Here is a 56,474-nt window from a genome sequence, read left to right on the forward strand (position 1 = left end):
CGCTCTTGCCTCCACACTCACAGATCCACCGCTGACAGCGCTGTGCCACACCGTAACGGGTGATGCAGGGGGAACGCGCCAGAACCGTTTCAAACCTCTTTTCCGGATGATTTTTCGTCTCGAAAGCGCAACGCCACGCCGAGTTGTGCGTCTGTCGCCCGAGGAATGCTTTCGGTGATCGGCGCACACAAGCCTGTCGAGTCTCCAGCTCGGGTGACAGCCACCGTCGCGGGCGAGGTGGACATGAGCACCGCCGGCGCTGGACGCCGACCGTCCGCGGCGCTGCACGGCCTCGGGCACGAGGTCGTCGTGTACACGAGGCGCGACGACGAGACAGTTCCCGAGCAGGTCCACACCGCCGCCGGCTACGACGTCGTGCACGTCCCCGCGGGGCCTCCGCACAGGCTCTCCGAGAACGAGGTCGTCCCCATCTCGGTGAGTTCGCGGAGAGCCTGGAGCGGCCGTGCTCATCGGACGTCGTGCACGCGCACCACTGGACGTCCGGGCCGGCGGCGTGCAGAGGACGGCCGCACCGTCTCATGGCGGTCGGTGAGCTCGTGCCCTGCAACGGTTTCACGGACGTCATCGCGGATCTGTCCTCAGTGGAGGACGCGGAGCCGGCGATCGCCGCCCGCGACCAGGACGGCTGCGCCGGATCGCGGGCGAGCTGGGGGTGCTGGACCGGGTCGTGTTCGCCGGCGAGGTGACCGGTGCCCGCTCTGCTGCGCTCCGCCGACGACGTGGTCTGCGCGCCGTGCCCAGACCCGTTCGGGGTGGTGGCCCTGGCGGCCATGTCCCGCGGCGTCCCGGTCGTCGCCGCCGCCGTGGGCGCGCTGGAGGACGTCGTGGTGCACGACATCACCGGTCTGCACGTCCCGCCTCGTGAGCCTCGCGTCCTCGCCCGGTCGGTCCAGCGGCTGCTCGCTGACCGGACGCTGCGGGAGGAGCTCGGCACCGCACGCGAGCGCGTGCTGGCCCGTCATTCGCGCGATCGGCGGGGGAAGGAAGCGCAGGCCGTGTACGAGCACGTCGGACGTGTCTTGACCGGACAGGACACGGGCTGATGCGCATATATGGTGCCAGGCTGGGTAAGTCCTTCGGGTATGAGGTCCGGACCGCGGCAGGACGACAGTGATGGGCACCTGCGGCGCATCGGCGATCCCCACGTGGTGCGGGACCGTTTCGACGAGTCGTCGCTGCTGCTGGCCGCGTACGAGGGGGCCGAGCAGCGGCTGGTCGCGGCCAACGAGGCGTTCCGGAGGTTCGCCGGGGTGCAGGAGCCGGTCGGCATGACAGCGCGCGAGGTGTTGCCCGGCTTCGAGGCCCAGCGGGTCCAGGCGGTGATCGACAAGGTCTACACGACCGGCGAACCGCACACGGCCCGTGAGTGGCGAGTCCAGGCCGACCGCCAGGCCGGCGGCGAACCGGTGGAGGCGTTCGTCGACTTCGTGGTGGAGCCGTACTTCCATGACGACGGAACGGTCCGAGGGGTGTCCGCCTACGCCGTCGACGTCACCGAGAAGGTCCGGCGCAGGCTCGCCAAGGCCGAGAGCGCCGCGACCGAGCTGTCGCGGTACGAAGGCGCCCGCGACGTCGTGGCGGAACTGCAGGCGGCACTGCTGCCGGAGTCGCTGCCGGTGCTGCCCCAGGTCAGGATCGCGGCGAAGTACCTGGTCGCCGAGCACACCCAGGCCGCGGGAGGCGACTGGTTCGACGCGATCCCGCTCGAGGACGGCACCGTCGTCCTGGTAGTGGGGGACGTCGTGGGCCACGGCGTCGCTGCGGCGGCGGCGATGGGCCAGCTGCGCGCGGTTCTGACGAACCTGCTGTGCGTCGACGAGGACCTCCTCGCCGCGCTCAGCCACATCGACGCCTTCGCGGCGAGCCGGCCGGCGTTGCAGGCGACCACGATCGCGGTGGTCAAGCTCGATCCCCGCACCGGCGAGTTCTCCTACAGCCTGTGCGGTCACCCTCCGCCGCTCGTGATCCGCGCGGACGGGTCGACCGAGTTCCTCCGCGGCCCCACGAGCGGTCCGCTCGGCGTCGGGCGCCCTCCCGCGCTCGGCAGCGGCCACCTGGGGCCCGACGACCTCGTGGTGCTGTACTCCGACGGTGTGGTCGAACGTCATGGCCGCACACCGGCCGAGGCCGCGGCGGAGTTCGCCACCGTGGCGTCGGACGCGGCGATGAACCGCGTGTTGCGCAAGGGCGCGGCGTCCTCACCGGCCGAGCGGGTCTGCCACCTGACCGTCGAGCTGCTCACCCGCACGGGCTACCACGACGACGTCACGACGCTGGCCGTCCAGCGCCTCGCCGAGCCGGTGCCGTCGCTGTCGGTGCGCATCACCGCGACGTTCGACAACCTGCCCACGGCCCGGCGCGCGGTCGGCGACTGGCTGGCCAAGGTCAACGCGGGCCGCCGGGACCACGAGGTCCTCGAGCTCGCCGTCGGTGAGGTGGCCACCAACGCGGCCGAGCACGCCTACCAGGCAACCGGGCAGGGTCCCCTGCAGATCACCGGCCGGCTGACGCCCGAGGGCATCTGCGAGCTGCGCATCTCCGACGAGGGCAGCTGGCGCGCTGCGAACCCCGGCACCACCCATCGCGGCCGCGGCCTGATGCTGTGCCAGCAGCTCGTCGACGAGGTCACCATCAGCCATCCCCCGCAACGCGCCGGCGAACCGTTCGGCGCGCGCGGCACCACGGTGACCCTGCGGCACCGCGTCCACCAGACCCCCGTACTCGCCGCCGACTCGGGGACCGGCTTCTCGGAAGCCGGGCTGTCGCCCCCTTTCCGCATCGAGACGACCGACGAGGCGGACAGGGCGGTCGTGCGGGTGTGCGGACCGGTCGACGCGACGGCCGCGACCGAGTTCGCGCGCCACCTGTTCCGGGCGTCCCGGGGCGGCGTGCTCCCCGTGACAGTGGACCTGTCCGACGTCACCCACCTGCTCAGCGTGGGGGTGCGCATCCTCTACGACCTCGTCGACCAGCTCGCCGCGCACCACCTCGAACCGGTGTTGATCGCGCGGCACGGCGGTCCGGCCGCCTTCGTCCTCGACCTCGTCGGCCTGCCGTGGTCACCGGCGTGATCACCCGGTGCCCAGGGCGTCCTCGAGACAGCTGAACAGGCGAATCCGCTGATCCTGCAACGTGAGGGTGACGACCGAGTGCACGGCGCCGCGGAAGTCCGTCACGAAACAGGCTTTGACATCGCGCTCGACGCAGACCCCGATGACGCGCTGCAGGACACGCGTTCCGGCCGCGGACAGCAGGCTCACGTCCGTCAGGTCGAGCACGACGCGCGCCGGCGGTGACAGCGGATCCGTCGCGTCCTGCAGTGACACCTCGGCGACGGCGGCGGACGCGGCGTCCAGCGCTCCGGACAGCTGGACGACCAGCACGTCCGACCGCGCGACGGTGGTGACCGTGACCTGCGTTGCTCGAGCGCTGCGGTCCATGTGGATGTCCGGCCTTCTCTTCGGCACGACGGGGCGTGTACCGAGAGTAAGAGCGCGAGGGGCAGCACACATGATCACCACCGGTTCGCAGGCAACACCCGCACTTCCGGCCCCTGGTGGGCGGTGGGGCTGACGCTGGTCGCCATGCTCCTCGCCAGCACCCTCGTCTGGCCGTGGTGGCAGAAGCTCAGGGCAGCCCGGTCGTGAGCGTGGTGGCGCCAACGGAAACGGCGTGGTCCGGCCGCGACCGGTGGACGCCTCCCGGGACCGGCCATGTGCCGCGCGCCCGGCGGCACCCTCCCGGAACCGCTCACTCGCCGCGCGCCCGGCTCTTCGCCTGCCGGTACTCCTCCGCGACCTCCTCGACCGGGATCGCGGCAGCGGGCCGGGTGGTGATCCGGCGCACCTCGTCGACGGGCAGCTTCGGCCGCCGGTCCGCGGTGAGCAGACCGTTGGTCTCCTGCAGCGTGTCGGTGAGCTGGGTGTAGCAGAACCCGGCCACCGCGGGGCTTCCGAGCAGTGCGGACGTGAGTTCGTCGTAGCGCTCCAGCAACGCGTCCGCGTCCGCGAGCGTCGCGTAGCCGTGCCACTCCTCCCCCGCCCGCGGGGTGAAGCTCAGGCCGCCGTACTCCGAGAGCATCACCGGGACGCCCGGCACGCGTCCCTCCAGCAGGAGCCGCCGTCCTGCCGGTCCGGATCCGGCCACAGTGGACTCGACGCGGTCGGCGCTTCCGTAGCGGGACACCAGGCCGGCCGCGGTCGGGGTGTAGTCGTGCAGGCCGTAGATGTCGCTGACCGTGTGCTCCCAGCCGTCGTTCGAGATGACCGGCCGGGTCGGGTCCAGCGCCTTGGTCAGGTGGTACAGGGCCGTCGCGAGCGCACGCTGCGCCGGGTCGGTGGCGAGGTGGTCGACGCCCCAGCTCTCGTTGAGCGGGACCCAGGCCACGACGCACGGATGGCTGACGTCGCGCCGGACCACCTCCGTCCACTCGCGACAGAGCCGTTCGGCCGACGTCGGCGAGAACGCGTAGGCGCTGGGCAGCTCGCCCCACACGAGCAGACCGAGCCGGTCGCAGTGGTGCAGGAACCGGGGGTCCTCGACCTTCTGGTGCACGCGCACGCCGTTGAACCCGAGCTCCTTGACCAGCCGCACCTCGCGGAGCAGGTCGTCGTCCGAGGCGGCCAGGTGCGTGTCCGGCCAGTAGCCCTGGGCCAGCACCATTCGCGGGAAGTACGGCGCGTCGTTGAGCGTGAAGCGGCCCTCGCGCACGCCGATCTCGCGCAGCCCGAGGTAGCTGCGCACGACGTCGGTGCCGGTCGTGCCGGAGAGCTCGAGGTCGGCGTCGATCAGGACGGGCTGTTCCGGGGACCACAGCAGTCGGCCGAGCTCCTGGCGGTTCTCCGCAGCCGGCAGGTGGAGGGTGAGCCGGGCGCGGTCTCCCCGCACGACCGCCGACTGCTCGGCGAGCACCTCGTCGCCCAGCCGCAGCCGGACGTCGAGGCGGTGCCCGGCGGGCGTGCCGCCGAACGCGGCTTCCAACTCCACCAGGCCCTCGAACGGCTTGGGCGTCCAGCGGACCGAGTCGATCCACACCTTCGGCACCCGCTCGAGCCACACGGGCTGCCAGATGCCGGTGGTGCGGTGGTACCAGATGTCGTGCGGCTCGTCCCGCCAGTCCTGCTTGCCCCGCGGCTGGTGCGGGTCGTTCCGGTCTTCGGCCCGCACGACCAGCATCTGTTCGCGGCCCTCGCGCAGCGCCGGGGTGATGTCGGCGGAGAACGGGGTGTGGCCGCCCTCGTGCGTCGCGACCAGCTGTCCGTTGACCCAGACCGACGCGCGGTAGTCGACGGCGCCGAAGTGCAGCAGCACCCGGTGCCCCTCCGCTTCGACGTCGACCGTGCGGCGGTACCAGACGACCGGGTGCGGGCCGGTGTCGCCGATGCCGCTCGCCGCCGACTCCGGCGGGTACGGCACGGTGATCACGCGGTCGAACGCCGCCCCGCCCGAGTGCCAGTGCTCGTCGAGGCCGGTATCGGCGTCGTCGTGGGCGAACTCCCACTCGCCGCACAGGTCGGTCCAGCTCGCCCGCGTCAGCTGAGGACGGGGGTGGATCATCGATGTGCTCCTTCGGATCCCGGGCCGACCCTGCTGCCCCGTGTTTACCACGTGGCAAAATGGCGGGACAAGAACACCGGGCCAGTGGAGGGCGCACCCGTGGGGGCTACCCAGCGCGACGTCGCACTGCGGGCGGGCGTCTCCACCCGGACCGTGTCGAACGTCGTCAACGACTACGAGCACATCAGCGCGGACGTCCGCCGCCGCGTGCTCGCCGCGATCGACGAGGTGGGGTACCGGCCGAACCGCGCGGCCAGGAGCCTGCGGACCGGCCGCAGCGGGCTGATCGCGCTGGCGTTCCCGGAGTTCGACGTCGGGTACTTCGCCGAGCTGGCGAGGCTGGTGGTGCACGAGGCCGAACGCCGCGGGTACACCGTGCTGGTCATGCAGACCCTGGGTGAGCGCGGCCGGGAAGCGGCCCTGTTGCAGCGCATCGACCGCCAGCTCGTCGACGGCCTGCTCTTCAGCGCCTCGGCGTGCGAACCGGCGGACATCGAGAACAGCGACACCGGTCCCGTCGTCCTCCTGGGCGAGCACGAGATCCCGGGCATCGACCGGGTCTCGATCGACAACGTCGCCGCGGCCGGGGCCGCCACCCGACACCTGATCGACCAGGGCTGCCGTCGTATCGCGTTCGTCGGCCGGGCTCGCGCCTCCCGGTCCGACATGGCCGAGCAGCGCGTCGACGGCTACGACCGCGAGCTGACCGCGGCCGGTCTGCCGTTCCGGCGGGTGGTCGAAGTGGACGCGTACCACCGCGCGAACGGCGCCGCCGCCGTCGCGGAACTGTTGCGTGGCACCAGCTCCAGCCCGGTCGACGGTCTGCTGTGCGCCAACGACCCCGTCGCGCTCGGGGCGATGCACGCCCTGCACCAGGCCGGGTTGCGGGTGCCCGACGACGTCGCCGTCGTCGGCTTCGACGACATCGACGACAGCGCGTACGGCCTGGTGCCGCTGACCTCGGTGTCCCCGGACAAGCGGCAGATCGCCGAGCTCGCCGTGAGCCGCCTGGTCGACCGCATCCGGGGCGCGGACGACCCCGGCCGCCACCACCAGGCCCGCTTCGAGCTCGCGGTCCGGGCGAGCTCGTCCCGCACCGGCACGGGTCCCCAGGCCGTGTTTCAGGGAGCGGGTGAGTCCTGGGCGGACAGCTCTTCGGCCAGTTCCACACAGCGCAGGCGGGCCGGGGAGAAGTCGTAGGGCATCTTGCCGATGGCTTCGAACGCGCTCATGGAGCCGGCCTCCCGCCTGCCAGCGCTGAAGTCCTCGTCCTCGGCGGCAGGAGGGTGCACAGCGTCCCAGGCGTCGAAGAGGGCGTCGTCGTCCTCGTCCAGGCCGGACTCCTCGATCACGGCCTGGAGGGCCTTTTCGAAGGCGTGCCGCTCGGCGGCCACCTGTGCCACCCGTGGATCATCGACGGCGACGCTGTCGTCGAGTGCCTCCTCGGCGTCGTCGACGCGGTCGGACTCCTCCCGCAGAGCGGGATGCGTGGCCAGGGCGACGAAGCGGGTGGCCTGGACGGCCGCGCCGAGCGGGCCGAAGATCCGCTCGGTGACCAGCAGGGCGTCCAGGTCCGCCTGGCGCAGGGAGCCTTCCGGCAGGCCCTCGAGGCGTCCGGTGACGAAGCCGGAGAGCAGGCCCATCCGGCTGCCTTCGGCGCGCATCCGCTGCACGGCGGTCCGTTTCCGCCGCAGTTCCGCCTCCTGCTCGGCAAGGGTTTCCTCCAACCGCTCCAGGATGCCCGCGATACCGTCTCCGCTGTCCGCACCGGCGGCAGCCATGCCGGTGGTGAAGGCGTCACGGATGTCGTCCAGGGCGATCCCGGCGTCGGCCATCTTGCGGATCCACAGCAGGCGGATCATGTCCTCGTAGCCGTAGCGGCGGCGGCCGTCACCGCCCCGCTCGGGCTCGGGGAGCAGGCCGATCTCGTGGTAGTGGCGAATCGCCCGCGGCGTGCTGCCGGCGAAGGCCGCCGCGTCACCGATCTTGACCTGGCGGGGTGGCGTGAAGGACGAATGCACGAGCAGGGACCTCTCCTCACGGGATCGGGACGTGAGTCCACTGGACCACATGCCGCTGCGGAAGGTGCAACTCCGGCGCTCACTCCGCATCCGGCAGTCCGGCGGCGTGAGCAACGTCGGCAACCAGGCGATCGGCCGGCACGCTCGCCCGAACCCGACCGCGGCGTGATCGCGCGGGGCCCTGGAGCAACTCAATGGCATGGTGAAGCCCGTCGCGCCCCTGGTCGAGACCGTCGGTGAGCTGACCAAGGCGGCCGGCTCGGCGGTCGGCTGTGAGGCCGTCGCGTCGTCCTGCCCGCGACACGCCTTTGGACCACCCTCGGCACAGCCGGCTGCCCAGTACGATGTGACTGGTCAGGTCCGTTTTATCGATCAACTGAGCGCGGCACGCCGACGTGGGCGCACCAGTGGGCTCCAGGGGTGGTGCTATGGCGAAGGCGCCTGCCAGGCCGGCCGTTCCGCGGTCGGGCCCGGCGACGATCGCCGACGTCGCCGCGGCCGCCGGCGTGTCCAAGCAGACGGTCTCCAACGTGATGAACTACCCGGCCAAGGTGCGCGAGGAGACGCGGGCACGGGTGCAGCGGGCCGTCGCGGAGCTGGGGTTCCAGCCGAACCGGATGGCACGGGCGCTGCGCTCCAGCACGGCCGGCATGATCGCGTGCCGCATCGAGCCCGTCTCCTCCCACTCGCTCGCCCACCTGCACGACCGCTTCCTGCACGCGCTGGCCGAGGCGGGACAGGCCGCGGGCCGGCACCTGATGCTGTTCGCGGTGGACGACGCGGAGAGCGAGACGGCCACCTGCGTCCGGTTGGTGCGTACCGGGTCGGTCGAGGGTGTCGTGCTGTACAACCTGGTTCCCGGCGATCCCCGGCCGCCCGCGTTGCTGGAGGCCGGTGTGCCGTTCGTGTGCTTCGGCCGGTTCTCCGACGACCCCGACGCGACCGGGTGGGTGGACGTCGACAACGCGTCGGGGGTGGCCGCCGTCGTCGGCCACCTCGCGGAGTGCGGCCACCGCAGGATCGGCTTCCTCGGTTTCCCGGAAGGCCACCGGGTCGGGGACGACCGCGCGGGCGGCTGGGTGACGGCGATGGACCGGCACGGCCTGCTGGCCGGCAGCCACCGCCTCGACGTGCGGGGCGAGGACACCTGGGTCAGCGGCGCGAGGATGGCCCGCGACCTGCTCGGCCGGGCCGACGCGCCGACCGCGCTGGTCGCGGCGTCCGACACGCTGGCGGCGGGTGCGCTGCAGGCGGCGCGCGACCTCGGGCTGACGCCCGGTGAGGACGTGGCCCTGGTGGGGTACGACGACACCCCGTCCGCGGAGGTGCTCGACCTGTCCAGCGTCCGCCAGCCGCTTCCCGAGGTCGGCCGGCGGATCGTGGAGGCCCTGTGCCCGGCCGACGGGACGGCGGTGCCCGTGGCGTCGTTGCTGGCACCGGAGCTGGTCGTGCGCGGCTCCTCCCGTCACCGGGCCTGACGCGCCGCTGTTAGATCGGTCCACTTCCTTCGTGCGACACCGGTTCCACGGCAGCCGTTGCGCGGAGATCTTCCAGCGTTGACAGCACAAGTGACGCTGTGGTTGGGTTCGCCCACTGGATTTTAACGATCCAACAACGTCGTTCAGGCCCGTGCCGCAACGCCGGAGGGAAGGCCCACCATGACGAGGCCCACCACGAAGAGACGCGGCTGGCTCGCCACGGCCGTCGCCGCGGCCCTGGTCCTGGCCGGCAGCTCCCCGGTGTGGCACTCGGCGGACGCCCGAGCCGCGGTCACGCAGCACGACAGCGCCTCGATCGGCTGGGAGGGCGACTACTACGGCGTCCTCACCCACAAGGACGGCAGCTTCGACGTCCACTCAGGACCGAACACCACGGTCCGGTTCGGGATCTACAACAACCCCGGACGGCTCCAGTGGTTCAACGCCGGGGGCTACTACCCCGCCCTCACGACGCGGTTCGAACGGGACAACAGCACCGTCTCGATCACCAACCTCGGTGACAAGGTCACGATCGGCGGCCGCGACTTCGTCGCCGTGTACTCACGGGTCAGCGTCGTCAACCACGACACGGTCGCCCACGTCCTCGATCCGGCGCCGACCGGCGGGACGCTCGCGCTCAACCGCCCGTCGACCACCGTGCAGCCCGGGCAGACCACGAACTTCGACTACGTGATCGCGGCCGACAGGTTCGGCCAGGGCTACGCCTGGCCCACGGCCGCCGAGCTGCTCGCCGCCGGTGGCTACGACGCCCACTACGCGCACATGACGTCCTACTGGGACGGCAAGCTCGCCCAGATCGCCCAGATCCAGGTGCCGGACCCGCAGCTGGCCAACGCCTACCGGGCCGGGTACATCACCACGAACCTGGTCAAGGACGGCAACCGGCTCAACGTGGGCGAGAACGGCTACGACGCCATCTTCAACCACGACCTCGTCGGCATGCTGGTGCAGCTGCTGGAAGCGGGCGACCTGAACCGGGCCAGGGACTACCTGCCGACGCTCATCTCCCAGGACGACCCGAACGACATCACCCGGATGTACCCGGACGGGACCTGGAAGTACAACTGGCCCTGGGCCGTCTACCTCCGCAAGACCGGCGACGCCGCCTTCGTCCGGGACAACTTCGCCACGATCAGGCAAACCGCCCACCGGATCGAGACCGACGCCACCGGTCCCGGCGGGATCATGAAGGCCACCGTGGCGGTGGACGCCCTCGGCTACTGGACCGTCGACAACCAGTCGGCGTTGCTCGGTCTCCTCACCTACCGGTACATCGCCACCAACCTCGGTGACACGGCCGAGGCGTCCTGGGCGGAGCGGACCTACAGCAAGCTCCTGAGCGCGGTGAACGCGAGGCTGAACACCACCATCTCCGCCAACGGCCTGTCCTACCTGCCGTGCGCCATGGACGTTCCCAACAGCAGCGCGAACGTGTGCGGTCAGACCAACAACGGCAACTGGGCCTCGATGTTCCTGTTCGGGCGCTGGGCGTGGGACGGCCAGCTGTGGGGCGGCGACCCGGCAGGCCCGATGATCAGCCTGATCGACACGACCTACGACAACGGCTTCAGCCGCCTGTCGAACCTCCCCGAGCACACCTTCGGCGGTTACCCCGGCGTGAGCAGCGCCTACAACGCCGGGTACGGCTCGGCGGGCCTTGCCTCCAGCCGCTACCGCTCGGAGGGGATCTACGGCTACCAGTACCTGGTCCAGAACGCCCAGAGCGCTCCTTTCTCGTGGTGGGAAGGGATCCAGTCGGTGGGGACGAGCAACTGGTCCCCCGGCACGCACAGCACCGGGGGCAGCGGCTCCAGCCCCCACATGTGGGGTCAGGCCAACGCCTCCAAGGTGCTGCTGGACTCGCTGGTCGCCGAGAAGCTCGACGGCTCGGTGATCGTCGGCCGCGGTCTGCCGAACCAGTGGCTGCGCGACGGCGCCACCAGCAGCGTCGGCAACTACCCCATCGCCGGCGGCAGGCGCATGGGCGCGTCGATCACCGCTTCCGGCGCGGACGTCAGGCTGACCCTGACCGGTTCCGCTCCCGCGGGCGGTGTGCGCTTCGAGGTGCCGGCCTTCATCGGGAACATCGCCAGGGCCAGTGCGGGCACCGTCGACAGCGCCAAGGGGGTCGTCACCCTGCCTCCTGGCACCACCTCGGTCACCGTGACGCTCGCCCGGCCGCCGGTGTTCACCGAGAAGGGCGGTCTCGACCTGCAGGGCTACTGCACCTCCATCGGCGCCGTGAACGGAGTCGTCCTGGCGGGAACGACCGCCTACGACTGGCGTTGCGTCACCGGCACCGGCGCGCGGGTGGTCATGGACCTGGACGACGCGTGCCAGCGCCAGCACCCGCACGAGCAGGCGATCTTCTCCCGGACCACCGCCGTCGCCGATCCTCAGAGCTGGAAGTGCCTCGCCTGACGCGCTTCCGCCCGCAGGCCCCGCACCTGGAGGGACGACAGCGCCGCGAGTGAGGACGCGGCCACCACGACAGCGCACCCCAGCAGGACGGGGCCCGTGCCGAACGCGGTGCTGAGCGGCGCAGCGACCAGCACGCCCACCGGCGCGAGCACCATCGTGCCCAGCCAGTCGTAGGACGTCACCCTGGCCAGCAGCTCCTCCGGCACCTCGCGTTGCATCGTCGTGTGCCACAGCACCCCGAACACGTCGTTGGCCAGCCCCGCGCAGAACATCGCCGCGGCGACCGTCCACGGTGACGCGGCGGCGGCCAGCAGCACCAGGGGCACGACGAACACCAGCAACAGCAGCAGTCCCGCCACCAGGGGGCGTCCGGGTCGCAGCCGGGCCGACACAGCGGCGCCGCAGAGCATGCCTGCCGTGCTCGCCGCGGCGACCAGCGACCAGGACTGCACGCTGTCCCAGGTGCCCACCGCCACGATCGGGCCGAGAATCCCCATGGTGGCGCCGAGTGCCGCCGACGTGAACGACAGCGCGGCCACCGTCGCCCACAGCCACTGCCGGCCGAGGAACGCCTGCCAGCCCAGCCGCAGGTCCGTGAGAAGGGATGTCGCCTCGGCACGCACCCGCGAGGGCAGCCGCACCAGGGCGAGGAGCACCGCGCTGGCGGCGAAGCTCACGGCGTTCAGCAGCAACGTCGACGGCGCACCCGCCACCGCGACCGCGGTGCCGCCCAGTGCGGTGCCCGCCAGGTCTGCGCTCCTCACCGCGGTCATCACCACGCTGTTCGTCCGTTGCAACCGGTCAGCGGTGACGATCTCCGGCATCAGCGCGCTGGTCGCCGGTCCCGACACGGACATCGCGGTGCCCGCCACAGCGGCGAACACGGCCAGGACCGGGATCGGGGCGTGCCACCACAGTCCAGCGGCCAGGCCGGTGTAGGCGAGCGCGGACGTCACGTCGGACAGCACGAGCAACCGGAACCGGCTCACCCGGTCGGCGAGCACCCCGCCGAACACGACGAACAGGATCTGGGGAACCACCAGGCACACCAGCACGAGCGACAGCCCCCGCGCGGTGGCACCGGGCAGCGCCAGCACGCCGAACGTCAGCGCGATCCGGCCGAACCCGTTGCCCGCGGCCGAGATGGCGGTCGCGGCGGTCAGCAGGGCGACCCGCCGCGCCGGAGTGCTCACCCCAGCACCAGGGCGGCGTCCCACGGCAGGGCTGCCGTCGACGGCACCGGTGTCAGGTGGTCGTGCAGCGCCAGCAGGGTGCCGGCCGATCCGTCGAGGAAGCCGGGCCGGTTCGGCGGGACCGTGACGACGGTGTGCTGAACGCGTTGTGCCAGCAGGTGATCGCACAGTTCCGGCAGCACGTCCGCGTCCCTTCCGAGAACGAGCGCGGTGGCGTGCAGGACACCCGCGGACCCGTGGCACAGAGAGGCATCCCTTATACCCCAACGTTCCCGCGGTCGCCGGAACGCCGCCCGCAACGTCGTCTTCGCCTCGTCGGCCCAAGCGGGCTCGCCCACCGCGGCCGCGGCCAGTTGCACGGCACGCGCCACACCTGGTGCTCCGTAACACCAGGCGACCCGGCTCGGCGGCAGCAGGTCGGCGGCGCACGCCACCTCGTGTTCCAGCGGCACCAGCGCGGGCCAGTACGGGCCGTGCTCGTCGAAGCCCCGCCGCGACAGCAGCCAGGTGGCGATCCGGCGCATCGCCTCCTCGTGGCCCTCGACCGCCACCCCCTGTCCGTGGCACAACGCCATCAGCGCCAGCGGGCCGGAGACGCCGTGGGCCATCCCCAGGTTGAAGTGGCCGTCCGGGTGCGCCACCGGGCCGGCCAGCAGCGACGGGTCCGGCGTCCACCACCCCGGCACCCACTGGCCGCGCACCCGCACGGGGTCGGTCAGCCGCACCAGGTATTCCAGCAACCGTTCCAGCACGGGGCGGGCACCCGCGCCGCAGGCGAGCAGGTACCTGCCGATCCCGGTCAAGCCCGAGGTGACGTCGTAGCAAGCCATTCTGGCGCCGGGCTCGCGGGCGAGCAGGCGCGCCTCCTCGGCGACGAGCGATTTCTCGGCCAGTCGCAGCACGTGGGGGTCGATCCGGGCGAGCACGCCCCGGTAGTCGCCGTCGGCTCTGGCGATGCTGCGCGCGGCGAACCCCAGCGACGGCGCGCCGTCGAACAGGCTTTCGTTGGCGGGCCTGCGCGTTCTCGCGGCGGCGGCGAGGTGCTCGTGGGCGATCGCCCGCAGTTCCGGTGACTCGTCGCTGAGCCGGGCGAACAGCACGGCCAGCCCGCAGTACCCGTCGGCGAGCGACATCGGGTGGTACGGCCAGTCGCCATCGCCCAGGTCCACCAGCGCGGGCTCGCCGAGCAGGCGGGCGGAGTCGTCCAGCCACGTCCGCACGCTCATCGGGCGACCTTCACCCGGTCCAGGTGGGCCTTCACCGCGCCCCGCACCATCGCGTACACCTCAACCTCCGCCCGGAAGTCCGCGCCGAGCCGGCGGTTGCAGTGCATGTGCAGAAGGGCGCGGAGGATCTCGCCGGAGGACGTCCAGCCGGCGGTGAGCGCACGAGCCTCGTGCCCGTACCGGGTCAGCAACTCCGCCCACTCGCGGTCCGCGGGAACGGGGTCCAGGGTGATCGCCGCCAGCGCGTCACGGCGCCGTTTGCCGAACGCCTGGTGCGTGGACTCCTGCTTGGGGATCTCCGACAGCAGCCACGGCGGCCACTCACGGCTTCGCCGGACGCCGTGGAAGCAGCTGACCAGAGCGGCCACGTCGGCGGCGACCGCGATGGTGTCCTGCGCGGCGCTCATCCTGCGCAGCGCCAGCCGGCTGTCTGCGGCGAAGAACCGCTCCGCGAGGCCGATCAGCTGCTCGCCGCCGTAACGCTCCACCTCCGGCCGGTAGGTGTGCACCGAGAAACCGGCGGCCAGCCTGGCGTCCACCAGAGCCGCCACCTGCTCGCGCAGCCGCGGGAGCACGTCGCCGTGCAGCCGCAGGCGGATGTGCGGTGGCTGGTCATCGGCCTGGTAGCGCAGGAAGAACCAGCGGTCCACTTCGGACTCCAGCGTGGCCAGCCAAGGACGCAGGTGCGCCAGCAGCACCTCGCGCTGCCGGTGTGGCGAGCACTGGATGTGCGCGGAGACCCAGTCGCCGCCCGGGAGGTGCGCCGACGGGTCCGTGCGGACCGGCGCGGGTGGTCTCGCCGGACGGGGTGCGGGGTCGACGGCGACCAGCGGGACGACGAGCTCGACCTCGTGAGCGCCGTCCGGCCCGCGCAGCCAGCCCTGGTCCAGCTCCGGCGCGCGGTCCTCGCACAGCACCGCCGTACCCGACTTCCGCAGGTCGTCGCGCAGCAGCGCGCGGTGCTCCGGCGTGCGCAGGTCCAGGCACAGCTGCTGGTCCAGGTGCGCCAGCCGCACCCGGTCGGGCATCCGCCACCTCTCCTGCCAGGCGACCAGCGCCTCGTCCGTGTCCACGTCCGCCTCGGTGACGTGCCAGCGCGCGGGCGCGAGAACCGTTCGTCCACATCGGACCGCGGGCAGGAACGGGGCATCTCGCAACGCGGCCCAGTCCCAGGGCTTCAGGGTCCGCACGCCCATCAGGGACACGTCCCACAGGAACCGCACCACCTCGGGCGCCGCCGCGCGGATGTCCAGCACGTGCAGCACGCGCGGAACGATCTCGCGGCCCAGCGACACCGAGTACAGCCGCAGCCGGCGTTCGTCCGCGGCCACCACGATGTCCGCCACCCCCAGCGCACCCGGTTCACCGGGCACACCGACGGCCAGCGAACGATCCAGCACCCGAGGTGCCCGCACCAGGTTGGCGTCCCGAGCCCGCGTGGTGAGGTGCACGAGCTGCACCGGTACCCGGTCGTCGGACCGCACGGCGGCCACCTCGCCGAGCAGCTCCCGCACCTCCGGCAGGTACCCGAACCTCCCCAGCGACGCTCCGGCCTGCTGGGTGCCGGTCAGCGGGCTGACGACCAGCTCGAAGTCGCCGCGTTCCAGCGCGTCGACCGAGACGGCGTTCAGCGTGGCGAACAGCTCCACCGTGGCCGGCGGGGTGCCACCGGGCGGGCAGAGCCGGGCGATCAGGTCGTCGTCGAGCACCACCTCCGTGACGCCGTCGGCCAGCGCCTGCGCGAGCAGGCGGGTGAGCGTCGGCTGACGGCCGTCGTCCGGGTCCACCGGCGCCCCTGGCCGCTCGTACCCCGCCGGTGGCCCGATGCCCGCGTCCGGGTCGAGCAGGTCCAGCACGGGAACCAGCTCACCGATCCCGTACCGCTCGAGGAACCTGCCGTGGAAGTCCGCCAGGTTGCGGGAGCGCGTGTTCTCGTGCGCGGACAGCCGCCACACCGCGTCGGCGGCGCGTTCGACTTCACGCGCCACCTCGTGCGGCAGCCGGACGTGCGCGTCCAGTTCCAGGTCGACCTGCACGGGGTTGCCGGCGGCGGCGGCACACCGGACAGCGGCCAGTTCGGCGGTGCCCTCGCCGATCGGGCTGCGCCGGTAGGCGTCGATCGCCTCGGCGATCAACGCGGCTCGTTTGCCGTGCGGGGAATCTTCCGGCAGCAGTCCGATCACGTACTCGAGGGATTTCTCGGACTGGCGCAGCGGTGTCTGCAGGAAGCGCAACCGCACCAGCTGCGCCACCAGGGTGACGATCCCGGACCGGCGCACGCCGGGAAACGCCTCGGCGACCCTGTCGACGAGATCGTGGACCGGGATCCGGTGCTTGGCGGCGTCGAGGACGTACGTGACCACAGCCGTGCGGCGCACGCTGGCCAGTCGCGTGCCGCGGGGAACGGTGAGACGGTCGCCGTGCCGCGCACACAGGTTGTTCGCGGTGACCTCCAGGCGCATCACCACCTCCGCGTCGGCCTCGAGCTCGTCCGCCCAGCTCTCGAGCCAGGCGTGGTCCGGGTGCACGTGCCTGCGGTGCGCACCGCCCAGCCAGGCCTCTGCCCTGTCGGCGAAGCCGCCCACGGCCACCCCGGCGAGAAGACCGAACGGCGTGGGCCGCCCCGCCATGCGCAGCTCGTACCGGGCCAGCGCGGTGTGAAGACGTCGTGACGCCGGCTCGGACAGCTCGTGCCCGGCGAGCACCTTGTCCACGGCCTCGGTCAACGCGGGACTGGCGACGGCGACGGCCTCCCGCACCATCGGGGACTCCACGCGCTCGCGCACACCGTTTTCTTCCGGAGAAGAGGCCGTCCGCATTCGCAGCCTCGGCAGCACCGGGGCACGGAGGAGAAACCTGTCCGAAGAAACGAATCGGGTGTCCATGGTGAGTTTCTCCGAAAGAGGAGTGCGCGGGTGGGCGGACCCGGCCGACGCGCGACCGGGCCCGCCCGATGATCAGCAGATCGCGCAGGTCGTGATCGTGCGCGGCGGGATCGACTGGCTGGGCGCGTCGGCGGACGGGTCCACCAGGTCGAACTCCTGGACGTCGAGCTCGAGCAGGTCCTGTGTGTCCGTGGAAAGCATGGGTTTCCTCCTTGCAATCAACAAACGAATCCGGAACGAGGTTTCCGGGACCAACGCGATATTTCGCGTCCCGGCTCACTTTAGCGTCCGCCACCAGTCCGCTGACAATGCCCGCGACCCGCCAATTGACACGCGAAAGTTTTTCATTCAACTAGTGCGATCGGCTCACGACTTTCGGCGTCGACACCGGTAGACGGCTACGAATCACCCTGCGGACCAGCACAGCAGCCGAAATCTCATCAGGCAGGTTGTGATGTGCATCACAGCTCAAAGTAGTACTGCTAATCACCATATGAAACGCACAGAGCGAATTTCTGCATTCGCCGAACATGGCCACCGTCTTGAATGGCGCCACCGAAAGAGGGAGCCGTGTAACCAACCGATCAACGGAGCTGGTCGTCGGTGTAATACCCCGACTCCACGAGAACCCGGTGGTAGTTCGTCCTGTCGACGCTCACGGGGTTCAGCAAGAAGGCCGGGACGACCTTGACGCCGTTGTGGTAGTCGTTCAGGTTGTTCAGCTGCGGCGGCGTCCGGTCCTTCAGAACGGCCTCGGCCATCAACGCCGTGACGGTCGCCAGTTCGCGGGTGTCCTTGTAGATCGTCGAGTACTGCTGGCCGGCGATGATGGACTTCACGGAGCCGAGCTCGGCGTCCTGGCCGGTCACGATCGGGAAGCCGGGGCCGTAGCCGTTGTCCTTCAACGCGGTGAGGACACCGAGGGAAATGCCGTCGTAGGGCGACAGCACGCCGTTCACCTTGCTCCGGCGGTACGTCGTCGTGAGGATCTCCTCCATGCGCTTGCGGGCGGTCTCGCCGTCCCACCGGAGCGTCGTGACGGCCTGGAACTCCGTCTGACCGCTGCGCACCACCAGCGTGCCGTCGTCCAGGTACGGCCTGAGCACGGACATGGCGCCGTTGAAGAAGAAAACCGAGTTGTTGTCGTCCGCCGAGCCCGCGAACAGCTCGACGTTGAACGGACCCGTCGCGGCGCCGCGGCTCGCGTCGGCGTTGCGCAGGCCGAGCCCGGTCAGCAGCGACTCGGCCTGGTACACGCCGACCCGGAAGTTCTCGAACGTCGAGTAGTAGTCGACGTTCTGGCTGCCGCGCAGGAGCCGGTCGTAGGCGATCACCGGGATCCTGGCGTCCGCGGCGCGCTGGAGGGGCGCGGTCAGCGCCGAGCCGTCCACCGAGGCGATGATCAGGAGCTTCGCGCCGCGGGCGATCTGGTCCTCGATCTGCCTGACCTGGTTCGGCACGTCGTTCTGCGCGAACTGCAGGTCGACCCGGTGTCCGCGCGACTCCAGGTCGCGCTTGATGTTCTCGCCGTCGCGGATCCACCGCTCCGACGAGGTCGTCGGCATGGTGACGCCCACGAGCGCGCCGTCCGCGGGCCTGGACTGCCGGCCGGCCGCGGGCGCACCGCAAGCCGCCACCAGCACGGCCACGAGCACCACGAACTTCGACGATCTCATGCCGGCTCCTCGTGCGGGTCAACATCGTTGTCGACGGTCGCCACGGCTCTCGAGCCGTGCCGGAGACACGGCCAGATGTGACCCGTGCCACAAGCGGGTGTGCACGTTAACAAGAGGTGGTGGACAGATCAAGCGACGGTGTGATGTGGACGGTCGACCCATCGGAAGCGCTTATGCCAACGCCCGGACCGGTCCACATCAGACCCGATAGGGTCTGCCGGTGGACCTGGAGCACATCGCCGCCCGCCTCGGAGCTCCCGCCGGGGAAGTCGACCGCGTGCACCGGCTCGCCGGTGACCGCCCGTCCGCCCCGCTGCCAGCCAAGGCCGGCGTGCCCGCGCTCCTCGACCGGCTCGCGGTGCGGCCCGACGACGCCGCCGAGATCATGGCGGGCTGGCCAGACCCCGGCTCTCCACTGTGGACTCCGGAGCTGCGCTGGCTGCTGGACCGTTCGACCGCACTGGTCCGGGCCGACCTCGGCGGCCACCTCTGGCTGCCACCCGGCCCGGAGCTGCCGCGCGACCGCGGTCCCGCCTGGCGGCACCTCTACGTGTACGCGTACCTGGCCCTGGTCGACGTCGTCACGGGCTACCACCGCGACCACGGCATCGCCGACGCCGTGTCGTGGACGACCCTCGCGGACCTCGGCCGCAACCTCGCGGTCGACCGGCGGATGAACCGCGAGGGTTGGCCGGTCATGCAGAGCTGGCTGACGCTGCACGTGCGCGGAGGCCTCTACGAGCTCGGAAGGCTGCAGCACCAGCGCGGCGACACCATCGGCCTGCACGTCCCCGACTCGGGGCCGCTGACGCCGGACGCGGTCGAGGCCTCCCTCGACGAAGCCCGCGCGTTCTTCCCGCGCCACTTCCCCGACGAGCACCACACGGCGTTCTCCTGCGGCTCGTGGCTGCTCGACCCGCAGCTGCGCGAGTACCTGCCCGCGGACTCCAACATCATCCGGTTCCAGCAGAGGTTCGAGCTGGAGCCGTACGAGGAGCCGGAGGGACTGGACGCCGACGTCGAGGTGCGGCGGTTCGTGTTCCGCGACCTGACCACGCCGCTCGACCGGCTGCCGCGCCGCACGGTGCTCCAGCGCGCGGTTCTCGAACACTTCGAGGCTGGCCGTCATTGGCAGTGGCGGAGCGGTCGTTTCCCGTTCTAGCCGTACGCCGCGTACGGGATTGGTTTTGGTCAACACTGAAGCTATAGCGCTTGTCATGCACGGGTGGACGAGCACGCATGGACGTGAGACGTTCGGCCATCCCGCGCCCCGTCGTTCCTCGCTTGACTGCAGGGGTGACCACGAGGTCACGAACAGACGGAGGTGACGCATGACCATCGCTCATCCGCCGACACCCGGCACCGCCCTGTGGGTGTACGCGCACCCGCGCCGCGACTCGTTCAACGACCGGCTGCTGCAGGCCGGGACCAAGGCGCTGTCGCAGCGGTACGAGGTCGCGGTCTCGGACCTCTACGCCCAGGGCTTCGACCCGGTGCTGTCCGAACGGGACCTGGGCGACCTGTCGGAGCGTCCCGGCAACATCGCCGAACTGGCCGGCGAGGCCTACTCGCGCGGGCAGCTGCCGGCCGACGTCCGCGAGGAGCAGGCCAAGCTCGCGGCGGCGGAGCTCCTCGTCCTGCAGTTCCCGCTGTGGTGGTACGGGCCGCCCGCGATCCTCAAGGGATGGTTCGACCGGGTCCTCACCAGCGGGTTCGCCTACGGCGACCTCGATCCCGAGCTCGGTGTGCCCCGCCGGTACGGCGACGGCGGGCTGGCAGGCCGCAAGGCGTTGGTCGTGGTCACCGCCGGCGAGGACGAGCGCTCCATCGGCCCGCGCGGCATCAGCGGCGACCTCGACTCCCTGCTCTTCCCGCTCACCCACGGCGTCCTGTGGTTCGTCGGGATCGACGTGCTCGCCACGCACGTGGTCCACGACGCCGACTCGCTCGGCCCCGAGGGCGTCGAACAGCAGGTCGAGCGCCTGGTCACCAGGGTCGGCGGCATCGCGGACGAACCCGCGTGGCCGTTCCGGCGTCTGCGCGACGGGGACTACGCGACCACGCGCGCACTGCGGGAGGACCTGCTGCCCGGCCGCACCGACCTGGGAATCCACCTGACCGGTCGCGACTGACACGTGTGCGGGCGCAGGCCGCCGGGGTATTCCGGATCATGAGCGAGATCAGCGCAACGCACGTGCTGCTGGACGGGTTCGACCGGGTTCGGCAGGCGGTGGCGGGAGTCCTGGAAGACCTGTCCACCGACCAGCTCTCCCACCGCGTCGGCGGCTCCGCCAACTCGATCGCGTGGCTCGTGTGGCACCTCACCCGCGTGCAGGACGACCACGTCGCCGATCTGGCGGGCACCGACCAGGTCTGGGTCACCGACGACTGGGCCGGACGGTTCGGCCTTCCGCTGCCGATCGAGGACACCGGATACGGCCACGACTCGGAGCAGGTCGCCGCGGTGGTCGCCTCGGCAGGCCTGCTGCTCGGATATCACCAGGCCGTGCACGAACGCACCCGGTCCTACCTGCGGGAGCTGAAGGACGCGGAGCTGCCGGAGGTGATCGACGAGTCGTGGGACCCGCCGGTGACTCGCGCGGTGCGGCTGGTCAGCGTGCTGGAGGACGACCTCCAGCACGTCGGGCAGGCGGCCTTCGCACGCGGTCTCCTGCCGGGGAGCTAGTGGCGCCTCATTTCCTCCCCGGCCACGGGATCAGCAGCATGACGCCGGCGCCCACGCACAGCAGCCCGATCGTCGTCCAGAGCCGCTGCCCGGTCATGAAGCTGCCCTCGAGGTATCCCAGGCCCTGCGCAGTCCAGACTCCACCGATCAGGATCAGCACGACACCGAGGCCGAGCATCAGCTTTCTGCGCATGGCCGGCAGCCTAGCGGCCTGGCCGGCCCCGGCCGTTCCGCAGTGGACGGTCGTCTGTTCACAGCTCACGCGGTCCACCCGGGAACTCGCTGAGCACGGGTGACCGGCGACGCGGATCGCTCCCACGCCTGGCGGAGCAGATCGGCGACGGTCCCGGCCTGCCCCGCCGGCAGCGTGAACGGCACCCGGAGCCACCGGTCGGCCGTGCCGTCGACCGCGAAGCGCGGCCCCGCGGTGATCCGGAGACCGAGGTCGAGGGCCGAGGCCGCCAGCCGTGTCGCGCTCGGCCGGGGAAGCTCGATCCACAACGCCATGCCCGCACGGGGTGAGGTCCACCGCCAGTCCGGGAGGCGGGCGCGGAGGGCGTCCTCGAGGGCGGCACGCGAACGGCGCAGGAGGTCGCGTCTCTCCGCCAGGATCGCGGCGGCGTCGTCGAGGAGCCGCACGGCGACCAGCTGGTCCAGGACGGGACTGCCGAGGTCGACGGACGCGCGTTCGTGCGCCAGGCGGTTCAGCAGCGTCGGATCGGCACGGATCCACCCGATCCGCAGACCGGCCCAGAACGCCTTGTTCATCGACCCGAGCGTGACGACGTCGTGCCGCAGCACCGCGGCCGGCGGCGGCGCGGGACCGTCCAGCACCAGGTCGGCGAACGTCTCGTCGACGGCGACGACCGCGTCCCGCAGGTCGGCGAGAACCTGCCGGCGGGCGGCCTCATCGGCGACGAGGCCGGTGGGGTTCTGACCGTCCGGGGTCAGGTGGGCGGCGGACATGCCGGCGGGAGGCCGGTCCCACCCGGCGGCCGTGACCGGGAGCGGGACCGCGCGGACGTGGTGGGCGCGCAGGGCGTCGAGGACGGCCGGGTAGGTGGGCTGTTCGACCAGGACCGGTCGTCCCGGACGGCAGACGGCGCGGACCACGAGGTTCCAGCCCTGCAGGGCGCCACTGGTCACGAGTATCTGCTCGGCCTCGGTCGGCAGGCCGCGGCCGGTGAGGTGCCTGGCCACCGCGGTGCGCAGGGCGGGCAGCCCGAAGGGGTGCAGGCCGTGCCCTGCCAGCTGCGACGGGAGGTCCGCCGAGGCCGCGGCCACCGCGTCGAGCAGCTGGGGCGGAGCGGGCAGGGCGGCCACCGTCAGGTCGAGGACGTCGGCGGGCTCCCCCTGGCGGGTGTCCGGCCGGTGGACACGCGCGGCGGCGATGCTGATCAGGCTGCCCGCTCCGTGGGCACTGCGCACGTACCCCTCGGCGCGCAGCAGGTCGTAGGCGGCGCTCACCGTCGTCCGGCTCAGTCCGAGCGTCGCGGCGAGGGAACGCTCGGACGGAAGGCGGGTGCCGTTCGGCAGCCGGCCGTCCAGCACGAGGCCGCGGATGCCCGCCGACACGGCGACGTAGGCGGCCCCGCCGCCGGACAGCCACGGTTCGAGCAGCGCCGCGAGACGGTCGGGACCCATGCCAACACCTCCGACTTGGCCGTGTCAGCACCAGGCCAAGTCCGGTCATGATGCGGGTTCCGCCGCCAAGACCGAGCGCACGAGACGGAGAAGTGACCTTGAGCGACACCCGACCCGGCTCCGACGTCCTCCACCTCACGCGGGAGCTCCTGCGGATCGACACGACCAACCCGCCGGGCAACGAGCGGGAGGCGGCGGAGATCGCCCTGGCCTACGCCCGGAACTCCGGACTGACGGGCGACCTGCACCCGTTGGACGGCGGTCGCGCGAACCTGCACCTGGTCCTGCGCGGCAAGGGCGAGCAGGAGCCGATCATGTACTGCGGGCATCTCGACACCGTCCCGCTGGGCACCGCCCGGTGGACGCGCCCGCCTCACGCGGCGGAGGTCGACGAGGACGGCGTGCTGTGGGGACGCGGCGCCGTCGACATGAAGGGCGGCCTCGCCGCGATGCTCGCCGGGATCGCCACTCTGGCGCGCACCGGCACGCGGCCGCCGGGAGACGTGCACTTCCTCGCCACCGCCGGCGAGGAGGTCGACTGCGCCGGCGCCCGTGCCGCCCGGGACAGGGGCCTGCTGGAGGGCGTCGGCGGTCTGGTGATCGCCGAGCCGACCGACCTGGAGCTCGTGGTCGCCCACAAGGGCGCGCTGTTCCTGGAGTTCGTGACGCACGGCCGGGCGGCCCACGGTTCCATGCCCGACCAGGGTGTCAACGCGATCACCCACATGACGGCCCTGCTGGCACGGCTGAGCGCGCTCGACCTCGGCTCCGTGACCGATCCCCTGCTGGGCGGCGCGACGACCAGCGTCGGGACCATCCGGGGCGGTTCGGTCGTCAACATCGTCCCGGACCGGTGCAGCGCCCAGGTCGACCTCCGCAGCGTGCCGGGAGTCGACCACGCCGTCGTCCTGTCCAGGATCCAGTCGATGCTCGACGAGCTCGGGTCCACCCTTCCCGGCTTCGACGCGAAGGTCGCGGTGACGGGTGACTACGCGGCCGTCGGCACAGATCCCGGCGAGCCCCTGGTGCAGGCCGCCCGGGACGTCCTGGAGGGAGTTCTCGGCCGTCCGCCGAGGATCTCCGGCGTCAGCTACTTCTCCGACGCCTCCGTCCTCCAGCCCGGCACCGGCCTGCCCACGGTGCTGTGCGGCCCAGGCGACCCGAACCTGGCGCACCAGACGGACGAGCGCGTCCACGTCGACGCACTGGACCGGGCCGCCGAGTTCTTCACCCTGCTCCCCCTGGCGAGAGGCTGACACGCCACCGGCGAGCCGGGCGGCGGGCGGCATCGACCGATACGATCACCGCATCATGGGCGAACGCACGGACGACACCGCGGATGGTGGCGACGCCTCCATCAACGATCCCCTGCTCACCACGCCGGTGGCCAGACTGATGGCACTGGCGATGGGCACGGACGTCCGCGTGCTCGACGTGCCCACGGCACGCGGTGCGGGACTCGCGGGCCTGGTCGGTCTCGGCTCCGACGAGGACGGCGAGCCGCGGCCCACGATCGGGCTCGCCGACGACCTGGACGACGACCTGCGCGCTGACGTGCTCGCGTTCGGTCTGGCGGTGCTCGTCGGCACGCCGGAGATCCTGGGTGAGAGCCCGGACGGCGTTCTCGGGATCAGCAGGGAGCGCCTCCCCCAGGCCGACAACGGTCCCGGCAACCTGGCCTGGCACATGGTGCAGACCTGCGGGCGCGAGTCGCCGTCGACGACGTTCCAGCTGATGATCATCCAGACCGACCGGTAGGCGCGGTCAGGGAACGAGGAGCCCGACCGCGGTGGTCAGGCGGGCGAGGTACTCCTCGCGGGTCTCGACCTGGTGCTTCAGCCCGACCGACACGCTGAGCAACGTCTGCGCGACGTCGTCCGCCGCCGCACCGCCCAGTGCCGCGACGACGAGCTCCTCGAACCGCTTCGGTGCCGTGTGGACGACGGGCCCGAGGAGGTCCGGGTTCTCCTCGATCACCACCGGCACGTCCCGGCTCATCGGCCCGACGTAGCGGCCCGCCCACCGGTCGAACGCCCCGACCAGCCTGTCCCGCACCGGCTTCCCGGTGTCGGCGAGGACCGCCTCCGCCGCGGCGAGGTCCTGCTCGATCGCCCGCGTGACCGCCGCGCGGAACAGGTCCTGCTTGGACGAGAACAGGAAGTACAGACCCGGCCGGGAGATCCGGGCCGCACGGGCGACCTCGTCCATCGAGGTCTTCCGGTACCCGTGCCGGGCGAACGTCAGCAACGCCGACTCGAGCACCGCGTCCCGGCGTCCGGCGGTGTCCAGGGGATCGGCCATGCGGTGACCGTACGCCGTCTCGGACGAACTATACAAATTTCGTTCACTCCGTATAGTGCGCAGCATGACCACCGGCAACCTGATCACCACACCGTTCACCGCCGCCAGCACGGCGGACGACGTCCTGGCGGGCGTGGACCTCACCGGCGTCCGCGCGGTCGTCACCGGGGCGTCGTCCGGGCTGGGCGCCGAGACCGCTCGCGCCCTGGCCGCCGCCGGAGCCGAGGTGACACTCGCGGTCCGCGATCCCGCCGCCGTCGCCGGTCCACGGGTCGCCCGGCTCGACCTCGCCGACCAGGTGTCCGTACGGCGGTTCACCGAGCAGTGGGACGGTCCGCTGCACCTGCTGGTGAACAACGCGGGCGTCGTCACCGCCGGACCGGCCCGCACCCAGGAGGGCTGGGACCTCCAGTTCGCGACCAACCACCTCGGGCACTTCACCCTGGCCACCGGCCTGCACCGGGCGCTGGCCCGCGGCGCGGCCGACCGCGGCGAGGCGCGCATCGTCTCGGTCAGCTCGACGGCGCACATGCGCGCCGGGGTCGACTTCGGCGACCTGCACTTCGACCGCCGCCCGTACGACCCGCAGATCGCCTACGCGCAGTCGAAGACGGCCAACTCGCTGTTCGCGGTGGAGGCGACCCGCCGCTGGTCAGCCGACGGGATCTTCGCGAACGCCGTCAACCCCGGCGGCGTCGCGACCGGGCTGCAGCGGCACTTCTCGGTGGCGCAGAAGGAATCCCTGGCCGCGGCCGAGGCCGCCGGGATCTTCACCTACAAGACGGTCGGGCAGGGCGCGGCGACCAGCGTCGTCGCGGCGGTCGCCCCGCAGTTCGCCCGCACCGGCGGCCACTACCTCGACGACTCGCAGGAGGCCTACACGGTGCCGGACGACGCCGCGCTCGCCGACCACCCGCACGGGGTGAAGGCGTGGGCTCTCGACCCCGCTGCCGCGCAACGCCTGTGGCAGGTCTCGGCGGAGCTGGTCGGCAGCCATCGGTAATCTTTCGCCTGATGCCGGAAACCCGCCATACCTCTCCCTCCTCCGCCGCCAGCGGAGGCGGCTGGCTGGACCACGGCTTCCACATCGACGCCCACTCGCACCTGGACGGGCAGCTGGTCTACGCCGCGTCCGGCGCGCTGGCCACGTCGACGGAGCGGGGCACGTGGGTGGCGCCGGCGAACCGCGCCACATGGACGCCGCCGGGGTTCGAGCACTCGCACCGCTTCTACGGCCGCACCGACGTGCGTCTCGTGGTCGTTCCGGCAGCGCTGTGCGGGGCACTCGTGCCGCATCCCAGCGTGGTCGCGGTGAGCCCGTTGCTGCGCGAGGTGGTCCTGGCGCTGACCGATCGGCCGGAGTCCCGCCCCGGTGCACACGCACGGCTGCGCGAGGTCCTGATCGACGAGCTGGTCGAGACACCGGAGCTGTCCCTGCACCTGCCTGAACCGCGCGACCCGAGGTTGCGCGCGGTGACCGACCTCCTACAGGCCGATCCTGGCCGCACCTCGACGCTCACCGAGCTGGGGCGCATGGCGGGCGCCAGCGAACGCACGCTCAGCCGCCTGTTCGACTCCGAGCTCGGCATGAGCTTCCACCGCTGGCGCACGGTCCTGCGGGTGCACCACGCCGTCATCCACCTCACCCGCGGCGTCTCGGTCACCGACACCGCGATCGCCTGCGGGTGGTCGAACCCCTCCAGCTTCATCGACGCGTTCAGCTCCGTGACCGGCCAGACGCCCGGCCGCTACCAGGCAGGGCTCCACCGCGGCGAGCCGTAGGCGAAGTTGGCGGCTTTTCCGCATCCGCTGTCGTGACAGCGGTGGGGGGAAGCGCTCGGAAAGTCCACTGTGGAGGACATGAACGAAGCAGACGAGCACACCACCGTCGTCATCGTAGGTGGCGGCGTTGCCGGCCTCGCGCTGGGGAACTTCCTGCAGCGCAAGGAAATCAGTTGCGTCATCCTCGAGAAGCACAGCCGCGCTCACGTCGAACAGCGGCAACGGGCCGGTTCCCTGGAAGCGAGCGGGGTGCGCATGTTCCGGCAGTGGGGACTCGACGAGGTCTTCGCCGGTTCGCCCGAACACTCGATGGGGTCCGACATCCCGATGATCGTCGAAGGCGAGACGCGGTACTGGAAGCAAGGTGACGACGACGACCAGACCGAAGACGAGTCGATCTTCTGTCCGCAGCAGGTCCTCGTCGCGAACCTGACCGCGATCTTCCTCCGCGAGGGCGGGGACCTCCGCTACGAGGCGGCCGACGTCTCCGTGGAGGACGTCACCGGCAGGCCCGTGGTCCGCTACCGCGACACCTCCGGCGCACTCAGGTCGATCAGCTGCGAGTTCGTCGCCGGTGCGGACGGTTTCCACGGCGTCAGCAGGAAGTCCATCCCGCCGGACGTCCTCACCTGTCACTCGCACGAGTTCGGCTACGCCTGGCTCAGCGTCCTCGCCGAGGTTCCCGCGGATCCCCTGGCGATCATGGCGGTGCACTCGCGCGGGTTCGCCGCGCAGATCACCCGCGGCCCCGGCCGAAGCCGCGTCTACCTCCAGTGCCCCCTCACCGACACCGCCGACCAGTGGCCGGACGAGCGGGTCTGGACCGAGCTCGCCCACCGGTTCGGCCGCCGGGTGGAGCGGGGTCCCGTCTCCACCAGGCAGGTGGTCCCGTTGCGCGGTGTCGTGTTCAGCCCGATGAGCCACGGCGGGCTCCACCTGCTCGGGGACGCCGCCCACCTCATCTCGCCGATGAGCGCCGAGGGAATGAGCCTGGCGCTGCACGACGCCGAGACGTTCGCCCGCGCCGTGGTCCACCACGCCGAGACCGGTGACCCGCGCCTGCTCGACGAGTACTCCGACACCTGCCTGCGCCACGTCTGGAACCGCCAGCAGTCGGCGGTCCGGATGACCGACACCCTGCACGACGCCGGAGACAGCTCCTACCGGGGCGAGTTCCGCAGGCAGATCGCGAGGGTCGATCTCGAAACGTTGTTGCAGCCCACGACCCGCTGAACCATTCGCCTTCACAGGGCACGGTGCCGCCGTCACCCCCGACGACGGCACCAGCTCCCCTGCGTCCCCTTGCGGCTGACTACACCTGCTCGGTCTCGACCGTCGTCGCCGGCTGGCTGCCGGGCCGACGGCGGTCCTCGAGCTTGATGTCGCACTTGCCGACCAGCGCGACACCGGCGCCGATCGTCGTGGCCACCGGAGCGGCCAGCGCCGCGACCAGCCCGAGGGCCACCGGGACCTCCAGCACCACGTCGTCCTTGCTGTCCCGCACCACCACGCGGCGGTTGATGCCCTCGCTCACCAGTCCGCGAAAGGCGTCGACCACCGAGTCGACGGCGTTGCGGGTGGGGTCGGCCTTATTTTCGCTCATGACTCTCCTAGAACTGCGGACATCCCTTGACGGCTCCAGCCTGCCCGTGATCGGGCGCCCTGCCATCAGGGTTTCCCCCGACTCCCACCTGATTCGCCCCTCAGGGCACCCGGTTCGCCGTCAGATGCCGAACAGCGCCGAGGCGTTGCCCGATGCGAACTTCCGCCGGTCCTCTTCGGACTCGAACTCACCGAGGAAGGACGTGATCTCCTCCCGTGAGGGGTGCTGGAACGGGTAGTCGGTGGAGAAGATCAGGCGGTCGGCGGTGGTCACCGAGAGGGCGTGCCGCAGCAGTGCGGGGTTGAGCATGCCGGAGGTGGTGATGTGGAAGTTGGACCTCAGGTAGTCCGATGTGGAGCGTTCCAGGCCGGCGACGCGCGCCAGGCTGTCGGCGCGGTCGACCCAGAAGAGCAGCATCTCGCCCCAGTGGCCCAGCACGACCTGGAGCTCCGGGTGCCGGTCGAAGGTGCCGCGCAGGATCAGCCGCAGCGCGGCGAGACCGGCGTCGAGGTGCCAGCCCCAGCCGAACGTCGCGAGTGCCAGGTCGGTCGTGGAGCCGAAACCGCGGTAGGAGGCGTCGCGGAGAGCGCCGGACGGCAGCTGCGGGTACAGGAAGACCGGCTGGCGCAGTGCCGCCGCGGCCGCGAAGAAGTCGTCGTAGACCGGGTCGTCGAGCACGAGGTCGCCGGACCTGCCGTAGACCATGGTGCCCACGTGGCCCAGACCGGCGGCCCGTTCGAGCTCGGCGGCGACCTCGTGCGGGGCCGACATCGGCAACGTCGACAGCGCGCGGAACCGGGTCGGGTGCCGGGCCACGGCTTCGGCTGCGACGTCATTCGCCGTGCGGCTGAGCCGGACCGCCTCCTCTGCGGGCAACGCCTGGGTTCCGGGTGGTGTCTGCGCGAGCACCGCCACGTCGATTCCCTGCGCGTCCATGGTCGCGAGCCGACCTTCTCCGAGGTCCAGGAGGCGCTGCCGGTGGTCGCCGAGGTCGTTGAACGCGAGGCTCTCGTCGCGTTCTCCCTCGGGCAGCGCGGTGAGCGCGGCGGTCAGCTCCGGCAGGACCCAGTGCTCCTCGATCCCGATCAGCATCGGACTCCCCTCAGCTCGAACCCGCGAGCGAACCGGCGCGCTCGGGAGCGGTGACGTCCTCTGCGTGATCACCTGAGGCGATCAGCCGGGAGGCGCAGGCCGCGAGGCCGGCGAGCACGGCGAGCACGGCGATGATGATCGCCATCGGCAGGGCGGAATGGGCGCTGCCCACGCTCACCAGCGGCGAGACTGCGGCGCCGAGGCCGAACTGCGCGGCGCCCAGCACGGCCGAACCCGTGCCGGCCGCTCCCGGCACCGCGTCGAGGGCGAGCGCGGTGGCCGGTCCCAGGACGAAGCCGAGGGACGCGACCGCGAAGAAGATCGGCACCAGCAGCCAGGCGGCGTTGATCGGCAGCAGCGCGAGGACCAGCAGCACCGCGGCGGACACGAGCAGTGAAACGGTACCGGTGGTGAGGACCCGGCGCGGGTGGCTGCGGCGCAGCAGCTTCGACGCGACCGCGCTGCTCGCGATCAGCCCGAGTGCGTTGAGCGCGAACAGCAGTCCGTAGCTGACAGCGCTCATCCCGATGACCACCTGGTACAGGAACGGCGACGCCGAGATGTAGGCCATCAGGACGGCGAACGAGAAGACGAACGTGGCCGTCGCGGTGAGGTAGGCGCGGTGGCCGAGGGCGCGGACCCCGCCCGCCTTCGCGGTGCCCCGCTGGTGCCGCGGGTGCGTCTCCCGCACGACCGCCGCCGACCCGGCGAGCATCGCGACCGCGAGGCCGGCCAGGACGAACAGCACGCCCCGCCACCCGATCCCGTCGATCATCAGGCTGCCCAGCAGGGGCGCCACCACCGGCGCCACACCGCTGACGATCATCATCAGGCTGAACGCGCGGGCGGCGGCGCGACCGGTGGCGAGGTCCGCGACGACGGCGCGTCCGATGACCATGCCGGCCGCGGCGGTCAGCCCCTGGACGAGGCGCGCGACCAGCAGGACCCCGATCGTGGGCGCGACGGCGGCGAGCACGCTGGCGGCCACGAACACAGCCGAGCCGGCCAGCAGCGGCCCGCGCCTCCCCCACCGGTCCGACAGCGGCCCGAAGAGCAGCTGCCCCGCGGCGAGTCCGAGCAGGAACATCGTGAGCGTCAGCTGGACGGCGGTGTCGCTGGTCTCGAGCTCGACGGCCATGCGCGGGAACGCGGGCAGGTAGAGGTCGATGCCGAACGGGGCCACGCTCGCCAGCAGGGCGAGCACGAGCAGGAGCGGCACCGGGATGGTGCCGCGGGACGGCGCGTTCACCGCATCTCCTATCAAGTGATAACTATCAGTCGACAGGAAAAGTAACATGGTCGCGTGGACGAGGACCAGAAGTCGCGGTTGTTCGAACTCGCCGACCTCATCACAGCGGTGGGAAGGCAGATCCACGCCGCCAAGGAGGGCCTGGGCGAAGAGCGGTGGTCAGCACTGGACGTCGCCGTGATGCGCTACATCGACCGCAATCCCGGCACCTCGGCCCGCGCGGCCGCCGACGCCACGCAGCAGATCTCCAGCAACTTCAGCCGCGCGCTGCGAGGCCTGGAGCAGAAGGGCCTCGTGCACCGCGAGACCGACCGGGAGGACGCCCGCCGCGTCCGCCTCTACCCCACCGCCCGCGCCAAGGAGAACCTCCAGCGGCTGAACGACGTCTGGAGCGAGCTGCTCGACGGCGTCGTGTCCGACGACGAGGAGGCCGACGCCATGATCGCGGCGTTGCGGCGCATCGAGACGGGCCTCGCCGGGAAGGCGCTCGCCCGGTTGGGGCGCACCGACAGCGGCGTGCGGTAGGCGAGGCGGTCACCGACGACGGTGCGGTGGAGGCGGGACCACCCCGTTCCCTAACGAGCGAAGTGCGGTTCCGCCGCTTCCAGTCGCGGTACCGAGATGCCCAGCCGTCGTGCTTCGGCCAGGGCGTCCCGGCAGATCTCACGCGGCTCCTCGGCGTCCGGGTCGGAGTGCGCCGCGAAGTTCACGCGCGCGGGCGCGAAGTGAGCGGTCAGCCAGGCGAGCACGGCGGCCGTCAGCCAGGCAGGCGCCCGGAACAGCAGCAGACCGCCCCGGTGACGTCGCAGGTCGAGGCCGCGCGCCTCGAGGAGCGGCAGCAGCTCGCGGCCGGCCAGCAGCCCTTCGCGCAGGTCGCCCGTCGCCCCGGCCAGATCGGACAGGGAACCCAGCCGCAGGCCCTGCGAGAACAGGCCGGCATCCGACACGAAGTGGACCCACAGCCAGCCGCGGAAATCAGGCTGCTCCTTGATCCGGAGCCCTGCCTCGCGAAACGCCTGGCGCACGGCCCGCTCCCGCTCCGTCGGGGGCCCGCCGAGGGTGCCGAAGACTACCGACGGCAGCAGCGCCCCGCGAAGCACGCCGTCCGCGCCGAAACCGCCACCGGCCTGAGGAGCACCCCAGGCGATCCGGTCGACGGGGAGTGCGCCGATCGCGGCCAGCGGCTCGGTCCAGACGTTGCCGAAGACCAGCACCGTGGCGTGACCGACGCGCGGGGACAGGAAGGCCGCCGCCTCCGCGAGGCGGTGGTGCGGCACGCTGAGCACGATCAGATCGAAGTCGTGGTCCGGCTCCAGCGCCTCGCGGTAGCGCACCGGCCACTTCTCGACGACGCGCTGCCCCCACACCCGGCGCCGCGTGTCCATCAGGTCGAGGTCCACCGTGTCCCCGTACGTCGCCGCACGGCCCGGCCGGACGTAGAACTCCACGTCATGTCCCGCCTGTTCCAGGAGCCAGCCGTAGACGGTGGCGATCACGCCGCGGCCGAACATCAGGATCTTCATGCTGCACCTCATCGGGTACGATAAAACTGGAGATCATCTCCACTTTCGAAGATATGGAGGTCATCTCCACTTGTCAAACGCGAGGGAGCGCATGACCACCGACAAGCCGCTGCGGGCCGACGCCCGCCGCAACCGCGATGCCCTGATCGCCAAGGCACGAGAGGTCTTCGACACAGGCGGCTTCTTCGACCTGCGATTCGACGACTTCGCCCGCCTGGCGGGGGTGGGCACCGGCACGTTGTACCGCCACTTCCCCACCAGGGAGGCACTGGCCGAGGCGGTCTACCACGGGGAAGTCACCGCGCTGTGCGACCGCGCCCGTGAGCTCCAGGCCACGCTGCCCGCGGCGGAGGCCCTGGCGACCTTCCTGCGCGGCATGGTCGACCACATAGACGCCCACGAGGGCTTGGCCCGGACGCTGGCCACGCTCATGGCCGACCGCTCCGGCGCTCTCGCCGAAGGCAGTCGGGCGCTGGAGCAGGCCGTCACCGACCTGATGGCCGCCGCCGTGCGGGACGGCGCCGTGCGCGACGACGTGGACGCCGGTGCCGTGATGATGGTGCTGCACGGCATCGGCGCGGCCCATGACCGCCCCGGCTGGCGGGCCGAGGCCGACGATGTCATCACCCTCGTGCTGGACGGGCTGCGCCGCCCGCTGTGACGCACTGCGCGCCCGCGCCGCGTTCCTCGTCGAACCCGGACCTGATGCGCTCCCGGTGCGTTCGAGTCGATTCGACTGACCCGTCTTGACCCTCCTCGGGACAGCAGCAATTCTGGGAGCGCTCCCAGAACCTCGGTGCGGAGCGGTTCGTCAGCGCGGTCAGAGCTCGAAGGAGAGCGGATGAAGCGGCGGCACAAGGTTTTCGGCGCGCTGATCGCGGCCGTGGTGGCCACGAGCGGGATGGTCGCCGTGAACGCGGCCGGTCAGCCCGCGGTGGTGGCCGCGGCGGCGAGCGGCACGGGTACCGGATACCTGCACACCAGCGGGAACAAGATCCTGGACAGCACGAACGCGACGGTCCGGCTGACCGGCATCAACTGGTTCGGCATGGAGACCGACAATAAGACCTTCCACGGCCTGTGGGCCAGCCGCACGTGGCGGCAGCAGCTCGACCAGATGGCGCAGCTGGGCTACAACACGCTGCGCGTCCCGTTCTCCAACGACGCGCTGAAGCCCGACGCCAGGGCCACCGGCATCAACGACTACACCAACCCCGACCTGATCGGGCTGTCACCGCTGCAGATCCTCGACAAGGTGATCGAGTACGTGGGCCAGAAGGGCATGCGCGTCATCCTCGACCGGCACCGGCCGACCAGCGCCGGCCAGACCGCCCTCTGGTACACGGCGGGCGTGCCGGAGAGCACCTGGATCAACGACTGGAAAGCCCTTGCCCAGCGCTACGCGGGCAACACCACGGTCATCGGCGCCGACCTGCACAACGAGCCGCACGCCGAGGGCACCAACCCCGCCGCGGCCGGCTCGTGCTGGGGCTGCGGCGACACCGCCCGCGACTGGCGGCTGGCCGCCGAACGCGCGGGCAACGCGATCCTGAGCGTGCAGCCGAACTGGCTGATCTTCGTCGAGGGCGTGAGCTGCCCGAGCGGCGGGCTCTCGAACGTGTGGGACGGCGACCCGTCCAACGACGAGGACTGCGGCTGGTGGGGCGGCAACCTGTCGAAGGCGGGCCAGTTCCCGGTGCGCCTGTCCGTGCCGGGGCGGCTGGTGTACTCCCCGCACGAGTACGCCACCTCCGTCTACAACCAGCCGTGGTTCAGCGCGCCGGACTACCCCGCGAACATGCCCGCGATCTGGGACAGGTACTGGGGTTACCTGTACAAGCAGAACATCGCGCCGTTGATGATGGGCGAGTTCGGTACCACGCTGGCCAACCCGGTCGACAAGGTGTGGCTGGAGAACCTCATGGCCTACACCGGGACCGGCGTCAACGGCATGTCGTTCACGTACTGGTCGTGGAACCCGAACTCCGGTGACACCGGCGGGATCGTCGGCGACGACTGGACGACGGTCAACCAGGCGAAGCAGAGCATCCTCCAGCCCTACCTCATCCCCCCGACCGGTGGCGGTCCCGGCCCGACGACTACCACCACCACGACGACGACCGGCGGCGGCACGGGCGGGTGCAAGGCGGTCTGGAAGCTGGACAACTCCTGGCAGGGCGGCTTCCAGGGCTCGCTGACCGTCACCAACACCGGGACGAGCGCCGTCAGTCCGTGGACCGTCGCGTTCGCCCTGCCCGGCGCGACCGTCTCCAACGGCTGGAACGGCACCTTCACCCAGTCCGGCTCCACGGTCACCGTCACCGCGCCGTCCCACAGCCAGTCCCTGGGCGCGGGAGCGGCCGTGTCGCTCGGGTTCACGGCCACCGGCACGGCGAGCACGCCCTCGGCCGTCACCCTCGGCCAGGCGGCTTGCACGTGACGACTCACCGCCCGAACCGGTGAGCCGGGCTTGCCGGGAGGGGTTTCCGCCGCCTCCCGGCAACCGCCTGGGCGCGATCACCGGCCATGACAAAAACCTGACCAGTCCGAAGCGTTGACGCCGGAATCAGCCGAACCCTAGCCTCACTTTGAGAGCGCTCTCACACTTCGTCGGCCACCCACCCTGCACCGGGAGGTCCCATGTTGAGAGCTGCGCTTCTCGCGTCCCTGATGGTGTCCACAGCCGTCCTGGCGCTTCCCCCGGAATCCACGGCCGAGGCGCCGGCGGCGGTCCGGCCCGCCGCGCCCTGCGACTACTACTGCGACGACCGCGATCCCGCTCTGCCCCTCAGCGCACGGCGATCCGGCTACCGGCCCGGCACCAGCACACCGCCTCCGACCGCCGGCCCTCCGTCGACGGGCAGCACTCCCCCGGCCGCGTCGGCCGTCATCTGCAACAGGTACTGCGACGCCCGTGATCCCGCACTCGCGCCAGCGCAACGCCTCGCCCAGACCGTCGCCGTCGGAGGACGTCAGATCTCCCTGCGCTTCAACGACACGGACGCGATGGGCTGGGCGGTGGTCTCCGCCGCCCAGCAGGGGGACGAGGTGTGGCTGGACCGCTCCTTCGACGCCGGCGTCAGCTGGGGTTCCGGGTCCAGGCTCGGCAACACGGCGGCCCCGGCGGGCTTCGGCGAGTGGCGCACCATGATGTTCAACGTGGACGACTGGGCCGGCTACGGAGTCGGCCTGCTGCGGGCCTGCGGACGTCCGGCGGGATCGTCCACGATCGCCTGCACCAGCTGGTACCGCACCACGTGGAACGCCGGTGAGCGCCGCACGGCCGCGGCGACGGCGTTGATGGAGCGCTACAACCTCGGCACCGGCCTGTTCGACACGACGGGGTGGTGGAACTCGGCCAACGCGCTCACCGCGGTCATCGACAACATCCGGGTGACCGGCATGAGCAGCTACCGCTACGCCATCGCCCGCACCTACGACCTCAACCTCCGGGCCTGGCAGGGCAACTTCATCAACGACTACAACGACGACGTCGCCTGGTGGGGCCTCGCGTGGGTGGCCGCCTACGACCTGACCGGGGACAGCAGGTACCTCAGCACCGCCAGGGCCGGCGCGGACCACATGTTCCGCTTCTGGGACTCCGTGTGCGGCGGCGGCATCTGGTGGAGCTCCGGCAAGAACTACAAGAACGCGATCGCCAACTCGCTGTACGTCCAGCTCAACGCCGCACTGCACAACAGGATCCAGGGCGACACCGTCTACCTGCAACGCGCCAGGACCGGCTGGACGTGGTTCGCCAACAGCAAGATGATCAACAGTGCCGGTCTGGTCAACGACGGACTCACCACGTCCACCTGCTCCAACAACAACCAGACGCCCTGGAGCTACAACCAGGGCGTGCCGCTCGCCGCGCTGGTCGAACTGCACAGGGCGACCGGGGACGCGAGCCTGCTCACCCAGGCGCGCAGGCTCGCCGACGCCTCGACCGGCAGCACCTTCCTCAACCCCGGCGGCATCCTGTTCGACGACGGCGGTGGCGGGGACGTCCCCTCCTTCAAGGGCATCTACGTCCGGGGCCTGGCCGCGCTGAACAGGGCGCTGGCGGACCACCCGTACACCTCGTACCTGCGCCGCCAGGCCGACACCGCGTACTCGCGGGACCGCTCCAGCGCCGACGCGTACGACCAGCCGTGGGCGGGACCGTTCCAGCGCAGTGACGGCGCCCGTCAGCACAGCGCGGTGGACCTCATGAACGCCGCGAGCTGACTCGCCGCGAGCCGGGACCGGAGCTCACCGGTCCCGGCGACCCGCTACTCCTCGACCCGCTGGGTCACGACGCCGCGCACGAAGTACCGCTGCGCCACCAGGAACAGCAGGACCATCGGCACGGTGGCGACCACGCTCGCCGCCATCACGAGCTCCCACTGCGCCTCGCCGCCCTGCCCGAACCTGTCGAGCACGGCCTTCAGCCCGCGCGGCAACGTGTACAGCTCCGGCTCGCGCAGGTAGATCAACGGTCTGATCAGGTCCGTCCACGCGGCCTTGAGCTCGAACACCAGCACCACGATCAGCCCCGGCCTGGCGAGCGGCAGCGCGATCGACCGGAACTGCCGCCACGGCCCGGCGCCGTCCACGCGGGCCGCGTCGAACACCTCGGCGGGCAGGCCGAGGAAGAACTGGCGCAGCAGGAACACGTAGAACGCCGAGCCGAACAGGTTGCCCGCCCACAACGGGATCTGCGTGGTCGCGAGCCCCACGGCGTGCCACTCCAGGTACACCGGCACCATCGTGACGGCGGCGGGCAGCATCATGGTGGCCAGCACGAGTGCGAAGAGCGCGGAGCGGCCGCGGAAGCGGAAGCGGGCGAAGCCGAACGCGACGACCGCGCTCGACACGGTGGCGGCGACCGCCGCGGCGAGCCCGACGGCCACGCTGTTGCCCACCCACGCCAGGAGCGGTACGGCGCGCCACACCTCGGCGTAGTTGGCGAGGGTGACCGGCGAGGGCAGCAGGGCGTTGTCGAAGACGTGCGAGCGGTCCTTGAGCGACGCGCTGACCAGCCACCAGAACGGGTAGGCGAAGAGCACGCCCACCGCGATGAGCGCCAGCACCACGGGCGCGCGGCGGGTCATGCCCTGTCCTCGTAGTGCACGTAGTCGCGGGACAGCCGCACCTGCAACGCCGTGATGGCGGCGATGACCAGGAACAGCACCCATGCCAGCGCCGAGGCGTAGCCCATCCTCAGCGAACCGAAGGCCTCCTGGAAGAGGTAGATCACGTAGAACAACGCCGCGTCTCCTTCCGCCGGGCTGGACGGGCGGGCGCCGAAGAACATCGTGTAGGCCTCGGTGAACACCTGCAGCGAGGCGATCGTGTTGACGATCAGCGTGAAGTACACGGTGCCGCTGATGCCGGGCAGCGTGACGTGCCAGAACTGCCGCCACGCCGACGCGCCGTCGAGCCGCGCCGCCTCGTAGCGCTCCGCCGGCACCCTGGTCAGCGCGGCCAGGTACAGCACGGCGGTGCTGCCGACCGTCCAGAGGCTCATCAGCACGAGGCCCGGTTTGATCCAGGCCGGGTCGGTCGTCCACTGCGGGCCGGTGAACCCGAACCAGCCCAGCACGGCGTTCACCGCGCCGTTCTGACCGTTGAGCAGCAACAGGAACAGAGCAGCGAGGGCGACCGGCGGGGTCATCGTCGGCAGGAACAGCACGGTGCGGAAGAACCCCGCCGACCGTCCCGCGCGGCGCAGCAACGAGGCCAGGCCGAGCGCGAGCACGATCTGCGAAGGCACGTGCAGCAGGGTGAAGAACACGGTGTTGCCCAGCGCGGTCGCGGCACGCCCGTCGCGCAGGATCTCCCGGTAGTTCTCGAGACCCGCCACCCGCGGCGGCTTGAGCAGGTCGTAGTGCGTGAACGACAGGAACAGGCTGTACAGCATCGGACCGGCGGTCAGCAGCAGGAAACCGGCCACCCACGGCAGCACGAAGAGCCAGCCGGCTCGTGCCTCGCGCGCGCTCGCCATCACCGGCCTCCCACGCGGGTGATCGCGCGGTCCGCCTCGCGCTGCGCCTGCGCCATCGACTCCTCCGGGGGCTGGCCGCTGAGCAGGGTCCTGCTGACCGCCGACTCCCAGGACCGCACGAGATCGCTGGCGGCGGGGCTCGGCGGCAGGGCGAAGGACTTGTCCTGCACGGCTTGCAGCACACGCACGCCCTGTTCGAGGACACGGATGCCGCGCGGGTCGTACACCTCGCTGAAGATCTTGTCGTCGGCGGCGCGGTTGCCCGTGAACGTTCCGCTGTAGGGCTTTCCCTTCTTCGCGAGGGCGTCACGGCGTGCCTTCGCGGCGGTGACCCAGGTGTCCGCCGCGGTCATCGTCGTGATGAACTCGCAGGCCAGTTCCGGATGACGGGCTCCCGCGGGGATGGCCCACGCCTGGCCGCCCGCCTCGGTGAGGGGATTGCCCTGCCGGTCGGTGAACGGCGCGATGGTGACGTCGACGTCCGGCGAGTTCGCGGCGAGGGTGTTGACGTACCAGGAGTCCATCACCATCGCGGCCACCTGCCCGGTGACGAGCTCGTTGTTCGCGCCGAAGGAGTCGAACGTGTCCCGGAACGCCTTGAACGCCGCCCAGCCGCCCTGCTCCCGGACCAGGCCCGCGGTGTAGCGGACGGCTTCGACGACGCGCGGGTCGTCCAGGTGGGGCCCGTCCGCGACCAGGTCGGCGCCGTTGGCCTTGCTCCACAACGCCAGGAACTCGGGCATGCGGGGGTCGAAGCCGATCCGTTCGATGCGGCCGTTCTCGACGCGCGCGAGCTTCGCCGCGGTCGAGGCCAGCGCCTTCCAGTCCGTTGTGGACAGTGTGGCCGGGTCGACACCCGCCTGCCGCAGCACCGGGTTGTTGAGGATCAGCACCCGGACGGTGAAGAAGTCCGGCACCCCGTACACCACGTTCTCGTAGGTCACCTGCCGCACCGCCGCGTCGCGGTACTGCTTCAGGTCGACGCCCTTCCGCCGCAGGCAGGACCCGAGGTCCTGCACCGCTCCCCTGGCCGCGTAGCCGCCGAGCTTGCGGCGGTCCGCGTAGACGAGGTCGGGCGGGTCACCCGCCGCCACCGCCGAGAGGAACTGCTGCTCGTCGAACACGCCCTCGTTGATCCGGAGATCGACCTCGGGACGCCGTTTCCTGAACACGTCCACGCGCGCGGTGGCGTGCTCGTCCGGCAGGCCGAAGCCCGTGGTGACGAGCGTGTTCGGCCGGTCGGCCGCACTCGGGCCGAGACCTCCGCATCCCGCCACCAGCAACGCCAGCAACGGGACGACCGGCCACCGGGTCATGTTCGGACGGAAGCGTCGCAGGCCGCCTGGTCGAAAGAACGCCGTTGCCCCATGAGTCGCGACTACCCGGTCACCCGCCCTCCAAACGACGCCAACCGGAGGCTTTCGGGATCGTCAGACCACGGCGGGGCAGATCTCGTCGTCCTTCGCGGGTGCGCTCCGCCGATCGGCGGCCGTGTGCGCCAGCACGACGGCGGCCTTCTCCGGTGAGATGAAGCGCAGTCCCATGAAGTTGTCACCCGCGGAGAACCCCGGCAACGCCCAGATCTCCTCGTACGGGATGTGCACCGGCCAGTACCTCCGGAAGCTGTAGACGTTGCTCCACAGGCACTTCGCCGGATCGGGACGCCACAGCCGGCGTGCGAACGCCGGGTCGCGGAACGAGTGCCCGACCTCGCCGATGGCCAGCACGTGCTTGCGGCCGGTGAGGAGCGCGACGTCGCCGGTGGTGACGCCGTCCATCCGCTTGTCGTGCTTGGCGGTGGCACCCCAGAACCGGGCCCGGCCGTCCGGGTGCAGGGCGTCCAGCCGCGCCCGGTCTTCCGGGTCCAGTGCCGCGAAGTCCAGCGCCGCGCACTCCAGGGCCGCCTCCCGGAACGGCACCGCGTGCGCCAAGGTGTCCGCCCAATGCCTGCGCGCTTCGGGAGTGCCGTACGAGGGTTGGATGAAGACCTGCGCCACGGGCGACACGCTACCCGCGGGTCAGCGCGTGAGGCCGCGGGTGGCGATCAGCAACGCCTCGCTGACCGCGGCCTCCACGCCGTCCCCTTCGTCGTCGGAGGCGTCGGCGTGGAACGCGTGGTGCTCCACGGCGGCCCGCAGCGCGGCGTTGATCATCGCGGCGTGCACGACCGAGGTCAGGTCCGGAGCGGCCAGGCCGTCGCGGCGGGCGAGCGCGTCGGCGAAGACCGGTTCGGCCTGCCGGTGGGCCTCCAGCCACACCGCGCGCAGGCCGGGCTCGGTCCTGGTCAGGCGCACCAGGCCGAGCATCGTCGCGCGGTCGCCGGCGGAACCGCCCGCCTGCCGCAGCGCGTCCACGAGCTCGGTCATGTCCTGGTCCTCGCGCCACGACCGCAGCCAGTCCGCGGCCAGGTCGATGCCGCCGGTCAGCAACGGCAGGACGCAGCTCTCCTTGGTCGGGAAGTAGCGCCACAGCGTGCGGGACGAGATGCCGGCCGCGGTGGCGATCTCCTCGGCGGACGTGGCGGCCACGCCCTGCGTGACGAAGAGACCGACCGCCACGCGGGCGACGTCGAGGCGGGTCTCGGCCTTGCGCCGCTCGGTGAGGGACGGGCGTCCGATCGGCATGTGACCTCCTGCAGAAGACCCGCACACCGTACCCGTTATTGTCCCCAGGCGACTACATGGCACAGAATGACAAAAAGTAAACGCAGATGGAGGCAGCAATGGACGGACTTGCGGACAGCAGCGTGGTGGTCACCGGTGCCGGTTCGGGCATCGGACGGGCCGCGGCCCTGCGCTTCGCCTCCGCGGGGGCGAAGGTCGTGGTGGCCGACATCAACGCCGACGCCGCCCAGGCCGTCGTCGCGGAGATCGAGGCGGCCGGTGGCACCGCGGTGGCCGCGACCGGCGATCTGGGTGATCAGGCCGTGGCCGACGCGGTCGTCGAGACGGCGATCACCTCGTTCGGCGGGATCGACGTCCTGGTGAACAACGCCGGGGTGATGGACAGCATGTCCGCCGCGGCCGACGTCTCCGACGCCGAGTGGGAGCGGGTGCTGCGGGTCAACCTCACCGCGCCGTTCCTGCTCACCCGTGCCGCCCTGCCGCACATGGTCGCCAAGGGCAAGGGCGCGATCGTCAACACGGCCTCGGAGGCGGCCTTGCGCGGCAGCGCGGCCGGAGCGGCCTACACCGCGTCGAAGCACGGCCTGGTGGGGCTCACCCGGTCCGTGGCGGTCATGTACCGCGACTCGGGCATCCGGGCCAACGCCATCGCCCCCGGCGCCACCCTGACCGGCATCGCCCTGACCGTCGACCCCGACGCGCACGGGCCCAGGGTGCTCGCGCGGTACCGGCAGAACATCGGTCGCCTCGCCCAGGCCGACGACCAGGCCGCCGCGATCGTCTTCCTCGCCTCCGACGCCGCCGCCAACGTCAACGGCGTCGTGCTGCCCGTCGACGACGGCTGGGCGGCGGTCTGACCTATCCTGCTGGCCAGCAGCCCGGCACGACGCCGGGCACGGCCGGCCGGAGCTCCAGGGATGACGCGCAGCAGGACGCCAGAGGGCACGAGGGAACGCATCCTCGCCACCGCCGAACGCATGTTCGCCGAGCACGGCGTCTTCTCCGTCTCCAACCGGCAGATCAGCGACGAGGCCGGCCTGGGCAACAACACGGCGGTCAGCTACCACTTCGGCAGCAAGGCGGAGCTCGTCCGCGCCATCTACCTGCGGCACAGCGAACCGGTCGAGCTGATGCGCGAGAAGGCCGTGGACGAGCACGCCGGGAGCACCGAGCTGCGCGACTGGCTCGCCTGCCTCGTCCGCCCGTTCACCGGCCACCTGGCGTCGCTGGGGTCGAACAGCTGGTACGCCCGGTTCGTCGCCCAGCTCATGACCGAGCCGAAGCTGCGGGAGCTCGACCTCGTCGACGTGGGTCAGACCCCGTTGCAGCGCGAGGTCGACGACGCGGTGCACCGGTGCCTTCCCGAGCTGTCGCCCGAGGTGCGCGCCGAACGCGACGAGATGGCCAGGACGTTGATCGTGCACATGTGCGCCCGGCGGGAACGGGACCTGCCAGAGGACACCGCGGCGATCTGGAACGCCACCGCGACCGGGCTGATCGACGCCCTCGCCGGCCTGTACCGGGCACCCTCCCACCTTTAAATCAATCAATTGATTTAAAGTGGTCGCATGAGCACGATCACCGCGCCGTCCCGGCGGAAGGTCCTGGAGTCGCTCACCGGCCTGCTGCTCGCCCTGTTCGTCTCCACGCTGAGCAGCACCGTCGTGGCCACCGCCCTCCCCAGGATGATGGGTGACCTGCACGGCTCCCCCACCCAGTACACCTGGGTGGTCACCGCCACCCTGCTCACCACGACCGTCACGACCCCGATCTGGGGCAAGCTCGCCGACCTGGCGGGCAAGAAGACCCTCGTGCAGGTGGCCACGGTGGTCTTCCTCGCCGGGTCGGTCGCGGCCGGTCTGGCCCAGGACGCGGGCCAGCTGATCGCCGCGCGTGCCCTGCAGGGCGTCGGGGTCGGTGGCGTGCAGGCCCTGGTCCAGATCGCCATCGGCGCGATGATCCCGCCGCGCGAACGCGGCCGGTACGCGGGATACCTGAGCAGCGTCACGGCGTTGTCCACGATCGGCGGGCCGCTGCTGGGCGGGTTCCTCGTCGACACCTCGTGGCTGGGCTGGCGCTGGTGCTTCTTCGTCGGGGTGCCGTTCGGGCTCGCGGCGCTGGTGCTGCTGCAGCTGACGTTGCGGCTCCCGTTGTCGCGCAGGGAGAACGTCCGCGTCGACTACTGGGGCGCGTCGCTGCTCACCGGCGGTGTCAGCGTCCTGCTGATCTGGATCTCGTTCGTCGGCGACGCCTTCGCCTGGGCGTCCTGGCAGACCGCGGCCATGGTCGGCGGCAGCCTCCTGCTGCTCGGCCTGGCCTCCTGGGTGGAGACGAGGGTCCCGGAGCCGATCGTGCCACCCGGCATCATCACGCGGCGCACCACCGCACTGGCCGTTCTCGGCAGCCTCTCGGCGGGCACGGCCATGTTCGGTGCCGCCGTCTTCCTCAGCCAGTACTTCCAGCTCAGCCGCGGCCACACGCCGACGGAGGCGGGCGTGCTCACCATCCCGATGATGGCGGGCATCCTGATCTCCTCCGTCGTGGCGGGCCGCCTGCTCAGCCGCACCGGCCGGATCAAGCCCTACCTCGTCACCGGCGCCGTGTGCCTCGCCGCCGGGTTCACCTGCCTCGCCTTCCTCGACGAGCGCACACCGCTGGTGCTCGTCGCGCTGCCCATGGTGCTCATCGGCACGGGTGTCGGCATGACCCTGCAGAACTTCGTCCTCGTGGTGCAGAACGCCGTCCCGCTCGCCGACATCGGCGCCGCCAGCGCGACCGTGTCGTTCTTCCGCTCGCTCGGCGGCACGATCGGCGTCACCGTCCTCGGCGCCGTGCTCGCCCGCCAGGTGGCCCACCACACCGCGGCGGGCCTGCCGGTCCCCGCCGCCTACGGTGAGGCGACCGGGACCGTCTTCGCCATCTCGGCCGGCGTCGCGCTGCTCGGTGTCGTCGCCGCGGTGCTGCTCGAGCCGGTGTCGCTGCGCACCAGCCTGGATTTGCCCCAGGAGGACTAGGAATCCCGCATCCGGGACCTGAGCACGTCGAACTCGCACCCCGGCGCGTCGGGGTCGAAGCCGTGCTCGATCAGCCAGCGCGACGCCACCAGGCTGCGCAACGACCACCAGGCGCGGATCACGTCCCGATCCGCGCCTTCGCCGTAGCCGGCGAGCAGGTCGTCCAGGCGTTCCTCGTGCCCGAGCGTCAGGATGGCGAGGTCGAAACCGGCGTCGCCGGGAGCGGCTTCCGACCAGTCGATGACACCGGTGACCTCGTCGCCGTCGACGAACACGTGGGTGATCTGCAGATCGCCGTGGACGAACACCGGTGTCCACGGCCGGAGCGCGGCCTCGGCGATCTCGCGGTTGCGCCGGACCACCTCGGCGGGCAGGACGGCGTTGGCGAGCAGCCATGCGCACTCGCTGTCGAGCTCCGCCGCCATGTCGTCGAGGGCGCGACCCGGCCACGGCGGCAACGGCGCGTCGTGCAGCCTCCGCACGGCGGCGCCCGCCGCGGCCCACGCCGCCGGTGACGCGGGCGACGGTTCACCGAGGACGCCGAGCGCCTTGCCGGGCACGGCGGCGATCGCGACCACGGGCGGCTCGTGCCAGAGGACCGCCGGGGTCGGTACCGGCGCCATGGCCATCGCCCGCACCTCGACGGCGGCATGGGCCGGGTCGCCGTCGACTTTCAGGAACACGTCGCCGACGCGCAGCGTCACGCGCTTGCTGTGGGCGACAACGACTTCGACTTCCTGCACGGCGGCCATCCTGGCGGGGACGGCCGCCGCTGTCGCCGGATTTTGCGGCAGTGGACCTCGGCACGTCTAACGACGCAGGTGCAGCACGCTACCCTCACCGTTGGCCGAGACGTAGAGCGAGCCGTCCGGCCCCACCGCGACCCCGGCGAACGGCACGGGCACCGACGCGTGGCCCACCGGCTCCGGCTGCACGCGCGCCACACCGGGCGGCAGGCCGACCGCGAGCTCCTCGGCCTCGACCCGGCGGTCGCCGGTGACGAGGTCGATCGAGAGCAACCGGCGCGTGCCCGTCTCCACGACGAACAGCTCGTCGCCGCTCACCGCGATGCCCTGCGGCCGTTGGAGTTCCTCCACCACGGGCACCAGGGCGCCGTCGTCGACGCGGACGACCACCCCGCCCTCCTCGTCGCTGACGTAGCACCGGTCCTCCCTGTCGAGTGCGACGTCGACCGGGGCGCGCAGCCCTTCGGCGAGAACGACGAGACCGTCCTCGTCGTCGATGCCCACGACACGACCCGCGCCCGTCTCCGCCACCACGAGCAGGCCGTCGGAGCGCAGCGCCACACCGCCCGGACGGGCCAGCTTCTCCGCCCGTGTCCGGAACACGCGTTGCTCCGGTTCGTACGTGCGCACCGCGCCCGACTGCGACGTGATGTGCACACGGCCGTGGTCGTCGGTTGCGACGCCGTGGCTCGACGCGAGCAGCTCGCGGGTGTGCGCCTCACCGCCGTCGACGGTCGCCAGGCGGAAGTTGTCCCCCGCGTACACGGTGCCCGCACGGTCGACAGCTACGCCGTAGGGTCCGACGAACCCCTTCGGCACGATCACTCGCGCGCGGCCGTCGGGAGCGAGTTCCGCGATGCCGCCCGCCGCGAAGCTGGAGACGAACATCCGGTTCTCCGCGTCGAACGCGGCGTTGTCCATTCCGGACAGTTCGCCGGGCACGACGGTCCGCCGGCCGGAGTCGAGGTCGATGCGGGTGACGATCCCGGCCTCACCGCGCGACAACACGGTGAGCTGCCCGGACAGGTCGAAGCGCACCGCCACCGGCTGGTGGACGTCTCGCGCGACCAGTTCCGGCGCGCCGCCGTCCGGGGACACGCGGTGGACCTCGTTCGTGACCATGTGCGGGTAGTAGAGGTGACCGTCGGGACCGAGCTGCATGGCGTTGCCCAGCGCGAGGCCCTCCGCCAGCACCACCGGTTCCCCGCCGCCGGGGAACAGCTCGAGCACCCGGCCGCCCATGCGCATCTCGTTGACGAACACCCGGTCTCCGACGCAGGCGATGCCGTTGGGCTGCGCCACGTCGTCGGTGACGAGGGTGAACTCGCCGTCCGGGCCGCGCCGCCACACCCGTCCCGGCACGAGGTCCGTGATGTACATCGAGCCGTCGGCGCCGAAGGCCAGGTCGTCGGGCGACTGCACCGGACCGTCCATCTCCACCACGGTCTCGACCTCACCGGAGCCGAGGTCCACCGCACTGATCCGGCCCGCCACGAACTGCGCGACGTAGAGCCGCCCGTCGGGGCCGAACGCGACGCCGTTCGAGCCCCACAGCGAGCTCGGCGGGGTGAGCCGCTCGACGGATCCCCTCGCCGAGCGCAAGTTCTCGGTCTTCCCGTAACGGCCGTCAGCTCGCATCGCCGAGCACCTCCTCGATGCCCTCGCCCGCGCGCCATTCGCGCAGCAAGCGGTGGAAGGCGACGGGACCGGGCCCGTAGGTCTGCCGGGGACCGCGCGCCTTGCCCTCGTTGTTGTAGTAGCCCGGGGTGCACTCGGCGTCGTAGCGCCCGCGGTCAGGGGAGCCCGCGCGCACCGTCTCCACCCACGCGCGCTCGGCCGCCGCGGTCGGCTCCACGCACTTCACCCCACGCCGGCGGGCCTGCGCGACCACCTCGCCGATGTGGGTCGCCTGCTCGTCCAGCACGTGCGTGTAGTTCACCGAGGGCGCGTTCTGCAGCGATCCGAGGTGGAAGAGGTTCGGGAAACCGTTGCTGCAGAAGCCGTGCAGCGTCCGCACCCCACCCGCGGCCCACGACTGCAGCAACCCCTGGCCGTCCCTGCCCCGCACCGGCAGGCGGCCGGTCATGACGTCGGACATCCCGACCGCGAAGCCGGTGGCGAAGATGACGCAGTCGACCTCGTACTCGACGCCGCCGACGACGATCGCGTTCTCGGTGATCCGCTCGACGCCGCCGTGGTCCGCGGTGTCGACCACGGTCACGTTCGGGCGGTTGAACGTCTGGAGGTACTCGTCGCTGAAGGTCGGGCGCTTGCAGCCGTAGCGGTACCAGGGCTTGAGCAGCTCGGCCGTGGCCGGGTCCTCGACGACGGCGTCCACGCGGGCGCGCAGCTCGTTCATCTTCACGAAGTCGAGGTGCTCTTCGACCCGTTCCCACTCCTCCGGGTCCAGGTGCGCGCTGGCGTCCGTCGGGACGATCTTGCCGAGCAGCCGGCCGCTCGCCGTCCAGGCGTCGTCCACCAGGTCCACCTCGGCCTCGTGACCGGTCACGACGGCCTGGAAGTTCTCCCTGCGCCGGGTCTGCCAGCCGGGTTCGAGGGAGGCCTCCCACTCCGGGTCGGTGGGACGGTTGCCCCGCACGTCCACCGACGACGGCGTGCGCTGGAAGACGTACAGGTGCCCGGCGTCGCGCCCCAGGTGCGGCACCACCTGGATGGCCGTCGCCCCCGTGCCGATCACCGCGACGCGCTTGTCCGCGAGCCCGGTGAGACCACCGTTCGCGTCCCCGCCCGTGTAGCCGTAGTCCCAGCGGCTCGTGTGGAACGTGTGGCCGGCGAAGTCCTCGATGCCGGGAACGCGCGGCAGCTTGGGGTGGTCGAGCGTGCCGTTCGACACCACCACGTAGGTCGCGCGGACCTCGTCGTCGCGGTCGGTGCGCACGAGCCACTCGCCGTCGTCCCACCGCAGTTCCCGCACACCGGTCTGGAAGAACGCGTCCGCGTACAGGTCGAACGTCCTGCCGATGGCCATCGCGTGCTGCCGGATCTCCTCGCCCGGCGAGTACTTCCACCGCGGGACGTACCCGACCTCCTCCAGCAACGGCAGGTAGACGTAGGACTCGATGTCGCAGTGGATGCCCGGATACCGGTTCCAGTACCAGGTGCCGCCGAAGTCCCCCGCCTTCTCGACGACCCGGATGCGCTCCAGTCCCGCCTGCCGCAGCCGCGCGGCCGCCAGCAGCCCGCCGAACCCGCCGCCGATGACCACCGCGTCCACCCGGTCGCGGACCGGCTCCCTGGTGAAGCCGGGCTCCGCGTACGGGTCCTCCGCGTAGTAGCCGAACTCCGCCTCCGCGCGCCGGTACTGCTCGCTGCCGTCCGGCCGCACCCGCCGGTCCCGTTCCCGCCGGTAGCGCTCACGCAAGGCCTCGGGGTCGAACCCCAGCTCGTCAGGGGTCCCCGAAGGTCCGAGTGCCGACATGCCCGCCCTCTCTCCGCGGCGTCTTCGCATCGGCTCGACGCCAGAGTTTAAATCAATTGACTGACTTAAACGTACACGGAGTGATGGGACGCCTGCCGTGCGCATCCACTTGCCGGCGTGCGCTCGAAGATCGGGACGCGGTCAGCTGCCGGAAGACGCGGCCGGTTGGGTGTTCCAGCTGTCGGCGTCGGCCGGCTTGCCGAACAGGTAGCCCTGCGCGTACGCGCACCCGGCGTCGCGCAACCAGTCCGCCTGCTCCGGCGTCTCGATGCCCTCGGCGACCGTCCGCGCGCCGAGGACGTCGGCGAGGGCGATGATGCACCGGATCACGCCCTCGGTGCGGTCGTTCTCGCCGAGGGCGCCGGTGAACGTCCTGTCGATCTTCACGACGTCGAACGGGTAGCGCTGCAGGTAGCTCAGCGAGGAGTAGCCGGTGCCGAAGTCGTCCAGCGCCACGCGGACGCCCGAGTCCCGCACGGCCACCAGGCTCCGCATCGCCGGTTCGTCGGCCCACACGCTCTCGGTCACCTCGATGGTCAGCCGGCCCGGTTCCAGCCCTGTCGCGGCGACCACCCGTTCCAGCCGCGGCAGGAAGCCGGGAGTCGACAGCTCGCGCGTGGAGACGTTCACCGTCACCCCCAGCGACCGCCCTTCCGCGTGCCAGCGCACGGCCTGGCGGCACGCCGTGTCGAGCACCTTCTCGCCGAGCGGCACGATGAGGCCGGTCTCCTCGGCCAGGCCGATGAACGCGTCGGGTCCCAGCAGTCCCCGGCCGGGACGCTGCCAGCGGACCAGCGCCTCGGCACTGGTCACCGTGCCCGTCGCGAGGTCGACGATCGGCTGGTAGTGGACGACCAGCTGGCCGTCCTCCACCGCGGTGCGCAGGTCGGTCCTGTCCTGTTGCCGGGCGAGCGCCTGCTCCCCCATCTCCCGGCGGAACAGGCGGAAGCGGTTCCCGCCCTCCCTCTTCGCGACGTACATCGCGGTGTCGGCGTCGCGGAGCAGCTCGGTCGCGCCCGCGCCGGCCTCCGACACCGCGGCGCCGATGCTCGTCCCGAACGGCTCCGGGTCGTCGTTCAGCCTCGTCAGCACGGACTTCGCCAGCCGCACGGTGTCCCGGACGCCGAAACCGGGCGCGAGCACGGCGAACTCGTCACCGCCGAGCCGCCCCGCGACAGCCCCGGCCGGCAGGGCGGAGGTCACACGGGCCGCCACGGCCCTGAGGTACCGGTCGCCCGCCTCGTGACCGTCGGCGTCGTTGACGTCCTTGAACCTGTCCAGGTCGACGATCAGGAGCCCGACGGGCCCGAGTGCCAGCGCCTCCCGCACGAGGTGCAGGAAGTGCGCACGGCTGGCCAGCCCGGTCAGCTCGTCGCGCTCGGCCCTGTCGCGCAGCGCGTCCTCCCACAGCCGGCGCCTGCTCACGTCCACGGCGGCGACCACCGTGTGGTCAGGACCTGCCGGCTGCTCGACCGGGCTGGTGTGCACTTCGAGCACGAGGCCGTCGTGCGGCTCCACCTCGACCGCGCCGTCCGCAGACGCGCATCCGTCGCGGCACCGGGTGATGTCGGCGCCGTGCGGGCAGGGGACCGTGGTCGCCTCGGCGGTGTCGTCCCAGCCGAACATCTCCCGTGCACGGAGGTTGTGCAGCCGAGGCGTCCCCCGCTCGTCGAGGAGGGCCAACCCGACCGGGGTCGCCTGCAGCAGCGCCCCCACGGTCCGGCGGGCGGCTTGCTGCGACCTGACCGCGCGCACGGTCTCGTGCAGGGCGAACGTCCCGATCACCAGTCCCAGCAGGGGCATGACGGCGGCCACCACCACGTCCGGGTCCGCCCGCTCCAGCCGGGACAACGACACGCACAGCCCTGCCACGTACCCGGCCAGGGCCACGAGCGACTTCACCGGGTACCGCCACGGACCGCCGTGCAACGCGCGTCGGGTCGTCGTGCCGAACAGGAACGCGAGCACCGGCTGCACACCGGGCAGCACCACCGCGGCACCCGCCGTGACGACCCCCTCGGCCACCGCGACCGCCCAGCCGTCGTGACGAGGCCACACCCACCACGAGCCCAGCAGCAGCACGACCGCCCCGGCGAGGGGGAAGCGGACGACCCCGTCACCGGCGAACAGGAGGTTCCCGGCCAGCGCGGCACCGCCCAGCCAGGCGAACACGGTGGTGAGCAGCCGCACCGCGCGCAGGGGATCCCGGGGCGCGCGGCTCACCGACTCGTCCACCAGCCCCGTCTCCACGGCACTGGAACGGTGCGACCGTGACACTCCTGATGCCCCCAGGGGTCCGAGGTGAGTCGGCTGTCCAGCTCAACGGACAATGCAGCATCTGCGGAAAAAGGTCACCGTGCAACCGCCGTTCGGGTGCCGGAACCGAGGGGCGTCGCGCAGACCAGTCCTCTGTGGACGACTGGCCGCGCGCCGTTCCGGCTCCGGCACCCTGCCGGAACCCGTCAGATCACTCCTCGCCGAAGGCGAAGTCGCCGCCGTCGTCCTCGAAGACCTCTTCCACGACCTCTCCCAGGACCATGCCGCCCACCACACCGGCGGCACCCGCTGCGACCACGCCACCGATGCCGGGGCCGCTGCGATGGCCGTGGTGCCCGTGCTGGCCGTAGCCGTGATGGCCGCCGTAACCGGCCTGGTGGCCGTAGCCGGGCTGGTGGCCGTAGCCGGGCTGACCGCCGAACGCCGGGTTGTGGCCACCGCCGAACGCCGGGTTGGCGTGGCCGCGCTGGGCGACCTGGGCGAGCCAGCCGTTGATCGCCGAGGCCCAGTCGGTGCCTTGCGCCTCCTGGTGCGACGCCCGGAAGTGACCGAACGCGTCACCGCCCGAGGAGAACACGCCACCGCGCTTGTCTGCTTCCAGAATCACGTACAGCTCGTGCGGGTTGGCCACGAAGGTCAGCTCGACCTGGCTGACCGCGCCCGCGAACTGGCCGGGCGGGAAGAACTCGATCTCCTGGTAGAAGCCGAGCTCCTGCGGCACGCCGTGCAGGCGACCGGCTTCGACGTCCGCGCTGCGGAACGAGAAGCCGAGCTGCCCGAAGGCGTTCAGCACCGCGTCCTGCGAGGGCAGCGGGTGCACCAGGATCGGGTCGAGGTCGCCCTTGTCGGGGGCGCCCGCGATCACCAGCTCCGTGCGCACGCCGACGGTCATGCCGGGCAGCTGACCGCCGCCGACCGCCGTGATCGGGGTCTCCCAGGGGATCGGCAGCTGGAACGGGATCGCGACGAGCTGACCCGCCGGGACGCGCACGCCCTGCTGCACGACCGTGCGGAAGAACTCCGAGACGCCGCCGTACTCGTGGTCGCCGTGCTCCACCTCGACGCGCGTGACGAGCGACAGCACGACCTGGCCGATCTCGGCGTCCGCGCTGCCGCCCTGGATGCGCACCTGCCCGGTGACCAGCTGGCCGGGCGCGGCGTGTGGCGAGTCCAGCACGGTGTCGACGGACGGGCCGCCGACGCCGAACGCGCTGAGCATCCGCTTGAACAAGTCTCCTCCTGCGGGGACTGGGTGGGTCAGTTCTGCCGCACCGCAACGCGCGGTGCGTCGGTCTCGTCGTCGAAGTCGCCGATGAGCTCTTCGAGCAGGTCCTCCAGCGCCGCGATGCCGACGACGCGGTCGTCGCCGGACACGAGCGCGAGCTGCGCCCGGTCCGCCTTCATCGCGGTGACGGCGGCGGCGACGGGCATCGAGGCGGGCAACGTCAGCACCGGCGCCATGAGCTCCCGCGCCACGGGGTCGCCGCCCGCCGCGGTGGCGCGCATCGCCTCCCGGATGTGCACCAGGCCCACGAACTCACCGCGCAGGTTCCTCACCGGGAACCGCGACCGTCCACACTGGAGGCTGCGGCGCTCGATCGCGCGTGCCGCCGTGTGCTCGGTGACCGTCGAGGTGTCCTCGATCGGCACCATGACCTCGCGCAGCGTGGTCTTCTGCACCTGGAGCATCCGGGTCAGCAACCGTTGCTGCGCCTCGGGGATGAGCCCGTGCTCGCCGGACTGGCGCACGAGCATGCGCAGGTCGTCCGGCCGGTGCGCCTGCGCCAGCTCGTCCTGCGGCTCGACCTTCAGCAGGCGCAGCAGGGCGTTCGTCGTCGAGTTCAGTCCACTGAGGATCCAGCGGACCGAGTGCGCGAACGCGCGGAACGGCAGCGCCAGCATCAGCGCGGACCTCTCCGGGTGCGAGATCGCCCACGACTTCGGGGCCATCTCGCCGACGACCATGTGCAGGAACACCACCAGCACCAGGCTGATCGTGAACGCGATGCCGTACGCGACACCGTCCGGCAGGCCCACTCCGGTCAGCAGCGGGTCGAGCAGATCGGCGACGGCGGGCTTGGCCAGTGCGCCGAGTCCGAGCGTGCACAGCGTGATGCCCAGCTGGGCGCCCGCGAGCATCAACGACAGCTCGCGCACACCGGCGACCGCGGCCCGCGCCGCACGTGAGGTCTCGGCCTCCTGCTCCAGGCGGTGCCGCTTGGCCGCGATCAGCGCGAACTCGGCCGCGACGAAGAAGGCGTTGAGCGCCAGCAGGACCACGGAGATCCCGAGAGACGTTCCGGTGCTCATCGAGCCTCCTCCCGGACCCGTGACGTCACGACAACGGTCTCGGGCACGTTGCGGGCCACAGCGGTGACCAGCACCGTCACGTCGTCCAGTTCGATCTCGTCGCCCACCTCGGCGGTGCGGCCGAGCCGGTGCAGCACCAGGCCGGACACGGTGTCGTAGGCGTCTTCCGCCGGCAGCGCGACGCCGGTCATGTCCTCGACCTCGTCCAGCCGCATGCGTCCGGGTACCTGCCACCTGGCGTCGTCGAGACGTTCGATCACTTCCTCGACAAGGTCGTCCTCGTCGTGGATCTCGCCGACGAGCTCCTCCGCCAGGTCCTCCAGCGAGACGATCCCGGCGAACCCGCCGAACTCGTCCAGCACGCACGCCAGCTGGCGCCGCTCCGAGCGCAACCGTTCCAGCACAGCGGGAAGCGGCAACGTCGAGGGCACCACCAGCGCGGTCGAGGCGATCTGACCGATCGGCGTCACGGGGCGCTGTTCCGGTGTGAGGGTCAGCACCTCGGCCAGTCCCACGACGCCCTGGAGGTCGTCGAGGTCCCTGCCCACCACGGGGAAGCGGGAGTGCCCGGTGTCGAGCAGCTCCACCACACGGGATGCGGGCTCGTCGACCCGGACGGAGTGCACGTTCACGCGCGGCGTCATGGCCTGTTCGGCGACCAGCGCGCGGAAGTCCAGGCCGTGGTCGAGCAACCGGGCGAGCTCCGGGTCGAGGTGACCCCGCTCCCCCGCGTCGCCCACGATCTGCTTGAGGTCCTCGGTCGTCGCGCCCTGCGGCAGCTCTTCCACGGGCTCGATGCCGACGGCGCGCAACAGCCTGTTGGCGGTGGCGTCGAACATGCGGATCACCGGCCCGGCGATCTTGAGGTAGACCAGCGTCGACGAGGAGAGCCACTTCGCGAGTGCCTCGGGCCTCGCTATCGCGAGGTTCTTCGGCAGCAGTTCACCCAGCACCATCTGCACGACGGTCGCGAACGTCAGCGCCACGGCCATCGCCAGCGGCACGCCGAACGACTCGGGCAACCCGAGCAGGTTCGCGAGGCCGGTTCCGAGCAGCGGCTCGGCCACGTACCCGACCAGCAACGCCGTGACGGTGATGCCGAACTGGGCGCCGGAGAGCATGAAGGACAGCTTCCGCGTCACCAGCAGCGCGCGTTCGGCGGCCTTGTCGCCCGCCTCGGCCATCTGCCGCAGCCGGCCGCGGTCGACCGCCATGTAGGCGAACTCCTGGGCCACGAAGTAGCCGGTGGCGGCGGTCAGCGCCACGATCGCCAGCAGACCGGAAAAGATCAACATGCCGCACTCGCGGCGGTGAAAACGTTCAGCCGGGCTCGCCCCGGCGTACTACTGCAGCCGTCTACGTCGGCTTCATCAGGCATGATTCCAACAGTAGCACGTAGCACTGTATGGTTTCCGGTAGGAGGTGCACGTGAGCGAAGCGTTGCTCAAGATCGGCGAACTGGCCGCGCGAGCCGGCGTCAGCATCCGCACCGTCGACTACTACACGACGCTGGGACTGATCAGCCCCGCGCAGCGGACCGCCTCGAACTACCGCCTGTACTCCCCCGCCGACGTCGACAGGATCCACCTCGTTCAACGCCTGGAAGTCCACGGTGTTCCCCTGGACGAGATCTCCACGGCGCTGACGGCCCGGCAGGCCGACGTCACGGCGATCCTCGACCGCATCGACGTCGACCTGCAGACCCTGCAGACGGCGGCGGACGGCGCGGCGCCCGAGATGCAGGGCCTTCTCGCGGTCATCGCCACGAGGGTGCACTCGCTGATCACGATCGCCCTGCAGATCCCCCCGGACACGCTGCTGCCCTGACGGCGGTCGCGTGGCCGCTGCGGCGCCGATATCCACAGTGGACCCGACCCGATTCACGCGAAAGACGGACCGTGCGCCGCACGCGTCCAACCGAACACATGTGCGAATCCACTGATAGATTCCCGTCCTATGGATCGGCAGCTACTCGAACCGTCCCGAATGGACGGCACCCTCACCTCCAGGTACGACTCGGCAGGACGGCCGGTGGCCCTCCTGCCGGCGAGGTGCAAGCTCGGGCGGCACACGCTCGGTCATGCCGAGTTCCGCGCGGTCGTGCACGGCGGTGAGGCCCACATCAGCTGTCTGGCCTGCGCCACCGACAGCGCCGACCACTCCTGGCGACTGGCCGCGACGGCGCCGGTGCCGGATCGCGCCGAGCTGTCCGAGGAGCGCTACTTCGAGCTCGTCCGGCACCGCGCGCAGCGGGCTTCGGCTGCGGCAGGTGGTCATGGCGCTTAACAGTCCATTCACGACATGGGAGGGCGACGACGTCCACGGGCGGAGACCGGTGCTCACGCGAGTCGGCGTTCGACTGGACCGCCTGTTCGCCCGTCCTCCCCACGCCCCCAGGCGCGTCATCGAGACCGGGCTCGACCTGACCGGTGAGGTGGAGGGGCGGCTGCACGGGCGTTTCCCGAGCGTCGATGGCGACTGGCTCGGGGTCGTCAACTACGAGATCGGCTACGCCGACGGGCGTCCTCGGAAGGTGTGGCTGGCCGACCAGCTGGTCCCGTTCCACGTGCTGCGGCCGCGCGAGTAGGCGGGCTTCCCGGAGCGGGCAGCGGTGATCGATGATTGCGGCACGGTGCTGGTCGGCGAACGGGGGCAGTGGTGGACAAGGTCAAAGCGGAGTTCGTCGTGCTGGACGACCGGTTCGCGCACGTCAACGGGGACGAGTGGATCCAGCGGCTGCACACCGGCTGCCGCTGGACCGAGGGTCCCGCCTACTTCCCCGCCGGCCGGTACCTGGTGTTCAGCGACATCCCGAACGACCGCGTGCTGCGCTGGGACGAGCTCACCGGCGTCGTCGGCGTCTTCCGCGAGCCAGCGGGGTTCCACAACGGGCACACGGTCGACCGCCAGGGCCGGCTCGTCAGCTGCGAGCAGGGCAACCGGCGCGTGACCCGCACCGAGCACGACGGCTCGACCACCGTGCTCGCCGGGACGTACCGGGGCAAGAGGTTCAACAGCCCCAACGACGTCGTCGTGTCGTCCGACGGCGCGATCTGGTTCACCGACCCCGGTTACGGCATCGACAGCGACTACGAGGGCCACCAGGCCGAGAGCGAGATCGGCGCGTGCCACGTCTACCGCGCCGACCCGGTCGACGGCTCGGTGACGATCGTGGCGGACGACTTCTCCCGCCCGAACGGGCTCGCGTTCTCCCTGGACGAGTCGCTGCTCTACATCGTCGACACGCGCCAGGACCCCAGCCACATCAGGGTCTTCCGGGTCGAGGACGGACGTGCGCTGTCCGGCGGTGGGGTGTTCGTGACCAGCGACGCCGGAGGGTTCGACGGCATCCGCGTCGACGCGGCCGGGCGGCTCTGGGCGGCGGCGCACGACGGGCTGCACTGCTTCGCGCCGGACGGCACGCGGATCGGCCGGCTGAAGATCCCCGAGGTGTGCTCGAACCTGACCTTCGGCGGGCCGCGGCGCAACGACCTGTTCATCACCGCGTCGAGCTCGGTCTACACGCTGCGCGTGAACTTCTCGGCGCCGCGGTTCTAGTGCTACAGCCGCGGGCCGTGATTTTTGAGTCGTCGCTGGTAGTGGCATTGTCGGGCTCGGTGTTGGTGGCGTCGTCGCCAGAGTGACCAGGCCTCGGCGTGGGAGGGCGGGTGCGGGGTGTAGGTCAGGGCGGCGTGCAGGC

Annotated in this window: 53 protein-coding genes; 26 read left to right on the forward strand and 27 right to left on the reverse strand. The window is 71.3% G+C overall.

The features are described from left to right. Positions 1-539: 539 nt before the first annotated feature. From VM306_RS03310 to VM306_RS03320, 3 genes are read left to right on the forward strand one after another with little or no spacing between them, the layout of a single operon-like run. Complete coding sequence (locus VM306_RS03310) at positions 540-707, forward strand: hypothetical protein (RefSeq protein ID WP_325510706.1); 168 nt, start codon at positions 540-542, stop codon at positions 705-707. A gap of 3 nt (positions 708-710) precedes the next feature. Then, complete coding sequence (locus VM306_RS03315) at positions 711-1,064, forward strand: glycosyltransferase (RefSeq protein ID WP_325510709.1); 354 nt, start codon at positions 711-713, stop codon at positions 1,062-1,064. A 39-nt stretch (positions 1,065-1,103) separates the two neighbouring features. After that, positions 1,104-3,092 (forward strand): SpoIIE family protein phosphatase, encoded by a 1,989-nt coding sequence (locus VM306_RS03320; RefSeq protein ID WP_325510711.1) that lies wholly within the window; start codon positions 1,104-1,106, stop codon positions 3,090-3,092. Here the strand turns inward: VM306_RS03320 and VM306_RS03325 are convergent, their stop codons facing one another. Together VM306_RS03325 and VM306_RS03330 are read right to left on the reverse strand one after the other, a co-directional pair. Then, a complete protein-coding gene (locus VM306_RS03325; protein ID WP_325510713.1) occupies positions 3,093-3,488 on the reverse strand; it encodes an STAS domain-containing protein in 396 nt (131 codons plus the stop codon). Positions 3,489-3,771: 283 nt separating this feature from the next. Next, positions 3,772-5,577: a glycoside hydrolase family 2 protein gene (locus VM306_RS03330; protein WP_325510715.1), complete on the reverse strand. Its 1,806-nt coding sequence runs from the start codon at positions 5,575-5,577 to the stop codon at positions 3,772-3,774. A 99-nt stretch (positions 5,578-5,676) separates the two neighbouring features. On the opposite strand from VM306_RS03330, the gene VM306_RS03335 reads away from it, so the two are divergent. Then, entirely contained in the window at positions 5,677-6,777 is a 1,101-nt protein-coding gene (locus tag VM306_RS03335; RefSeq protein WP_325510717.1) for a LacI family DNA-binding transcriptional regulator, read from the forward strand. Here the strand turns inward: VM306_RS03335 and VM306_RS03340 are convergent. After that, positions 6,699-7,598 (reverse strand): MerR family transcriptional regulator, encoded by a 900-nt coding sequence (locus VM306_RS03340; protein ID WP_325510718.1) that lies wholly within the window; start codon positions 7,596-7,598, stop codon positions 6,699-6,701. The genes VM306_RS03335 and VM306_RS03340 overlap by 79 nt on opposite strands. 31 nt (positions 7,599-7,629) lie before the next feature. Between VM306_RS03340 and VM306_RS03345 the strand changes: the two genes are divergently transcribed. From VM306_RS03345 to VM306_RS03355, 3 genes are all read left to right on the forward strand, one after another. Next, positions 7,630-7,767 (forward strand): hypothetical protein, encoded by a 138-nt coding sequence (locus VM306_RS03345; RefSeq protein ID WP_325510719.1) that lies wholly within the window; start codon positions 7,630-7,632, stop codon positions 7,765-7,767. A gap of 259 nt (positions 7,768-8,026) precedes the next feature. After that, positions 8,027-9,076: a LacI family DNA-binding transcriptional regulator gene (locus VM306_RS03350; protein WP_325510721.1), complete on the forward strand. Its 1,050-nt coding sequence runs from the start codon at positions 8,027-8,029 to the stop codon at positions 9,074-9,076. A 180-nt stretch (positions 9,077-9,256) separates the two neighbouring features. After that, a complete protein-coding gene (locus tag VM306_RS03355) occupies positions 9,257-11,518 on the forward strand; it encodes a hypothetical protein (RefSeq protein WP_325510723.1) in 2,262 nt (753 codons plus the stop codon). Here VM306_RS03355 and VM306_RS03360 read toward each other — a convergent pair. From VM306_RS03360 to chvE, 5 genes are all read right to left on the reverse strand, one after another. After that, positions 11,494-12,711 carry an MFS transporter gene (locus VM306_RS03360; RefSeq protein ID WP_325510725.1) on the reverse strand — a complete coding sequence of 406 codons (1,218 nt, stop codon included), beginning with the start codon at positions 12,709-12,711 and terminating at the stop codon, positions 11,494-11,496. The two genes, VM306_RS03355 and VM306_RS03360, sit on opposite strands and share 25 nt — an antisense overlap. Further along, on the reverse strand, positions 12,708-13,937 hold the full coding sequence (locus VM306_RS03365) for a lanthionine synthetase C family protein (RefSeq protein WP_325510727.1): 1,230 nt from the start codon (positions 13,935-13,937) through the stop codon (positions 12,708-12,710). Before VM306_RS03365 ends, VM306_RS03360 begins: the two co-directional genes overlap by 4 nt. Further along, positions 13,934-16,723 (reverse strand): lantibiotic dehydratase, encoded by a 2,790-nt coding sequence (locus VM306_RS03370; protein WP_325510729.1) that lies wholly within the window; start codon positions 16,721-16,723, stop codon positions 13,934-13,936. The genes VM306_RS03365 and VM306_RS03370 overlap by 4 nt, the downstream gene beginning before the upstream one ends. Before the next feature lie 171 nt (positions 16,724-16,894). Beyond that, entirely contained in the window at positions 16,895-17,023 is a 129-nt protein-coding gene (locus tag VM306_RS03375; RefSeq protein WP_325510731.1) for a hypothetical protein, read from the reverse strand. Positions 17,024-17,406: 383 nt separating this feature from the next. Continuing rightward, a complete protein-coding gene (chvE, locus tag VM306_RS03380; RefSeq protein WP_325510733.1) occupies positions 17,407-18,498 on the reverse strand; it encodes a multiple monosaccharide ABC transporter substrate-binding protein in 1,092 nt (363 codons plus the stop codon). 220 nt (positions 18,499-18,718) lie between these two features. On the opposite strand from chvE, the gene VM306_RS03385 reads away from it, so the two are divergent. The 3 genes from VM306_RS03385 (at position 18,719) to VM306_RS03395 (ending at position 21,184) form a co-directional block, all read left to right on the forward strand. Beyond that, a complete protein-coding gene (locus VM306_RS03385; protein ID WP_325510735.1) occupies positions 18,719-19,660 on the forward strand; it encodes an acyltransferase domain-containing protein in 942 nt (313 codons plus the stop codon). Between the two features lie 169 nt (positions 19,661-19,829). After that, the gene (locus VM306_RS03390) at positions 19,830-20,630 is read left to right on the forward strand and encodes an NAD(P)H-dependent oxidoreductase (RefSeq protein WP_325510737.1); all 801 of its coding nucleotides are present in this window, start codon (positions 19,830-19,832) and stop codon (positions 20,628-20,630) included. Positions 20,631-20,677: 47 nt separating this feature from the next. Beyond that, the gene (locus VM306_RS03395) at positions 20,678-21,184 is read left to right on the forward strand and encodes a mycothiol transferase (protein WP_325510892.1); all 507 of its coding nucleotides are present in this window, start codon (positions 20,678-20,680) and stop codon (positions 21,182-21,184) included. A gap of 7 nt (positions 21,185-21,191) precedes the next feature. On the opposite strand, the gene VM306_RS03400 is transcribed toward VM306_RS03395, so the two are convergent. Together VM306_RS03400 and VM306_RS03405 are read right to left on the reverse strand one after the other, a co-directional pair. Beyond that, on the reverse strand, positions 21,192-21,377 hold the full coding sequence (locus VM306_RS03400; protein ID WP_325510739.1) for a hypothetical protein: 186 nt from the start codon (positions 21,375-21,377) through the stop codon (positions 21,192-21,194). 65 nt (positions 21,378-21,442) lie between these two features. Further along, the gene (locus VM306_RS03405; RefSeq protein WP_325510741.1) at positions 21,443-22,828 is read right to left on the reverse strand and encodes a PLP-dependent aminotransferase family protein; all 1,386 of its coding nucleotides are present in this window, start codon (positions 22,826-22,828) and stop codon (positions 21,443-21,445) included. Positions 22,829-22,926: 98 nt separating this feature from the next. Between VM306_RS03405 and VM306_RS03410 the strand changes: the two genes are divergently transcribed. Together VM306_RS03410 and VM306_RS03415 are read left to right on the forward strand one after the other, a co-directional pair. After that, positions 22,927-24,084 (forward strand): M20 family metallopeptidase, encoded by a 1,158-nt coding sequence (locus VM306_RS03410; RefSeq protein ID WP_325510743.1) that lies wholly within the window; start codon positions 22,927-22,929, stop codon positions 24,082-24,084. Between the two features lie 55 nt (positions 24,085-24,139). Continuing rightward, complete coding sequence (locus VM306_RS03415) at positions 24,140-24,586, forward strand: hypothetical protein (RefSeq protein WP_325510745.1); 447 nt, start codon at positions 24,140-24,142, stop codon at positions 24,584-24,586. Between the two features lie 6 nt (positions 24,587-24,592). On the opposite strand, the gene VM306_RS03420 is transcribed toward VM306_RS03415, so the two are convergent. Further along, positions 24,593-25,129 (reverse strand): TetR/AcrR family transcriptional regulator, encoded by a 537-nt coding sequence (locus VM306_RS03420; protein ID WP_325510747.1) that lies wholly within the window; start codon positions 25,127-25,129, stop codon positions 24,593-24,595. 64 nt (positions 25,130-25,193) lie between these two features. Between VM306_RS03420 and VM306_RS03425 the strand changes: the two genes are divergently transcribed. The 3 genes from VM306_RS03425 (at position 25,194) to VM306_RS03435 (ending at position 28,144) form a co-directional block, all read left to right on the forward strand. Beyond that, on the forward strand, positions 25,194-26,132 hold the full coding sequence (locus VM306_RS03425) for an SDR family NAD(P)-dependent oxidoreductase (protein WP_325510749.1): 939 nt from the start codon (positions 25,194-25,196) through the stop codon (positions 26,130-26,132). A gap of 11 nt (positions 26,133-26,143) precedes the next feature. Then, positions 26,144-26,911, forward strand: coding sequence for a helix-turn-helix transcriptional regulator (locus VM306_RS03430; protein ID WP_325510751.1), 768 nt, complete (start codon positions 26,144-26,146; stop codon positions 26,909-26,911). A gap of 78 nt (positions 26,912-26,989) precedes the next feature. After that, complete coding sequence (locus tag VM306_RS03435) at positions 26,990-28,144, forward strand: 4-hydroxybenzoate 3-monooxygenase (protein ID WP_325510753.1); 1,155 nt, start codon at positions 26,990-26,992, stop codon at positions 28,142-28,144. Between the two features lie 79 nt (positions 28,145-28,223). Here VM306_RS03435 and VM306_RS03440 read toward each other — a convergent pair whose 3' ends face one another. From VM306_RS03440 to VM306_RS03450, 3 genes are all read right to left on the reverse strand, one after another. Beyond that, positions 28,224-28,514, reverse strand: coding sequence for a DUF4342 domain-containing protein (locus VM306_RS03440; RefSeq protein WP_325510755.1), 291 nt, complete (start codon positions 28,512-28,514; stop codon positions 28,224-28,226). 120 nt (positions 28,515-28,634) lie between these two features. Continuing rightward, on the reverse strand, positions 28,635-29,606 hold the full coding sequence (locus VM306_RS03445) for an amidohydrolase family protein (RefSeq protein WP_325510757.1): 972 nt from the start codon (positions 29,604-29,606) through the stop codon (positions 28,635-28,637). 10 nt (positions 29,607-29,616) lie between these two features. Beyond that, on the reverse strand, positions 29,617-30,855 hold the full coding sequence (locus VM306_RS03450) for a multidrug effflux MFS transporter (protein WP_325510759.1): 1,239 nt from the start codon (positions 30,853-30,855) through the stop codon (positions 29,617-29,619). 54 nt (positions 30,856-30,909) lie between these two features. On the opposite strand from VM306_RS03450, the gene VM306_RS03455 reads away from it, so the two are divergent. Beyond that, positions 30,910-31,380 carry a MarR family winged helix-turn-helix transcriptional regulator gene (locus VM306_RS03455; protein WP_325510761.1) on the forward strand — a complete coding sequence of 157 codons (471 nt, stop codon included), beginning with the start codon at positions 30,910-30,912 and terminating at the stop codon, positions 31,378-31,380. A 50-nt stretch (positions 31,381-31,430) separates the two neighbouring features. On the opposite strand, the gene VM306_RS03460 is transcribed toward VM306_RS03455, so the two are convergent. Further along, a complete protein-coding gene (locus VM306_RS03460) occupies positions 31,431-32,378 on the reverse strand; it encodes a ketopantoate reductase family protein (RefSeq protein WP_325510763.1) in 948 nt (315 codons plus the stop codon). A gap of 91 nt (positions 32,379-32,469) precedes the next feature. Between VM306_RS03460 and VM306_RS03465 the strand changes: the two genes are divergently transcribed. From VM306_RS03465 to VM306_RS03475, 3 genes are all read left to right on the forward strand, one after another. Next, complete coding sequence (locus VM306_RS03465; RefSeq protein WP_325510765.1) at positions 32,470-33,039, forward strand: TetR/AcrR family transcriptional regulator; 570 nt, start codon at positions 32,470-32,472, stop codon at positions 33,037-33,039. A 180-nt stretch (positions 33,040-33,219) separates the two neighbouring features. Continuing rightward, on the forward strand, positions 33,220-34,818 hold the full coding sequence (locus VM306_RS03470) for a cellulase family glycosylhydrolase (protein ID WP_325510766.1): 1,599 nt from the start codon (positions 33,220-33,222) through the stop codon (positions 34,816-34,818). A gap of 200 nt (positions 34,819-35,018) precedes the next feature. After that, on the forward strand, positions 35,019-36,605 hold the full coding sequence (locus VM306_RS03475) for a glycoside hydrolase family 76 protein (RefSeq protein WP_325510768.1): 1,587 nt from the start codon (positions 35,019-35,021) through the stop codon (positions 36,603-36,605). A gap of 44 nt (positions 36,606-36,649) precedes the next feature. Here VM306_RS03475 and VM306_RS03480 read toward each other — a convergent pair whose 3' ends face one another. The 5 genes from VM306_RS03480 to VM306_RS03500 form a co-directional block, all read right to left on the reverse strand. Further along, a complete protein-coding gene (locus VM306_RS03480) occupies positions 36,650-37,471 on the reverse strand; it encodes a carbohydrate ABC transporter permease (protein ID WP_325510770.1) in 822 nt (273 codons plus the stop codon). Beyond that, a complete protein-coding gene (locus VM306_RS03485) occupies positions 37,468-38,364 on the reverse strand; it encodes a sugar ABC transporter permease (RefSeq protein ID WP_325510772.1) in 897 nt (298 codons plus the stop codon). The genes VM306_RS03480 and VM306_RS03485 overlap by 4 nt, the downstream gene beginning before the upstream one ends. Then, complete coding sequence (locus VM306_RS03490; RefSeq protein WP_325510774.1) at positions 38,364-39,680, reverse strand: ABC transporter substrate-binding protein; 1,317 nt, start codon at positions 39,678-39,680, stop codon at positions 38,364-38,366. Before VM306_RS03490 ends, VM306_RS03485 begins: the two co-directional genes overlap by 1 nt. 114 nt (positions 39,681-39,794) lie before the next feature. Next, positions 39,795-40,361 (reverse strand): hypothetical protein, encoded by a 567-nt coding sequence (locus VM306_RS03495; RefSeq protein ID WP_325510776.1) that lies wholly within the window; start codon positions 40,359-40,361, stop codon positions 39,795-39,797. Positions 40,362-40,382: 21 nt separating this feature from the next. Continuing rightward, on the reverse strand, positions 40,383-40,988 hold the full coding sequence (locus tag VM306_RS03500; RefSeq protein WP_325510778.1) for a TetR/AcrR family transcriptional regulator: 606 nt from the start codon (positions 40,986-40,988) through the stop codon (positions 40,383-40,385). A 98-nt stretch (positions 40,989-41,086) separates the two neighbouring features. On the opposite strand from VM306_RS03500, the gene VM306_RS03505 reads away from it, so the two are divergent. Genes VM306_RS03505 through VM306_RS03515 form a run of 3 tightly spaced genes read left to right on the forward strand, consistent with a single transcriptional unit; the run spans position 41,087 to position 44,002 of the window. Then, entirely contained in the window at positions 41,087-41,845 is a 759-nt protein-coding gene (locus VM306_RS03505) for an SDR family NAD(P)-dependent oxidoreductase (protein WP_325510780.1), read from the forward strand. Positions 41,846-41,905: 60 nt separating this feature from the next. Next, on the forward strand, positions 41,906-42,529 hold the full coding sequence (locus tag VM306_RS03510) for a TetR/AcrR family transcriptional regulator (RefSeq protein ID WP_325510782.1): 624 nt from the start codon (positions 41,906-41,908) through the stop codon (positions 42,527-42,529). A gap of 27 nt (positions 42,530-42,556) precedes the next feature. Continuing rightward, positions 42,557-44,002 (forward strand): MDR family MFS transporter, encoded by a 1,446-nt coding sequence (locus VM306_RS03515; protein ID WP_325510784.1) that lies wholly within the window; start codon positions 42,557-42,559, stop codon positions 44,000-44,002. Here VM306_RS03515 and VM306_RS03520 read toward each other — a convergent pair. From VM306_RS03520 to VM306_RS03550, 7 genes are all read right to left on the reverse strand, one after another. Beyond that, the gene (locus tag VM306_RS03520; protein WP_414672325.1) at positions 43,999-44,754 is read right to left on the reverse strand and encodes a phosphotransferase family protein; all 756 of its coding nucleotides are present in this window, start codon (positions 44,752-44,754) and stop codon (positions 43,999-44,001) included. The two genes, VM306_RS03515 and VM306_RS03520, sit on opposite strands and share 4 nt — an antisense overlap. Before the next feature lie 57 nt (positions 44,755-44,811). Continuing rightward, complete coding sequence (locus VM306_RS03525; protein WP_325510788.1) at positions 44,812-46,386, reverse strand: PQQ-binding-like beta-propeller repeat protein; 1,575 nt, start codon at positions 46,384-46,386, stop codon at positions 44,812-44,814. After that, positions 46,376-48,187 carry an NAD(P)/FAD-dependent oxidoreductase gene (locus VM306_RS03530; RefSeq protein WP_325510790.1) on the reverse strand — a complete coding sequence of 604 codons (1,812 nt, stop codon included), beginning with the start codon at positions 48,185-48,187 and terminating at the stop codon, positions 46,376-46,378. Before VM306_RS03530 ends, VM306_RS03525 begins: the two co-directional genes overlap by 11 nt. Positions 48,188-48,328: 141 nt before the next feature. After that, complete coding sequence (locus VM306_RS03535; RefSeq protein ID WP_325510792.1) at positions 48,329-50,437, reverse strand: putative bifunctional diguanylate cyclase/phosphodiesterase; 2,109 nt, start codon at positions 50,435-50,437, stop codon at positions 48,329-48,331. A gap of 217 nt (positions 50,438-50,654) precedes the next feature. After that, positions 50,655-51,695, reverse strand: coding sequence for a sporulation protein (locus tag VM306_RS03540; protein ID WP_325510794.1), 1,041 nt, complete (start codon positions 51,693-51,695; stop codon positions 50,655-50,657). Positions 51,696-51,721: 26 nt separating this feature from the next. Further along, positions 51,722-52,774 carry a hemolysin family protein gene (locus VM306_RS03545; RefSeq protein ID WP_325510796.1) on the reverse strand — a complete coding sequence of 351 codons (1,053 nt, stop codon included), beginning with the start codon at positions 52,772-52,774 and terminating at the stop codon, positions 51,722-51,724. After that, positions 52,771-54,069, reverse strand: a complete 1,299-nt coding sequence (locus VM306_RS03550) for a hemolysin family protein (RefSeq protein WP_325510798.1) — start codon at positions 54,067-54,069, stop codon at positions 52,771-52,773. Before VM306_RS03550 ends, VM306_RS03545 begins: the two co-directional genes overlap by 4 nt. A 133-nt stretch (positions 54,070-54,202) precedes the next feature. On the opposite strand from VM306_RS03550, the gene VM306_RS03555 reads away from it, so the two are divergent. From VM306_RS03555 to VM306_RS03570, 4 genes are all read left to right on the forward strand, one after another. Further along, positions 54,203-54,601 carry a MerR family transcriptional regulator gene (locus tag VM306_RS03555; protein ID WP_325510800.1) on the forward strand — a complete coding sequence of 133 codons (399 nt, stop codon included), beginning with the start codon at positions 54,203-54,205 and terminating at the stop codon, positions 54,599-54,601. A 129-nt stretch (positions 54,602-54,730) separates the two neighbouring features. Continuing rightward, the gene (locus VM306_RS03560; protein WP_325510802.1) at positions 54,731-55,060 is read left to right on the forward strand and encodes a hypothetical protein; all 330 of its coding nucleotides are present in this window, start codon (positions 54,731-54,733) and stop codon (positions 55,058-55,060) included. 49 nt (positions 55,061-55,109) lie between these two features. Then, a complete protein-coding gene (locus tag VM306_RS03565) occupies positions 55,110-55,361 on the forward strand; it encodes a hypothetical protein (protein ID WP_325510804.1) in 252 nt (83 codons plus the stop codon). Between the two features lie 71 nt (positions 55,362-55,432). Then, the gene (locus VM306_RS03570; RefSeq protein WP_325510806.1) at positions 55,433-56,332 is read left to right on the forward strand and encodes an SMP-30/gluconolactonase/LRE family protein; all 900 of its coding nucleotides are present in this window, start codon (positions 55,433-55,435) and stop codon (positions 56,330-56,332) included. Positions 56,333-56,474: the final 142 nt, after the last annotated feature.

This window comes from Lentzea sp. (assembly GCF_035525475.1).
Taxonomy (GTDB): Bacteria; Actinomycetota; Actinomycetes; order Mycobacteriales; family Pseudonocardiaceae; genus Lentzea.

What these genes read in the sequence shown, in the direction of transcription:
- VM306_RS03310 (WP_325510706.1), top strand. Translation starts at nt 540, where the DNA reads ATGGCGGTCGGTGAGCTCGTGCCCTGCAACGGTTTCACGGACGTCATC.
- VM306_RS03320 (WP_325510711.1), top strand. Translation starts at nt 1,104, where the DNA reads ATGAGGTCCGGACCGCGGCAGGACGACAGTGATGGGCACCTGCGGCGC.
- VM306_RS03330 (WP_325510715.1), bottom strand. Translation starts at nt 5,577, where the DNA reads ATGATCCACCCCCGTCCTCAGCTGACGCGGGCGAGCTGGACCGACCTG.
- VM306_RS03350 (WP_325510721.1), top strand. Translation starts at nt 8,027, where the DNA reads ATGGCGAAGGCGCCTGCCAGGCCGGCCGTTCCGCGGTCGGGCCCGGCG.
- VM306_RS03355 (WP_325510723.1), top strand. Translation starts at nt 9,257, where the DNA reads ATGACGAGGCCCACCACGAAGAGACGCGGCTGGCTCGCCACGGCCGTC.
- VM306_RS03365 (WP_325510727.1), bottom strand. Translation starts at nt 13,937, where the DNA reads ATGAGCGTGCGGACGTGGCTGGACGACTCCGCCCGCCTGCTCGGCGAG.
- VM306_RS03375 (WP_325510731.1), bottom strand. Translation starts at nt 17,023, where the DNA reads ATGCTTTCCACGGACACACAGGACCTGCTCGAGCTCGACGTCCAGGAG.
- chvE (WP_325510733.1), bottom strand. Translation starts at nt 18,498, where the DNA reads ATGAGATCGTCGAAGTTCGTGGTGCTCGTGGCCGTGCTGGTGGCGGCT.
- VM306_RS03390 (WP_325510737.1), top strand. Translation starts at nt 19,830, where the DNA reads ATGACCATCGCTCATCCGCCGACACCCGGCACCGCCCTGTGGGTGTAC.
- VM306_RS03400 (WP_325510739.1), bottom strand. Translation starts at nt 21,377, where the DNA reads ATGCGCAGAAAGCTGATGCTCGGCCTCGGTGTCGTGCTGATCCTGATC.
- VM306_RS03405 (WP_325510741.1), bottom strand. Translation starts at nt 22,828, where the DNA reads ATGGGTCCCGACCGTCTCGCGGCGCTGCTCGAACCGTGGCTGTCCGGC.
- VM306_RS03415 (WP_325510745.1), top strand. Translation starts at nt 24,140, where the DNA reads ATGGGCGAACGCACGGACGACACCGCGGATGGTGGCGACGCCTCCATC.
- VM306_RS03420 (WP_325510747.1), bottom strand. Translation starts at nt 25,129, where the DNA reads ATGGCCGATCCCCTGGACACCGCCGGACGCCGGGACGCGGTGCTCGAG.
- VM306_RS03425 (WP_325510749.1), top strand. Translation starts at nt 25,194, where the DNA reads ATGACCACCGGCAACCTGATCACCACACCGTTCACCGCCGCCAGCACG.
- VM306_RS03430 (WP_325510751.1), top strand. Translation starts at nt 26,144, where the DNA reads ATGCCGGAAACCCGCCATACCTCTCCCTCCTCCGCCGCCAGCGGAGGC.
- VM306_RS03435 (WP_325510753.1), top strand. Translation starts at nt 26,990, where the DNA reads ATGAACGAAGCAGACGAGCACACCACCGTCGTCATCGTAGGTGGCGGC.
- VM306_RS03440 (WP_325510755.1), bottom strand. Translation starts at nt 28,514, where the DNA reads ATGAGCGAAAATAAGGCCGACCCCACCCGCAACGCCGTCGACTCGGTG.
- VM306_RS03445 (WP_325510757.1), bottom strand. Translation starts at nt 29,606, where the DNA reads ATGCTGATCGGGATCGAGGAGCACTGGGTCCTGCCGGAGCTGACCGCC.
- VM306_RS03460 (WP_325510763.1), bottom strand. Translation starts at nt 32,378, where the DNA reads ATGAAGATCCTGATGTTCGGCCGCGGCGTGATCGCCACCGTCTACGGC.
- VM306_RS03465 (WP_325510765.1), top strand. Translation starts at nt 32,470, where the DNA reads ATGACCACCGACAAGCCGCTGCGGGCCGACGCCCGCCGCAACCGCGAT.
- VM306_RS03470 (WP_325510766.1), top strand. Translation starts at nt 33,220, where the DNA reads ATGAAGCGGCGGCACAAGGTTTTCGGCGCGCTGATCGCGGCCGTGGTG.
- VM306_RS03475 (WP_325510768.1), top strand. Translation starts at nt 35,019, where the DNA reads ATGTTGAGAGCTGCGCTTCTCGCGTCCCTGATGGTGTCCACAGCCGTC.
- VM306_RS03480 (WP_325510770.1), bottom strand. Translation starts at nt 37,471, where the DNA reads ATGACCCGCCGCGCGCCCGTGGTGCTGGCGCTCATCGCGGTGGGCGTG.
- VM306_RS03485 (WP_325510772.1), bottom strand. Translation starts at nt 38,364, where the DNA reads ATGGCGAGCGCGCGCGAGGCACGAGCCGGCTGGCTCTTCGTGCTGCCG.
- VM306_RS03490 (WP_325510774.1), bottom strand. Translation starts at nt 39,680, where the DNA reads ATGACCCGGTGGCCGGTCGTCCCGTTGCTGGCGTTGCTGGTGGCGGGA.
- VM306_RS03500 (WP_325510778.1), bottom strand. Translation starts at nt 40,988, where the DNA reads ATGCCGATCGGACGCCCGTCCCTCACCGAGCGGCGCAAGGCCGAGACC.
- VM306_RS03505 (WP_325510780.1), top strand. Translation starts at nt 41,087, where the DNA reads ATGGACGGACTTGCGGACAGCAGCGTGGTGGTCACCGGTGCCGGTTCG.
- VM306_RS03510 (WP_325510782.1), top strand. Translation starts at nt 41,906, where the DNA reads ATGACGCGCAGCAGGACGCCAGAGGGCACGAGGGAACGCATCCTCGCC.
- VM306_RS03515 (WP_325510784.1), top strand. Translation starts at nt 42,557, where the DNA reads ATGAGCACGATCACCGCGCCGTCCCGGCGGAAGGTCCTGGAGTCGCTC.
- VM306_RS03520 (WP_414672325.1), bottom strand. Translation starts at nt 44,754, where the DNA reads ATGGCCGCCGTGCAGGAAGTCGAAGTCGTTGTCGCCCACAGCAAGCGC.
- VM306_RS03525 (WP_325510788.1), bottom strand. Translation starts at nt 46,386, where the DNA reads ATGCGAGCTGACGGCCGTTACGGGAAGACCGAGAACTTGCGCTCGGCG.
- VM306_RS03530 (WP_325510790.1), bottom strand. Translation starts at nt 48,187, where the DNA reads ATGTCGGCACTCGGACCTTCGGGGACCCCTGACGAGCTGGGGTTCGAC.
- VM306_RS03545 (WP_325510796.1), bottom strand. Translation starts at nt 52,774, where the DNA reads ATGAGCACCGGAACGTCTCTCGGGATCTCCGTGGTCCTGCTGGCGCTC.
- VM306_RS03550 (WP_325510798.1), bottom strand. Translation starts at nt 54,069, where the DNA reads ATGTTGATCTTTTCCGGTCTGCTGGCGATCGTGGCGCTGACCGCCGCC.
- VM306_RS03560 (WP_325510802.1), top strand. Translation starts at nt 54,731, where the DNA reads ATGGATCGGCAGCTACTCGAACCGTCCCGAATGGACGGCACCCTCACC.